The organism is Vibrio viridaestus, assembly GCF_003856525.1.
GTDB lineage: Bacteria > Pseudomonadota > Gammaproteobacteria > Enterobacterales > Vibrionaceae > Vibrio > Vibrio viridaestus.
Window position 1 is genome coordinate 172634 of record NZ_RJVQ01000006.1, and the last position, 57671, is coordinate 230304.

Below are 57671 nucleotides of genomic sequence, written 5' to 3' on the forward strand. Positions count from 1 at the left end.
ATCATGGCGAACTGGGAAGGGATCAGCGAATTTGTCTCCGTTGCGGATACAGGAAGTTTTACCAAGGCGTCTGAGAGGCTTAATACCTCAGTGGCTAACGTGAGTCGCAGGGTTGCGGCTCTGGAAGAGCGATTGGCGGTAAAACTCTTGATTCGTACCACAAGAAAAGTGTCTTTAACGGAGGCGGGTAATATTTATTACGCGCAGTGTAAACAGCTTTTAGACGGATTAGAGCAAGCTGACTTAGCGGTAACGAAAATGCAAAGTGCACCGATGGGCCGGCTTAAAATAACGGCTCCGGTCACTTATGGCGAAAGAATGATTGCTCCTTGTCTGCACAATTTTCTACAGCTTTATCCGCAATTAGAGTTAGAGTTAATTTTGACCAATAAACGTCTAGATATGGTCGAGCAGGGGATTGATATTGCAATTCGCTTAGGACAGTTAAGCGACTCAAGCTTTGTTGGAAAAAAGCTCAGGCCTAGAACGCTGCATGTTTGTGGCAGTCCTGACTACTTTAACCGTTATGGTATTCCGCATGCGCTTTCAGAGTTATCTCATCACCAATGTTTAGTTGGTACATACGACCATTGGCGCTTTAAAGATAATCAACATGCACGGAGTATGGGGATTCATGGAAGAGTTCGTTGTAACAGTGGAATGGTTCTGCTTGATGCGGCTCTTAAAGGAATGGGAATAGCGCAGTTACCGGATTACTACGTGAAAGACTATATCGACTCTGGACAATTAGTCGAGGTATTACATCATTACCGAGATGACAGGGAAGGGGTATGGGCTGTTTATCCTAAAAATCGTCACATGTCGCCTAAAGTAAGAACGGTCGTTGATTATCTGGCAGAATGGTTATAATACCGTTTCACTCTCATATACCGAAGCAAAGATGAAAGAACAAAGTACACAATTTTCAGCTCAGGATGAGCACTTTATGCGTAGAGCAATGGAACTTGCTCATGAAGCTGAGAAAAATGGCGAAGTCCCCGTTGGTGCGGTACTTGTGCTCGATGATGTCATTATTGCTGAGGGATGCAATCAGTCGATAGGTTGTCATGACGCTACAGCGCATGCTGAAGTTGAAGTCATCCGTAAGGCCGGACAAAGGTTAGAAAACTATCGATTAGTGAATACCACGTTGTACGTTACTCTTGAACCGTGTCCGATGTGTGCTGGTGCTCTGCTTCATAGCCGGGTAAAGCGTATTGTATATGGAGCGCCAGATCTGAAAGCTGGAGCCGCTGGTACGGTGCTTGATTTGTTCAACACGGATGCAGCTTATCACTACGCGCAAGTTGAGTCAGGGCTGTTAGAGGATGAGTGTCGTGAGCAACTACAAAGCTTCTTTAAACGCCGCCGCAAAGAAATTAAAGATAAGAAAAAGACAAATAGAGCAGAAGAATCAAAATAATTTGAGTGTCGTCCTCGGTATAAGCCCATGATTTTGGAGTAATACCGACTCTACACATGCACAGATTGATGTTTGAAGAGTTCAACTGGTGTTGAGAAGACGACAGTATGACGGCCTGAAGAGGCCTTTAGTGTGGTTTATGCTGTAAGTTGAACAAAAGCACGATGACGAGCGAAGATTTTTTTCTTGCTGTTCATTAGTTTACGTTTACGGCGGAATGCCGCAGTGCCTTTCCAAAGATTTCTTGATTGCTTACGTCTTTTGAGCATAAAACAACCCCCTTATATTTCGTTTATTATGTTTGTCTCTAATTTTCTTTGATTAGAGTGCCTACTTTGTTTTTATATTCTTCGATACAAAAAAGGTGATAAGCGTTCCTATGCTCATCACCTTTCTACAAATAAGGGTTTATTGATTAAAAATCAAGCCTTTCAGCTATTATCCTGCCTTATTTTTTCTTATCTTGAGTGTCAGTTTTATTTGTTTGACTTTCCATTTGCAGATCATCTTCTATTTCTTTACCAATTTGTTCCGGATTATTGTTATTTTCCGGAGTGAAAGATGTTGCTTTAATAACTTTTAAGTCATTGATATCACTATCATTATTCGACGTATCTTGTTGTTCGATATGTCCAATGATGCTTTGATAATACTGACGGATATTCTCTACGTAAGCTTTGGCTTCGTTACCTCTGGCGTATCCGTAGCGAGTCTGACGGAAATACTTTTGTTGTTGCAGTAGAGGTAGACGATCTTTTACATCACTCCAAGAATCCGGATCACCCCCTTGTGATTTGGTCAATCGCCTTGCATCCATCATATGGCCATATCCCATGTTATAGGACGCGAGGGCAAACCAAATTTTTTCATGTTCTGGAATTGAGTCCGGTATTCTTGCGACCATACGACGTAAATATTCTACGCCACCGCGAATTGACTGTTCTGGGTTAAGTCGATTGGCGACACCGACGCTTTTAGCGGTAGGCAACGTCAACATCATCATTCCCCGTACCCCTGTTGGCGATATGGCTCGCGGATTCCAGTGAGATTCCTGATAGGACAGAGCGGCAACCAGTCGCCAGTCGAATTCATCAGAATACTTTTGAAATACGGGTGTCCAATCAGGCAACGTTGTTTCTAGCGCGCGAATAAAGGCTCTTGTATCGACATAATCAAACGTTCTGACATGGCCAATATACTTTTCTTCTAGTTGAGCGAGAATTCCGGATTGTTTTTCATTACCGAAGAACTCAATCATTAGTGCATAAAGACTTTCATCGTCAGAGCGACGGATATACCAGGAAATGGGCTGATCTTCTGTCAGCTCAAACGCGGTAGCAAGATCGGGATAGACGCGCTGTGCCAGCGAGACCTCGACAGAATCCGCCAAGGTAAACATTAACTTTCCTTCTGAAACTTGTTTGAGCAGATCATTGATATCTGAGTCAGCTCGTAACTCATAAGTAAAGTTTGGATAACTCTTTTGGGCTTGAACGAGCGTGTTCTTGAGATGGCTATCGTCGACTATAGCGAATATTGTTTCATCCGGGCTTTCTTCTGCGAGTCGAGCCTGGCGAGAAACAATCTGTTTGATGCTACGTGGTTTCCACTGTCCTTGCCGGTAGACAACCTGTTGGCTGACATAGTAATAGGCAGGTCCTGCACGAAAGCGTTTTATACGTGAAAGCGTTTGGGTCTGGCCCGCGGCAATAATATCAATTTCGCCCCTTTTTAACGCTGGAAAGAGGGCGGAGACACGAAATACGGGTTTGATTTCTAGTTTGACACCTAGTTCATTCGCAAAATCTCTTGCGAGTTCGTAATCAATACCGGATGGGCCATCAGGGCCGATAAAGTAGGAAAGTTGGTTGTTAACGACGCCAACTCTTAATACACCGCGCTCACGAATTTTATCTAAGTCACTTTGAGGCTTTGAATCAATCTGGCAACCTGATAGGGCAACGATGAGAAAAACAAAGACGAGACTCTTTAGAAAATGGCGATAATTAATTAATGTCATTTATGAGTAATCTCTGGCTTACATACTCATCTTTTATAACAAAGGAGAAATGAAGCGCAACTATTTGGTTTAAGATTTTCGAGTAGGATACAACTAAGCTTCTGTTATGGGCAAATTTCAAAATAAATAAAAAAAATGACGCAAACGGTTGCGTTGGGTGTTACATCACAAAAGTAATTCCTTTATAATGCGCCCGCAGAGGAAAGGTAAGATTGGTATAAATATCAAGGAATACATTTTAAATTATTGAATTTATTCCAATATTACCTTAATTAACAGCAAATAGAGACCTAAGCACATGAGAATTTTGCGCGGTTCCCCAGCTCTTTCAGAGTTTCGAGTTAACAAACTTCTTGATCAATGTCGTGAGCTAAACCTCCCAGTGAGTGGTATTTATGCCGAATTCATGCATTTCGCTAACCTCACTGCCGACCTTGATAGCCAGGAAATTGATAAGCTAGAAAAACTGCTTACCTACGGGCCGACTATTGAGGAACATCAGCCAGAAGGTCTTCTATTCTTGGTTACCCCTCGTCCAGGTACGATCTCTCCTTGGTCTTCTAAATCAACTGATATCGCACGTAACTGTGGATTGGAAAAAGTAAAACGCTTAGAACGCGGTACAGCTTATTATGTTGAAATATCGGCTGAACTATCAGTAGAGCAAGTCTCAGCATTACACGGTTTAATTCATGACCGAATGATGGAAACGGTATTCACAGAACTTGAAGCGGCCTCTGCGCTTTTCTCTGTTGCAGAACCAGCACCGTTTACTCCTGTTGATATCTTATCTGGTGGCCGTAAAGCACTTGAAGAAGCAAACGTTTCTTTGGGACTGGCTCTGGCAGAAGATGAAATTGATTATCTGGTTGAGAACTTTACTAAGTTGGGTCGTAACCCAAATGATATCGAATTAATGATGTTTGCTCAGGCAAACTCAGAGCATTGTCGCCATAAAATCTTTAATGCGGACTGGACTATTGATGGTGTTAAACAAGAGAAATCTCTGTTTAAGATGATCAAAAACACCTACGAAAATAACTCGGACTATGTGTTGTCGGCTTATAAAGATAACGCAGCGGTGATGACAGGTTCTAAAGTTGGTCGTTTCTTCCCAGATCCACAATCACGTCAATACAACTATCATCATGAAAATGCGCACATTTTGATGAAAGTTGAAACCCATAACCACCCAACAGCGATTTCTCCTTGGCCTGGTGCTTCTACAGGTAGTGGCGGTGAAATTCGTGATGAAGGCGCGACAGGTATTGGTGGTAAGCCAAAAGCCGGTTTGGTTGGATTCTCCGTATCTAACTTACGTATTCCAGGTTTTGAACAGCCTTGGGAAACCGATTTTGGTAAGCCAGGTCGTATCGTTAATGCGTTAGATATCATGATTGAAGGTCCTTTGGGTGGCGCTGCATTTAACAACGAATTTGGTCGTCCAAACCTATTGGGGTACTTCCGTACTTACGAAGAAAAAGTGACTTCTCATGCGGGTGAAGAAATCCGTGGTTACCACAAGCCAATTATGATTGCTGGTGGTATGGGTAATATCCGTGAAGAGCACGTAGAGAAAAAAGAAATCCCAGTTGGTGCTAAGCTAATCGTGCTTGGTGGGCCAGCAATGAATATCGGCCTTGGTGGCGGTGCAGCTTCTTCTATGGCATCTGGTCAGTCTTCCGAAGATCTTGACTTCGCGTCAGTGCAACGTGAAAACCCTGAAATGGAACGTCGTTGTCAGGAAGTTATCGACCGTTGCTGGCAGCTAGGAGAAAACAACCCAATCGCATTTATTCACGATGTCGGCGCGGGCGGTATTTCAAACGCATTACCTGAGCTTGTGAACGATGGTGACCGCGGCGGTAAATTCCAACTTCGTGACGTTCCAAACGATGAACCAGGCATGAGCCCTCTTGCTATTTGGTGTAACGAATCTCAAGAGCGCTATGTTCTTGCGGTTGCAACAGAGCATATGGCTGAGTTTGATGCGATTTGTAAACGTGAGCGCGCACCATACGCTGTTGTTGGTGAAGCGACTGAAGAGCGTCATTTGACTCTGGAAGACTCTCATTTTGACAATACGCCAATTGATATGCCAATGGACATTCTGTTAGGTAAGCCGCCTAAGATGTCTCGTGAAGCAACAACACTCAAGGTAGAAGGTCAGGCGATTGCTCGTGACGGTATTGAACTCAATGAAGCTGTAGATCGCGTACTGCGCCTGCCGGCTGTTGCTGAAAAAACATTCCTTATCACTATTGGTGACCGCAGTGTAACAGGGCTAGTAGCGCGTGATCAGATGGTTGGTCCATGGCAGGTTCCTGTGGCGAACTGTGCTGTAACCGCAGCAAGTTTCGATACTTACCACGGTGAAGCAATGTCAATGGGTGAGCGTACTCCTGTTGCCTTGCTTGATTTTGGTGCCTCTGCACGTTTAGCTGTTGCTGAGTCTCTAACGAATATTGCATCAACTGATATCGGTGATCTAAACCGTATTAAACTGTCTGCTAACTGGATGTCTCCTGCGGGGCACCCAGGTGAAGATGCAGGTCTATATGAAGCGGTAAAAGCAGTTGGTGAAGAATTATGTCCGGCGCTTGGGTTGACTATCCCTGTGGGTAAAGACTCTATGTCTATGAAGACCAAGTGGGAGCAGGATGGCGAACAAAAAGAAGTCACATCACCTCTTTCTTTAGTTATCACTGCATTTGCTCGTGTTGAAGACGTTCGTAAAACAGTGACGCCTCAGCTTCGTACAGATGAAGGCGAAACGAGCCTAATCGCTATCGATCTTGGTCAAGGCCAAAACCGTATGGGTGCGACTGCGCTAGCTCAGGTTTATAAACAGTTGGGTGATAAGCCTGCCGACGTAGACAGCCCTGAGCTTCTAAAAGGCTTCTTTAACGCGGTTCAATCTCTGGTTCGTGACGATAAACTTGTTGCTTACCACGATAAAGGTGATGGCGGTTTATTTGTCACTCTTGCTGAAATGGCGTTTGCTGGTCACTGCGGTGTGAATGTTGCACTAGACTCACTTGGTTCTGATGCGCTTTCAATTCTTTTCAACGAAGAATTGGGTGCGGTTGTTCAGGTTAAGAATGATGACGTTGAGTCTGTTCTGGCTGAACTTGGCAAACATGGCTTGGCTGCATGTTCTCATGTGATTGGTTCTGTTGCTGCGAATGACACTATCGTCATGACATTAGCTGGTGAGACTGTGATTGAACGTTCTCGCACTGAGCTACGTACCATTTGGGCTGAAACAACGCATAAAATGCAGGCTCTACGTGACAATCCAACGTGTGCAGACCAAGAATTTGAAGCGAAGAAAAACGACCAAGATCCTGGTTTGAACGTGAACCTTAGCTTTGACGTAAACGAAGATATTGCGGCACCATTTATTGCGACTGGTGCGCGTCCTAAGATGGCAATTCTACGTGAACAAGGTGTTAACTCACACGTTGAAATGGCTGCAGCATTTGACCGTGCAGGTTTTGACTCTATCGATATCCACATGAGTGATGTACTGAGTGGACAAATTTCGTTAGACGAGTACAAAGGCCTTGTGGCATGCGGTGGTTTCTCTTACGGTGACGTATTGGGCGCAGGTGAAGGTTGGGCTAAATCTATCCTGTTTAACAACCAAGCGCGAGATATGTTCGAAGGTTTCTTTAAGCGTGAAGATACATTTGCACTAGGCGTATGTAATGGTTGTCAGATGTTGTCCAATCTACGTGACCTGATTCCTGGTGCTGATTTATGGCCACGTTTCGTGCGCAATGAATCAGAACGTTTTGAAGCTCGCTTTAGCTTAGTTGAAGTTCAACAGTCCGATTCTGTATTCTTCAACGGTATGGCGGGATCTCGTTTACCGATTGCTGTTTCTCACGGTGAAGGTCGAGTAGAAGTTCGTGATGCTTCTCACCTGAGTGCTATTGAGCAGTCTGGTACAGTTGCTGTCCGCTTCGTGGATAACTTTGGTAATGCAACACAGCAATATCCAAATAACCCGAATGGTTCACCAAACGCGATTACTGGTTTGACTACAGCTGATGGTCGAGTAACGATCATGATGCCTCACCCAGAACGTGTTTTCCGCACTGTTGCTAACTCATGGCACCCTGATTCATGGGGCGAAAACGGCGCTTGGATGCGTATGTTCCAAAACGCACGTAAGAATGTGGGCTAATCACATTTAGCACGATATAAAATAGAAGGGCTGGTATATCACCAGCCCTTTTTTATGTTGCTATTACTTCAGATCAAAACGGTCAGCGTCCATCACTTTGACCCACGCTTTAACAAAATCGGAGATAAACTTATCCTCTGCGTCGTCTCCTGCGTATACTTCTGATAATGCTCTTAATTGAGAGTTAGAACCAAAGACCAGATCAACGCGGGTAGCCGTCCACTTCTTAGAACCACTGGTACGGTCAAAACCGTCAAACTTCTCCGCTTCAGGTGATGTTGGTCGCCAAACAGTATCCATATCAGTCAGATTCACAAAGAAATCATTCGTTAAAACGCCAGGTCGAGTAGTAAACACACCATCCTGAGACTGGTTATAATTCACGTCCAACACTCGCATCCCGCCTATGAGTACGGTCATTTCAGGTGCTGTCAGGGTAAGAAGTTGCGCTTTATCAAGTAGCATTTCTTCAGCGGGTACTGTAAAGGCCGTTTTTAGGTAATTACGGAAGCCATCCGCCACAGGCTCAAGGACTGAGAATGAGTCAACATCTGTCTGTCCCTCAAACGCATCCATACGACCAGGATGGAATGGAACCGTAATATGTTTACCTGCGGCTTGAGCTGCTTTCTCAATGCCGACTGAACCGCCAAGGACGATCAGGTCTGCTATTGAGATCCCTTTGTTACCAGTCTGTTTTTGATTAAACTCATTTTGAATGCTTTCATAGACACCCAACACTTTATCTAACTGAACGGATTGATTGACTTCCCAGTCTTTCTGAGGAGCGAAACGAATCCTTGCGCCGTTGGCACCACCACGTTTATCTGAGCCACGGAAAGTCGCTGCAGAAGACCATGCGGTGTAAACGAGCTCAGATATTGATAGTCCAGACTCGAGAATGACTTCTTTTAGTTTAGAAATGTCGTGGTCGGATACCAAAGCATGATCGACAGACGGAATGGGATCTTGCCAAATCAAGTCTTCATCAGGTACTTCTGAGCCTAAATAACGCACTTTCGGCCCCATATCACGGTGTGTCAGCTTAAACCACGCTCGAGCAAAGGCATCATCAAACTCTTCTGGGTTATCTTTAAAATGAAGCGCTATTTTCCGAAACTCAGGGTCTTCACGCATCGCCATATCGGCGTCTGTCATCATAATACCGACTCTAATCGCATCATCTTCCGGGTCAGGTGCGGTATCGGAATCAGCAAGACCGATTGGCTTCCATTGATTCGCTCCAGCAGGACTTTTTGTTGGTTCCCATTCATACTTGAATAGTACATCGAGATAAGAGTAGTCCCAGACTGTTGGGGTTGGCGTCCACGCTCCTTCGACTCCGCTAGTAATGGTGTCTCTACCATGGCCACTGCCATAGGTACTTATCCAACCAAGTCCCATCTGCTCTATCGGTGCAGCTTCAGGATCGGGACCAACTAAACTCGCGTCACCTGCACCGTGGGTTTTACCAACAGTGTGACCACCAATGGTGAGCGCTGCTGTTTCGTAGTCATCCATACCCATACGACCAAACGTATCACGTAAGTCTTTTGCTGTTCCAAGAGGATTCAATTCACCATCTGGACCTTCAGGATTGACATAGATAAGACCCATTTGAGTCGCGGCGAGAGGGTTTTCTAAGTCACGTTCACCGGTGTAACGGTTTTTATTACCTAGCCATACGTCTTCCGCACCCCAGTATATATCTTCTTCTGGTTCCCAAATATCTTCTCGACCACCACCAAAACCAAAGGTTTTTAATCCCATCGATTCATAGGCAACGTTACCGGTTAAGATAAACAGATCCGCCCAGGAAAGGCTATTGCCGTATTTCTTTTTAACAGGCCAAAGCAGACGCCTTGCTTTATCAAGGTTACCGTTATCAGGCCAACTGTTCAAAGGTGCAAATCGTTGATTACCTGTAGAACCGCCCCCGCGACCATCACCAGTACGGTAGGTACCAGCAGAGTGCCAGGCCATACGAATCATAAATGGACCATAATGGCCGTAGTCAGCAGGCCACCATGATTTCGAGTCGGTAAGAACAAATTCAATATCCTGTTTTACCTGTTTTAAATCGAGTGTGTTGAAGGCCGCCGCATAATCGAAATCCTCCCCCATGGGGTTCGATTTCTTGTCGTTCTGATGTAGGATTTTGAGATTGAGCTGATTTGGCCACCAATCACTGTTAGTGGTAGCTTCACTTTTCAGCCGAGTATTACTTCCGTGCATGACAGGGCATCTTCCGCCATGACTCTTGTTATTGTTATCCATCTAAGTCTCCTGTTTCATCCGCAACATTTCGTTGTTGATATTGAATGTTTGCTTATCAGTTATAAAAGAATTGCCAAAATGAGCGATCGTCTTCTTCCGCCAAGGCAGTAATTAAAAGGAATTGATCGTTCTCGAATGACGAATTATCGGTATGTTCCCGAAGAACTACTGAGTGTAGAGCTGATACATTTTCATTTAATTCTTGACTGTCTGGCATTGGAATACCCTTGATACCTCTGACTAAAGTATTAATAAGTATAAGCACAGTTTTTTAATCGTGAGAGATGGATTTATCTATCTTATTGATAGCCAAAACCTTTGATTTTAAGTGAGTATTGAAACAGTGACACAGGTAGAGAAAATAAGGTGAGTTTTGCGAGAAGTGTCGTGTAAATAGGGTATCTAGTACCCTATTTAGATTAGCGAAACTGGCCTGCTTCTGGAAGGAAGTCAAAACCAGCAGCAGAGAGTTTTTTTATGAGTTTTTCTTTATCGATGTCATGTACTGACACGAGTTTATCGAGATCCCCATCGAAGTCGTCACGTAGCTTGGTATTAACTAGGCTAAACAACAGAATAGGGTCCATATTTTCGTAATTCGCTAAATTCATTATTCATCCTCAAAATCAGATATGAGAAGGTTCGCTGCAGCAAAAGCGGCTTTGTCTCTTGTTGTTTGAGGAAGAGATTCATCAGCTGCAATATCATCCAATGCTTTTACAGCGCATGTTATTGCCTGAGGCACATACCCCTGATCTCCGCTTCCAATTTGTGAGTACAGTTCCCGAACTAAATCACAGCAATCGTAGACTCTCATGGTCATTTACCCTTTAAATGATAACTGATCTCAATATACACGGTCACTTAATGAATGACAAAGTTAGGACATGTTTTGCATCAAAGATGGACATCAGGCGGATAAATGTTGAGCTGATTTAGCCGAGTTCCTAACAAACGGGGTTTTATAGCACCTTCAGAAATAAAAAAGGATGGTAAAAACCATCCTTTTTGACTGTTTAAGCAGTACCCGATTAGCTCAATTGAGATTGGATAAACTCAACAATGTTATCCATAGCGACTACTGATTTTTCGCCATCGCGACGATTCTTATATTCGAAGTTACCTTCGTCCATACTGCGCTCACCGATGATAATAGTATGAGGAACACCAATAAGTTCCATATCAGAGAACATAACGCCAGGACGTTCTTTACGATCATCAAATAACACGTCAATGCCTTTTGCTGTCAGTTCTTCATAAAGTTTTTCTGCAGCAGCCTGAACACGTTCGGATTTATGCATGTTCATTGGAACAATTGCAACGGTAAATGGTGCAATTGCATCTGGCCAAACAATACCGTATTTGTCGTTGTTCTGTTCGATAGCAGCAGCTACGACACGAGATACCCCGATACCATAACAGCCCATTTCTAGAATGACATTTTTACCGTCAGGACCAAGAACGCCACAGTTCATTTTCTCAGAATAGTTAGTACCTAACTGGAAAATATGTCCGACTTCGATACCACGTTTGAATTGGAGAGTACCTTTGCCACACGGACTTGGATCGCCTTCGACAACATTACGAATATCTTCGACTCTACCGAGTTCGACATCACGACCCCAGTTGATACCGAAGTAATGTTTACCATCGATATTTGCACCGGCACCGAAATCACTCATTACAGCAACGGTACGATCAACGATAAATGGTAATTTGAGTCCAACAGGACCTAAAGAACCAGGACCCGCACCAATTAGCGCACGGATTTCCTCTTCATTCGCCATCTCTAGCGGTGAAGCCACTTCTTTAAGGTTTTCTGCTTTAACTTCGTTTAGCTCGTGGTCACCGCGAACAAGTAGCGCGATGATATCTGCATCGATTTCGTCTGATGCTTTAACGAATAATGTTTTAATCGTTTTTTCAATCGGTAAACCGTGTTTTTCAACAAGGTCTGCAATGGTTTTTGCGTTAGGAGTTTCAACCAGAGTCATTTCTTGAGTTGGCGCTTGCAGCGGTTGTGCTGGAGCAAGTGCTTCTGCTTTTTCAAGGTTCGCTGCATAGTCTGACTCGGTAGAGAATGCGATTAGATCTTCACCACTTTCAGCAAGTACGTGGAACTCTTGTGAGCCGCTACCGCCGATTGCACCGCTATCGGCTAATACTGGACGGTAATCCAAGCCCATTCGGTTGAATGCCTTACAGTACGCATCATGCATTGCATCGTAGGATTTCTGTAGTCCTTCTTTATCAATGTCGAAGCTGTAAGCATCCATCATTGAGAATTCACGTGCGCGCATTACACCAAAACGAGGGCGTCTTTCGTCACGGAATTTAGTTTGAATCTGGTACAGGTTAAGAGGAAGTTGTTTATAAGAACTGACTTCGTTACGCACGAGGTTAGTAATCACTTCCTCAGCCGTTGGGCTAAGTACGAACGGACGAGTATGGCGGTCAGTAAAGCGAAGTAGTTCTGGTCCCATTTTTTCAGAACGACCAGTCTCTTCCCAAAGTTCAAACGGCTGCACTACGGGCATTAGAGTTTCAATTGCCCCTGCATTGTCGATCTCTTCACGAACAATATTTTCGACTTTACGCAGAACACGTAGACCCGTTGGTAGCCAGGTATATAGGCCTGAAGCTAGCTTACGAATCATACCTGCACGCAGCATAAGCTGGTGGCTTACGATTTCCGCGTCGTTTGGAGTCTCCTTCAGAGTAGAAAGAAGATATTTACTGGTACGCATGTATGGTATCCGTTCATTAAGTTATTAATACATCCCGTTAACCATACTAGATTAAGGGGATTCTCTATTTAGCCGCTTATGATATCAGTCATTTGCATCTGTCAAAAGCGTTCAATCGCAGTAACCGTAACAATTTGGTCGGTTACGATAAACTTTACGTTCAAATCAAAAAGGTGAACCGCGTATTCTTTCGGATCGGGTTTATTATGTTTGTAAGCGGGTCTTGGATCCTGAGCCAGTACTTCACTGATGACAGACTTTTTATGAGCGGATTCTGGCATCTGTTCTAATGCCTTTTTTGCTACTTCACTAAAGATGACATTTTGCAGTGTCAGTGGACGCTCACTCGCATATCCGCCGTTAGCATCTACAATCGAATCGGAGTAGGGAATGTAGGGTTTGATATCAATAACTGGGGTTTGATCCACTAAGTCAACATTACCCAAACAAATAAAAAATTGCTCTCCATGCTGTTCCACCCCTTTCAGTTCGACAGCTGACATACCAATTCCGTTAGGACGAAATGTTGCACGCGAGGCAAATACACCAATACGTTCATTTCCACCTAAGCGAGGAGGTCTTACGGTCGGCTTCCATCCAGCTTCTAGGTTTTGATCAAATAAGAATAGAACCCAAAGATGGCTGAATTGCTCTATGCCACGCACAGACTCTGCACAATTAGCGGTACCTAATAGTTTGATTCTGGAGGTCGCAGAAGGCGCCAAACCTGGCTGGCGTGGTACGGCAAATTTCTCCTTGAAAGGCGTTTCCATTACGCCGATAGGGTCGATTGAAAACATAAATTATGAATTCTGAGGCTTATTATATTTGGCTAGTACTCTATCAAGGTGACCAGCAAAAGCTCGCTTATCTGCCTGAGATAGGGCACTGGGACCGCCAGTTTGGATACCACTAGAGCGCATTGTATCCATAAAATCTCGGATATTTAGGCGTGATTTTATGTTATCGGGGGTAAACCATTCGCCTCTCGGGCTAAGTGCCATGGCTTTCTTTTCTATCACATCGTTGGCTAGTGGGATATCAGATGTAATGACTAATTCACCTTCGCTAACACGTTTGGCTATCTCGTTATCCGCGACATCAAACCCGCTCTCCACTTGTAGCATGACGATATTTTGTCTTTTGGGTAAAGGGATTGAGTGGTTTGCGACGAAGGTACATAAGATACCGGTGCGCTCTGCTGCTTTGGTAATGGTTTCTCTGATCGCTTTTGGACAAGCGTCGGCATCAACCCATATTTTCATGACTACTGTTTCTCTATTAATTTTTCGAGTTGGTTAACACGGGCAAGCAGTTCACTTACCTGAGATTCAAGTCCAGCAATTCTTTGCTCAGTGCTTGGCCCTGATGAACGGTTTACCTCGACTTTAGGTACTCGGTTCGATGATTTCCATATTTTTAGAGCCGAAATGATAGCGGGAATCGGAGCTGGCGTTGCCAATCGAGCTTTGATAAGCGCAGTTGTTGGCTCTTTTCCTTCACTAACTAACTGATTAATAATAGATTCTAAGTCTTTTGTAATATCTAGAGCTGACATATATTTCCCTCATGTACTTAGCGCCTATTTTAATCACAAATGACGAGTAACAAAAGCGCCAGCTAGCTTGTAAGATATATCTTACATAATGTGTAAGATATACATGCTTTTTGCTGGCTAAAAATGCAACTAAAATTATCATATATATTTGATATTTATAATTATTGTTCCTGATTTTTTATTGTGAAGGTTTTATCAATATTTCGTTCTGGTTGCGTAAAATCTCAAAGAGGATAAATTGATCGTGTCGAAGGGAAACGGCTTCTAAAACAGGATTTATACTCTCTGGACAGAGAGTTGAAGGACCAACATCAGGATGATGTCAAGGAAACCGCTCAAGGATCAAGTGATGCGAGCTGAATGGATTTCAGCGTCATGGAAGAGAGGACACCGCTAGGATAGCGATGCTCGGAAGAAGAAGTTGATGGATTTCAACGCATAAAAATACATGACAGACAGGCAGGACGCAAAAATTGTAGCTGGATTGCTGCACTTTAAGACCAGACCCCGTTACCGCTTCGGTAGCGGGGTTTTCCTTTATCGGTTTTGAGACATTTTCTAGTGAAATAGAGGTTTTCTCAGTTCGATTCTGGAGTTACACTTGCGCCGATTTTTATACCCACTATTTGCTATCAGCAAAACAAGGATTGTTTGTGACAATTGCAACGAAAAGGGCTTTGATGCTTCCGTATACGGAATTGTTTGAGTCAAATTTCTTAATGCTAAATTGCTGCACTAAAAACAGAACCTTCCTCGATGGACCGCTAACTGTTGCAAGTGCGCGAGACCTATTCCATAGCCTTTTAGAATCTACGGATACTTTTGCTATGGCTGTTGTCGATAACTACAATCGTGAGTACATCGGCCATATCCAGCTGTCCTTAAGTAAAGGGATTGGTGATCTACTGTTTATTTTTGATAAAGCGTACTGGGGTCGTGGATACGCCTACGAAACTCTCAAATCTTACATTCCTAACGTGTGTTCCCGTTTTTCTCTCACAGAAATAACAGCGACTGTCCAGGAACAAAATCTAGCCGCTACTAAGTTGTTGAGTAAATTAGGATTTAAGAGTAGTCAGCGTCGTAAAAACGTATACACATTTACATGCGATGTGGTGGAATCCAGAACGACTGCGCTCTAAAGCCTACCATATCCAAATAGCCCGTATAGCAATCGTCGCCTGTCGAAGAAAATTCAAATTGATAGCGTGTGTGCCAAAACCATTGATCACCGCGTTTGAATCTGTGTCCAGCTCTGGCAACACTGATTACCTGCAAACCTAAAGACTCACACTTTATTCCAATTTGGCGTCTGGCCACTTCGTTCTGTTTACTCTGTTGCCAAAAAAGATAACAAAACAAACTGAGCAAAAGAATCCAGATGAGTGCAGTCATGTATTTTAACCTTTTGCTGCTTGCTGAAGGGCGGTTAGAGCTAAACGTAACTCATCGGTAGCATCGGAATGCAACAGCGTTAAAAAGACATGTCTAAGCTGAGGTTGCATCACCAAGTCAGCGAACAGTTGATTGAAGAATGCTTGTTGCTTAGTTTGCGCCAATCGGATGAGAAATTGCTGTGCGAGTATAGGATCACGTAACGCAGAAAAGCTTCTTCCTGCAATTGCAATCAACATTTCCTGATGGCATAAATCCTGGTTATCGAGAACCTGACTTGTTGCTTGGTTTAGCCATTGTTCTTTTGCTCCGGCAAGCGAGCGAAGATAGGCTGCGAGCATGAAAATATCAATCTCTTGTTTAGCGAGTTCTTTTTCGAACAAATCATAGATAGTCTCCGCCAAAGAATCCGGTATTTCTATATGTTCTAAAACTCCAAGCAAGGCGTATTTCGGTGTTTCTGGAATATGGCGTAAGGCCTTTTTTACATGAACGGAATTGTGTTCTTGATTGAGTCTGGCACATACGTCTGCCATACCTTGTAAGCCAACAGTTTGCCAATTGTCCCAGCCTGGCCCACCTTTGAGATAGTGCTGTGCGTGTTCATAGTATTGGCTGCAGGCGATGTTAAGATCTGCTCGTAGAATGCTATGAAAGACGGCAAGCCTTTCTTCCGCGGGTTTAAAGGTATAGGGGTTGTTTGCGAGCTTTTCCTGTTGATCTTCACTCAGTGTTTCCGTGAGACGAGAACCCATTGCTTCAACGACGTATTTTAGAAACTGACCAATATCACTTGCCTTGATCAAGCCACGTTCATCTAAATCAAATTTGAGAAACCATATCCACGGTTCTTTCTGCTCATTCCAGTATGCAATAGCCAAATGAGCCTTGCGCTGCATCGGAGCTGGATAGGGAGCATGACCCGCTTCTATTCGAGAAAAATCACTGTTTTCAATTTGAGTGACCCGACGGCTAAGATCAAAAATTACATATTGGCAGCCACTTTGGTTAAGAAGCTCTGTGAGTGTCGTGATTTTGTTCATTTGAATAACAGTTTCTCTGAGTATGTCGTAAATAAATGGTATTCTAAGCGCCATTTTCAAGTCCGGAGTCGAAATTAGCGCATGACCAGCCAATATTCTACCCATATTCGAGATTTATTACATAATTTAAGGGATGAGTTAATTGCTATTGGCCTGTGGGAGCAATCTCCTCCAGACAAGGAAAAGCTACTCAGCACAACGCCATTCGCGATGGATACGCTTGCTCCTCATCAGTGGTTACAGTGGATATTTATTCCTAAGATGTTTGTAGCTATCGATAACCGTTCTGTACCAAAAGGTTTTGCAGTAGCACCTTATTTTTCTGAGTGTTGGAAAGATAATCGTGACATGAGCGCAGTGTTAGTTGTATTGGAAGAAATTGATGGAGCCAGTTCATCGTGTTAGAGATTGTTTATCAGGATCCCTATATTATTGCCGTTAATAAACCGGCTGGAATGTTAGTACACCGCTCGTGGCTAGACAAACATGAGACCGAGTTTGTTATGCAAACACTGCGTGATCAGATTGGTCAGCATGTCTTTCCGTTGCACCGTTTAGACAGACCGACATCGGGTGTATTGATTTTTGCTTTATCGAGTGAGTACGCATCGAAAATGATGCCAATGTTTGCCGAGCATGCGATGGAGAAAGTCTATCACGCTGTGGTTAGAGGATGGATTGAGCAGGCCGATATACTCGATTATCCGCTAAAAGAAGAACTGGATAAGATTGCCGATAAGTTTGCCAAGCAAAATAAAGAAGCACAATCAGCTATAACAGGATATCGCCCTTTGGCGAAGGTGGAAGTTCCATTGTCGACCGGACGCTTTCCAACATCGCGTTACTCGCTGATAGAAATGAAACCTAAAACAGGGCGTAAACATCAGCTAAGACGGCATATGCATCATTTAAGTCATCCTATTATTGGCGATACGACTCATGGTGACGGTAAGCATAACCGACTTTTCCGTGAGTACTATGATTGTCATCGCTTGTTATTGCATGCCAGTGAGCTGTCATTTGTTCATCCGATGACTGGTGAAAACGTAACGATAGCGGCAGGGTTTGATGAGACCTGGCAGAATTTATTTGAAGAATTTCAATGGAAGATATAAAAAATCCCCAGCCGGGGATTTTTTCTTAATAACTTTTTATGGCTTGAAGAATGCCTTTGCCATCCAGCCCCAGTTCTTCATGCAGTTCTTGTTGCGTTCCCTGATGAATGAACTGATCCGGTAAGCCTAGGTTCAGCACTGGCTTAATGCACTTAGCTTTCATCATAAACTCAACGACAGCAGAGCCTGCGCCACCAGCAATTGCATTTTCTTCTATGGTTACGATGAGATCGTGCTCTTTTGCCAACTCTTGGATTAGAGCTTCATCGAGAGGTTTAACAAAACGCATATCGGCGACAGTTGCATTAAGTTCTTCAGCCGCTTCTAACGCATTCGGTAGAAGTGTACCAAAACTCAGTATTGCGACTTTTTTCCCAGTTCTAATGATACGGCCTTTACCGATAGGCAACGCCGTAAATTCGGTTTCGGGAACAACACCAATTCCGCTTCCTCTCGGGTAACGCACGGCGCTTGGACCTTGATGTTGATGACCCGTGTAAAGCATCTGACGACATTCATTTTCATCACTCGGTGCCATGACAACCAGATTAGGTACACAGCGCAAAAAGCTCAGATCAAATGCACCCTGGTGCGTCTGTCCATCAGCACCGACTAACCCAGCTCGGTCAATGGCAAACATCACAGGTAAATCCATAATGGCAACATCATGGATCAATTGGTCGTAACCGCGTTGCAAAAATGTCGAATAGATGGCTACGATGGGATGGTATCCACCAATCGCCATACCGCTCGCCAGTGTGACCGCATGCTGCTCTGCGATAGCTACATCAAAATACTGTTGGGGAAACTCTTTGGAGAATTTCACCATACCAGACCCTTCTCTCATGGCTGGAGTAATCGCCATTAGTTTGGGGTCAACTTTCGCCATATCACACAGAAATTCGCCAAAGATCTTAGAAAATGTTGGCTTAGAACTCGTTGCTTTGGGAAGCGTGCCATGGCTAGGGTCAAACTTAGGTACGGCGTGATAACCGATAGGATCTTTTTCTGCCGGAGCGTGACCTTTTCCCTTTTTCGTCATGATATGAAGAAACTGCGGGCCTTTGAGTTCACGCATGTTTTTCAGTGTTTTGACTAATTCAACCACATCATGACCATCAACGGGTCCAATGTAGTTAAAACCAAGCTCTTCGAACATTGTACCCGGAACAACCATTCCTTTTAGATGCTCTTCGGTCTTCTTCACTAATTCTTTAATTGGAGGAATCCCAGATAGAACTTTTTTGCCCCCTTCGCGAATAGAGGTATAAAAATTCCCAGAAAGAAGTTGTGCAAGGTGGTTGTTTAACGCGCCAACGTTTTCAGAAATAGACATCTCATTATCGTTGAGAATAATGAGCATGTCGGGGTGAATATCACCTGCGTGATTCATCGCTTCAAACGCCATTCCCGCAGTAATTGCGCCATCTCCTATTACCCCCACGACTCGGCGAGACTTGCCTTCTTTCCCTGCTGCGACAGCCATGCCTAAAGCCGCACTGATTGATGTAGATGAGTGTCCGACCGACAATGTGTCGTACTCACTTTCTTCTCTCCAGGGGAACGGGTGCAAACCATCTTTCTGTCTGATCGTTGCCATTTTTTCACGACGACCCGTCAGAATTTTATGAGGATAAGCCTGGTGACCAACATCCCAGATCAAGCGATCAAATGGGGTGTTGTAGACGTAATGAAGGGCAACGGTGAGCTCCACTGCTCCAAGTCCCGATGCTAAATGTCCACTTGACTGACTAACTGAGTTGAGCAGATAAGTACGTAACTCATCACAGAGCTTAGGTAAGGCTTCCTTTGGTAAGGATCTTAGCTCATCTGGTGTATTTGCCAGAGCCAGTGTTGGATACTTTGAAATATCAAGGGTCATAATTTGGCGCTAATTATCTTATTAGTTCTTGCGCTCGACGACATATCGGGCGAATTGTTCGAGTGATTCTGTGTTGTAAGGAATGGATTCCAGTGCTTTAAGTGCCTCCTCTAGGAGTGCCTGAGCTTTATTTTGTGCACCGTCTAATCCTAACAACAGAGGATACGTACTTTTATTCAGCTTACAATCTGAACCCTGTGGCTTACCAAGGGTTTCAGTGTCACTAATGATGTCTAGGATATCATCTTGTACCTGAAACGCTAAACCTATTGCTCGAGAAAATGAATCAAGCTGAGGCAAAACCGCGACGCCTTTCTCCCCGGCAGCGAATGCACCTAACTTGATTGCACAACTTATGAGCGCGCCAGTCTTGTTTCGATGAATCTCTTCTAATTGTTCGAGGCTAACCTGCTGATTTTCTGCTTCCAGATCAAGTGCCTGACCAAGGCACATACCATTTGCTCCTGACGCAGAAGCCAGCGCTTTGATCATTTCAATTCGTTTTGTTTCGCCTTCAGCCGACAAAGTTCCTTCGGAAAGGATAGTGAAAGCAAGCGTCTGTAAGGCATCGCCAGTTAAAACAGCCGTCGCTTCATCAAATTTTATATGGCAAGTTTGGTGGCCACGGCGTAACTCGTCGTCATCCATCGCTGGCAGGTCATCGTGGATGAGTGAATAAGCATGAATACATTCGATTGCTGATGCTGGCGTATCCAAATCACTCACATCGCATCCCAACATTTGTCCCGTGATATAAACCAAGTAAGGTCTAGCTCGTTTCCCACCTAAAAGAAGTCCGTAGCGCATTGCCTGAATAAGAGACTGATTTTGATGAGGAAGTGTATCTAGCCAATGATCCAATTGTTGATTATTTCTTTCCTGAAACTGTACGAGGTTTTCCATAGCCTATTCAGACTCCGAGCCTTGCTCTGTTGTCGGAACAACAAAATCAGCCAAAGGAGCATCATCACTATTGCTCATCAGAATTTGAACTCTCTGTTCTGCTTCAGATAGCTTCGCTTGTCCAGCTCTTGCCAGAGCTATACCCCGTTCAAATTTATTCAGAGCTTCATCTAGAGATAGATCTCCCGTCTCGAGTTGATTAACCAAGGAATCGAGCTCTTCAACAGTTGCCTCGTAAGACATATTTTCAGGTTTTTTGCTTGCCATAACGCGTATCGATATAAAAGTTTGTTGGAAAGTTACCCTAGGGGAAAGGGATGGTCAAATTTAACTGACAGCATTCTAGAGGAACTATGTTCACTATATTCTACTAAAAATGAAATGTAATGTGATTTTCTTGGACGAATAAGTATAAACTTATTGAGAAGTTATGTGATGTGATCCAACAATTTAATTAAAGATATTTTTGTTATGCCGATAATGAGATAGTGGCGTAAAGGGGAATGATTTGAACATGAGGAGTACTTCGTGGATATAGCAACGCTAGTTGGGTTATTAGGTGGCATGGCTATGGTCGTTATGGCGATGGTGCTGGGCGGTAATATCTCCATGTTTATCGACGTCGTATCAATATTGATCGTTGTCGCAGGTTCTGCTTTCGTGGTTATGATGAAATTTACCATGGGTCAGTTTTTTGGTTCGGCGAAAATTGCGGTAAAGGCCTTTATGTTCAAAAGTGAAGAGCCTGAAGATCTCATCGCAAAAATCGTTGAAATGGCGGATGCTGCTCGTAAAGGTGGTTTCCTAGCTCTCGAAGAGATGGAAATCAGTAATAACTTCATGCAAAAAGGCATCGACTTGCTCGTGGATGGTCATGATGCTGATGTCGTCCGTGCGGCACTACAAAAAGACATTTCTCTTACTGACGAACGCCATGAATTTGGTACGGCTGTATTTAGAGCATTTGGTGACGTGGCTCCTGCGATGGGGATGATTGGTACTCTGGTTGGATTGGTTGCTATGCTTTCTAACATGGATGACCCAAAATCTATCGGTCCTGCAATGGCGGTTGCATTGTTGACGACACTTTATGGTGCCATGATTTCGAACATGATTTGTTTCCCTTTAGCCGATAAGCTTTCTTTGCGTAGGGAACAGGAAACGCTTAACCGTCGGCTGATTATGGACGGTGTTCTAGCGATTCAGGATGGACAGAACCCTAGGGTAATTGATGGTTATCTGAAAAATTACCTTAACGAAGGTAAGCGAGCTTTGGACGTCGATAAAGAATAAACTTGACTGGGATATGAACGATGGATGATGAAAAGTGTAAATGTCCCCCTCCCGGTCTTCCGATGTGGATGGGGACCTTCTCAGACCTTATGGCACTGCTTATGTGCTTCTTTGTACTGTTGCTTTCTTTCTCTGAGATGGACGTTCTTAAGTTCAAACAAATTGCCGGTTCTATGAAATTCGCTTTCGGTGTGCAAAACAGACTCGAAGTGAAAGACATACCCAAAGGGACCAGTGTTATTGCTCAGGAGTTTAGACCTGGACGCCCTGAGCCCACACCGATTGATGTCATCATGCAACAAACGATTGATATTACTCAGCAGACGCTAGAGTTCCAGGAAGGCGAATCTGACCGAGCGGGTGGTACTCAAAGGGAAGTGGGGGATTTAACCGGAGGTCAATCACCGGAAGAATCAACGGAAGACAATCAGAACTCTGAATCTGATCAGCCACAAAAGCAGCAGTCCGAAGCGATGAGTGAAGAAATGGAAACCGTGATGGAGACCATTAAAAAGGCACTTAAGCGCGAGATAGATCAGGGCGCGATTGAAGTAGAGAATTTGGGGCAGGAGATTGTAATCAGGATCAGAGAGAAAGGTGCATTCCCTAGAGGTTCGGCATTTCTACAACCTAAGTTCCGTCCACTCGTGCGGCAAATAACTGAATTGGTGAAAGATGTACCGGGGATTATCCGTATTTCTGGGCATACTGATAACCAACCACTCGACTCTGAGTTGTACCGGTCTAAATGGGATCTTTCTGCTCAGCGTGCCGTCTCGGTTGCTCAGGAAATGGAAAGTGTTCCCGGCTTTGACCATAATCGGCTCGAAGTTCGTGGTATGGCAGATACCGAGCCAGTTGCTACCAATGAAACTCCTCAGGGCCGAGCGTTAAATCGCCGTGTTGAGATCAGTATCCTCCAAGGTAAGCCTATTTACAGCGATGAGGTTCGTTCTGTAACGCCGTAACGTTTGGACTACATAATCCGCAAAAGGGAAAGATCTTGTCTTTCCCTTTTTTATAGACTTTCCTCACACTTTAGATCTCGTGTATAATATTGCGCCTTTATTGTGTTGCGCTTTATCAAGCTTATAACTTGCCTTAGTGCTGAATAACTCCCTAGTAATATTGCGAATAGACCTATGAAATTTATTGTTAAGCCACATCCAGAAATCTTTGTTAAAAGTGAATCAGTGCGTAAGCGTTTTACGCGAATTCTTGAGTGCAATATTCGCAATATTATTAAGAGAAGAACGCAGTCTGTCGCGGTGTTTAACCGTCGTGATCATATCGAAGTTACGTCTCCTTCAGCGGACTACTATCAGGAAACGTTAGAAATTTTGACTCAAACGCCTGGTATTCATCATGTTCTGGAAGTGAAGCAGTCTGAGTTCACAGATATGCACGATATCTATGAGCAGGTGCTTGAACTTAGTCGCGAGAAAATCGTAGGTAAGACCTTTGTGGTTCGAGCAAAACGTCGTGGTAAGCATGATTTCACGTCGATAGAGCTTGAACGCTATGTCGGTGGCGGTTTGAATCAGGCGGTTGAGTCAGCAAAAGTGAAGCTAAACAATCCAGATGTAACCGTCAATATTGAGGTTTCAGATGAAATTCTTAATCAGGTGATCGCACGTCACAAAGGATTAGGCGGTTTTCCATTGGGTACCCAAGAAGATGTACTGAGCCTAATTTCTGGTGGATTTGACTCAGGTGTATCCAGTTATTTGCACATTAAACGCGGTTCTAAAGTTCATTACTGTTTCTTCAATCTTGGTGGTCCAGCCCATGAGATCGGCGTTAAACAGGTCGCTTATTACTTGTGGAACAAATACGGCTCATCTGCAAAAGTGCGTTTTATTTCTGTCGATTTTGAACCTGTTGTCGCTGAGATTTTAGAAAAAGTCGATGACGGTCAGATGGGGGTTGTACTTAAACGGATGTTTATGCGCGCAGCCGGTATGATTGCAGAGAAATTTGACATTCAGGCTTTGGTTACAGGTGAAGCGTTGGGACAGGTTTCCAGTCAAACATTGACCAACCTACGTCATATTGATGGTGTAACCGACAGACTGATTCTTCGTCCATTAATCAACTGGGACAAAGAAGACATCATCAACTTGGCTCGCGAAATTGGTACGGAAGACTTCGCAAAAACGATGCCTGAATACTGCGGTGTGATTTCCAAGAAACCAACCGTCAAAGCGATAAAAGAAAAGCTTGAAGCGGAAGAGCTGAACTTCGACTTCTCTATTATTGATCAGGTTGTGTTTAACGCTCGCCAAATGGATATCCGCGAGATAGCCAAAGAAAGCGAGCAGGAAGCACCTGAAGTCGAATTGGTAGATGCAGTTCAATCTGACGCTATCGTGCTTGATGTGCGTGGCCCTGAAGAAGAAGAGCATAATCCTTTGGATATTGATAGTGTCGAAGTGCTACACATCCCGTTCTACAAACTATCAACTAAGTTTGGTGACCTCGACCAGTCGAAAACGTACTTACTGTATTGTGAGCGCGGAGTGATGAGTCGTCTGCAAGCGTTGTATCTCAAAGAACAGGGCTATCAGAATGTGAAGGTTTATAGACCATAATACGCGTCTGAACTTTAACCAAGAACCGTAACATGATGTTGCGGTTTTTTTGTTTTTGCCACACATAAAAAAACACCGCCTAATCAGGCGGTGTCGAAATTTGACAGACAGGTCAAAAAATAAAATACAGGAAGTATAGATTTGTGCAGGTTTTCTGCGCAAAAAGTTTTGGTAGTTTCCTACCGAACTCGAAATACGAGTTTGCAAACACAACATCGCAACACAAGACTCGATGATTCTAAGGAGAATCAAACTGTTAAGGCCTGTTTTGCGGGCGAGAATATAGAATTTTTATCGCACCTCAGCAATGGATAATTTATAATGTTTCACATAAGAAAAACTAATAGCCAAATTGGAGTGATTAAAAATGGTAAAAAGGCTGCCCCCATTAAATTCTCTGCGTGTATTTGAGTCTGCTGCACGGCACCTCAGTTTTACAAGGGCTGCAGAGGAGTTGTTCGTTACTCAGGCTGCCGTCAGTCACCAAATAAAGACCTTAGAAGAATTTCTTGGATTAAAGTTATTTCGAAGAAGAAATCGCTCCTTATTGCTAACTGAAGAAGGACAAAATTATTTTTCAGATATGAAAGATATCTTTTCATCTATTCAGGAAGCGACAGATAAACTTCTAGAACGAAGTGAGAAGGGGGCTCTCACCATCAGTTTACCTCCAAGTTTTGCTATTCAGTGGCTCGTTCCTCGACTGGCGGATTTTAATCGACAGCAACCTGATATCGATGTTCGCATAAAAGCAGTTGATAAAGATGAAGGTTCATTAGTCGAAGATGTGGATGTGGCCATTTACTATGGTAAAGGGAATTGGCCGGGGCTTCGTGCTGATAAGCTTTATCAGGAATTTTTAATTCCATTATGCTCTCCGCAACTTTTAGAAGGAGATAAGCCTATCACTTCACTAAGTGATCTTGCTAAACATACGTTATTACACGATACATCAAGGCAAGAGTGGAAACAGTTTGTAAAGGAAAATGGAATCGGCAATGTGAATGTGAACCACGGCCCCATTTTTAGTCATTCTACGATGGTGTTACAGGCGGCAGCTCATGGCCAGGGCATCGCGCTGGGTAACAATGTTCTCGCCCAGCCAGAGATTGCCTCCGGACGTTTGGTTGCGCCTTTTGATAAAGTATTAATGACCGACAACGCCTTCTATGTCGTATGTCATGAAAAACAAGCCGACTTGGGTCGTGTCGCAACATTTCGAGATTGGATGATTGCCAGAGCTAAGCAAGAACAAGAGGAAATGCTCGATGAAGAACATCATCATTAATGGTTTGCCTGAGTGGCCTAAATTTATTTTTGCCCACGGTGCTGGTGCCGGAATGGATCATCCTTTTATGGAAACAATCGCATCGGAGCTTGAGAAACATCAGATCTGTGTAATTCGTTTTGATTTTCCATATATGGAGCAGCAAAAAGAACTTAACAAAAAGCGCCCACCCGACCGTGCACCAAAGCTATTGGAAGCGTATCAACAGATTATCAAGGAATACGCCAATGACCAGCCTATTATCATTGGTGGAAAGTCAATGGGAGGGCGAATGGCATCGCTTCTTGAACAAGATGATCTGGTAAAGGGCGTTGCTTGCCTGGGATATCCGTTTCATCCGCCGGGTAAGCCTGAAAAGTTTAAAGGCGAGCATCTGGCTCAATTTGAAAAGCCATGTTTAATATTGCAAGGAGAGAGGGATACTTTCGGTAAAAGAGAGGAATTTGAGCAATTCAGTCTGTCTACTTCCATTCGCGTTGAGTTTATAGCTGATGGTGATCATAGTTTTAAACCACGTAAATCTTCCGGTGCGACGGAAATGGGGAACTTAGAAAGTGCCGCTAGTTATTTAGCGCAATTTATCAAGGAGACTTATGATGCATAGACGATTTTTGGGATTAGGCGCATTTTTTGCTGGTACCGGCGTTATATTGGGTGCGTTTGCTGCTCATGGATTAAAGAAGGTCTTATCTCCTTATTTATTAGATGTATTTCAGACTGGAGTGCATTATCAATTCATTCATTCAATTGCGCTTATTCTGGTAAGTTTAATGATGTTACATCTTAAGACTGCTGATTTGGCGCAAAAGTATTTTAAACGCGCAGGGATTTGTTTTACCATCGGCATCCTTTGTTTTAGTGGAAGCCTCTATTTACTGGCTTTGACTGGAGTTAAATGGTTTGGACCCATTACACCGTTAGGTGGTCTGTTCTTTATTATAGGATGGATGATGTTGCTAATTGCGTCATTTAAAATGAAAGAGGTAAGTCAGTGAAACAGTTAATGCTCTATTGTCGTCCCGGTTTTGAAAAAGAGTGCGCCGGTGAAATTCAGGACAGGGCTGCACGCGTAGAGGTTTATGGTTTTCCACGGCTTAAATCCAACACTGGATTTGTTGTTTTTGAGTGCTATCAGGATGGTGATGCCCATCGATTAATCAAAGAACTTGAATTCAATACCTTAATCTTTGCAAGACAAATGTTTGCGGTATTAGTGGAATGCGCTGATCTACCTGTTCAAGATCGTATCAGCCCTATACTAGAATCGCTTGCTGAGTCAGATGAGTTTCCTCGATGTGGTGATCTGCGTGTCGAAACTCCTGATACCAATGAAGCGAAAGAATTACTTAAGTTCTGCCGGAAATTTACTGTGCCGCTAAGACAAGCGATGCGTGGTAAGGGTTTTCTATTCGATAAAGACAATGCTAAAAAGCCCGTGATGCACGTGTGCTTTACTAAACCAGGACACTGTTTTGTTGGTTTTTCATATACAACGAACAACTCTGCCTTTTTTATGGGTATCCCAAGACTCAAGTTTCCTGCCGATGCTCCAAGTCGTTCAACGCTCAAGCTGGAAGAAGCATTCCATGTTTTTATTCCCCGTCATGAGTGGGATGAGAGGCTTGCTCCAGGTATGTGGGGGGTGGATTTAGGTGCTTGTCCGGGAGGATGGACTTATCAACTGGTGAAACGCTCGATGTTCGTTCATGCGATTGATAATGGTCAGATGGCCGATAGCTTGATGGATACGGGGCAAGTAAAACACCATCTGGTTGATGGTTTTAAGTTTGAGCCACCGCGTAAAAATGTGACTTGGTTAGTCTGTGACATGATTGAAAAGCCATCAAGAGTGGCTCAGTTAATGGGGGAATGGCTAATCAGCGGTTGGGCAAAAGAGACTATTTTTAACCTCAAGCTGCCCATGAAAGGTCGCTACGACGAAGTATTGCAAGATATTGAAAACCTGAAAGTATTTCTCAAAGAGAACAATGTGAAATTCAAACTTCAGGCAAAGCATTTATACCATGATCGTGAAGAAATCACGGTACATGTTCAATGTCTCTCAAATATTTCGCCGCGTTGATGGGATAGAAAAGGAAGCAGAGGCTTCCTTTTTTTATTGTTCTTGTCTCTGAGGCTGATAACGAATATCTTGAAGATTAAACCCCAGTTCGATATCTGTTTTTAATGTTGCCACTTGTTTGCACTGTAAGGCCAGATGTTCATTTCCCACCATTTTGTTTTTGTATTTTGTTGGTAGATCTTCTGCCGACAATGCTTGTTCAAGTGAACCGTATTGGCTAATAAGGTCTTTTGCTGCTTTTGGACCCATTCCTGGCACACCCGTTACCTGACTTGAACTTAAACCTGTGATTCCCCAAAAATCGGGTAACTGCTTAGGTGTTACGCCAAATTCCTCTGCGATAAAAGGAGCATCAAGCCATCGGTGCTGAAAATAATCACGAATCTGTAGGTTCGGTAGTAGAAGTTGACAGTATCCTTTGTCAGTGGAAATAATGGTAACTCTTTCATTATGTGACGCTACTTTTACTGCCAGAGTTGCCACTAAATCATCGGCTTCGTCGCCACTGGATAACAGCGAATCGATTCCCAAATCCCACCATGCTTGTTGGATTGCATCCATACCATTTTGTAACGGAACGGGCATGGGTTTGCGCCCCTGCTTATATTCAGGGATAAGCTCTGCCCGCCAACCCCTGTCTTGTTCAGAATGATCAAAGACGGCAATGATATGTGTCGGCTGGGATTCTTCAATAATTCTTGTCAGCGTTCTTTTTGTGGTAGAAATTGTTCTTTCTATGTCATTGGGGTCGGGTTGCGCGGAATGCACACGACGAATGAGGTTTAAAGCATCAATAATGACAAGGTGTATAGACATAATAATAAAAAAATAGAGGCCGAAGCCCCTATTGTAAATTAACTGAAATGAATTACTACCTTACATAATACGATAGCAAGGTTCATAGGCATGACCACCGGGTAATTTCATTCTGTTTTGCTCCACAAAGTCACGTAGCAATTTATCCATTTTTTTCATTAGCGCTTTATCACCATCCAGTAAGAATGGGCCGTGTTTTTCTATTTCACGGATACCTTCTGCTTTGACGTTACCAGCAACAATACCAGAGAAAGCTTTACGTAAGTTCGAAGCCAACTCTTCAGGTGCCTGGTTATGGTGTAAATCCAATGCTGCCATTGCTTTATGAGTCGGTTCAAATGGTAGCTGAAATGATGGATCGATTTTTAGTGACCAGTTAAAACTGTATGCATCGCCATTGTCTTTACGGTGTTGACGAACCTCTGGCATGGCGTCTTTCATAATTCTCGCCACTTTAGCTGGATCGTCGATTACGATCTGATAGTGCTTTTGTGCCTGCTCGCCCAGCGTTTCTGCAATGAATTTATCCAATGACCGGAAGTACGCTTCACTTGCTTTGGGACCTGTTAATACGATAGGCATCGGTTGAGACGCGTTTTCTGGGTGCATCATGATACCAAGAATATACAGTAACTCCTCAGCCGTTCCTGGTCCGCCAGGGAAAATAATAATTCCATGAGCAAAACGCACAAAGCCTTCGAGACGCTTTTCAATATCAGGCATGATAATGAGTTCGTTGACAATTGGATTTGGTGGCTCGGCTGCAATTATGGATGGTTCAGTTAAACCGATATAACGAGCGTCTTTGTAGCGTTGTTTGGCATGGCCAATTGCCGCGCCTTTCATTGGGCCTTCCATCGCTCCTGGTCCACAACCCGTACAAATATTAAGTTCCCGTAGTCCGAGTTCATTACCGACTTGGCGGGTATATTGGTATTCGACTGGATTGATTGAGTGGCCACCCCAGCAAACGACCATATTTGGAGTTAAGCCCGGAATTAGGGTGCCAGCATTACGCAAAATACTGAATACTAAGTTCGTGATATGTGCTGAGTCACACAAGTCCATTCTTTGAGTGCTAGCCAGATGCATATTGACGTAGACGATATCTCTTAAAACAGAAAATAAATGTTCCTGAATACCTTTGATGATCTCGCCATCGACAAAAGCATGTTCTGGTGGGTTAATTAACTCTAGCTTCATACCACGTTCACGTCTAAGCACGTTTACGTCAAAGGATTGGTACTTGTCGAGAAGCTCTTTCGAGTTGTCTGTATGGCTGCCGGAGTTGAGCACCGCCAGAGTACAATTACGATAAAGTTCGTAGAGATCTCCGCTTGAAGCCGTTTTTTTTAGACGTTCTACTTCCAATTGAGAAAGCAAATCCATACTTCCAGTCGGATTGATATGTGTAATCATGGTGCCTCCCTTTTTAAGAGATCTTTTTATGCTAGGAACGTTAGCACTAGTCTATCGTGCCGTTCGAGGCATGTAACTGATGGAAACTAACTTTCTGATTTATCAGTAACTAATTAGTTAAAAAGTTGGATAGGGTATCTGAAAGTATTACCTATACTCTCTAGGAACGCTAGATGTGGATTGACCGTTTGGTTAAAATGTAACCACTTACTTCCAAAGTAATTGATTGGGTCCTGACGCTTTGATGTCAGTTAGATAGCGACCAACCCGATCGAGAATTTCTTCTGGAGTGTCATTTTCGATGAATTGAGTGCTTGCACCGGATAGGGTAATTCGGATGCTTTTGTTTTTAAATTTAAAAGGAAGTTTCGAAACTTTGTCCTGAACTGTCTCTATCGCTTTCTTCGATTGCGCCTCATCTGATTCCGATAGCATGAGGATAAATTCTTCTCCGCCAAAGCGAGCTATGACGGCTTCAGTAGAGACATTCATTTTGATTGTACGAGCGATTATTTTTAGCGCCTTATCTCCGGCTGTATAGCCAAATTGATCATTGAGAAGTTTAAAGTTATCAATATCAAAAAGCACAATGCGCAGTGAATGTTGATTCTTAATCCAACGGTGATATTCGTGTTCCAATTTAAGATGGAACGCACTGCGATTATAGACTTTGGTCATCGGATCTTGTTGTAAGCGTGCCGATTGTTCTTCTAGGCGTTTTTTATAATCCTCAGTATTGTTGTGCAGAGCTTTGATCTGTGCTTTCTGATGTTCCATTCGCTCAATGAGTGCTCGCTCACGATGCTCGGCATCAGCGAGGCGTTCTAAAACCAAAGCAAGCTCCGATAGCATCGGATTGACTTTTCCTTTCAGAGACTCTAACTCAACGCCATCTGCAACGGCATTTTGGCTCCGTGAAATCAATGTCGTCATTTCACCGAACATTTCTTCACGATTGGCGGAATTATTCTGTGCTTGGTCGATATTTTGAGAACTGGTTTTTAACTGAGTAGAAAGTGACCCGTTCATTTCTTTTAGAAATTTTTCTGAAGCTTTACGTTCGTGTTCTGTTCCACTAACCACTAAGCGAAGAATTTCTAAAGTGAGATCTAATAATTCTTGGGAGTTCACACCGACGAGTAATTTAGCCCTGATATCGTAGAGGCGCTCGCCATATTCACCTTCAAAATCAAGCTCGGTAATAAGGGTTTGCAACTCTGATGAAAGCTTATCCAAAAGTTCCTGCTCGTTGGAATGAGAGCGTTCATATTCAGATAAGTTGGGATTTGAAGCGATGATTTTAATTGAGCGCTCGTACAGACTAAGCAGGCGAAATGCATGATCTCCCGATTTACTTTCCTGTTTGGGAAAACTCAGAAGATCTCGTAAGTCACGTTTTAGTTTTGCTGGTAAACCCGGGAGACGCAATAACATCTCTCCACCTTGTCTTAATTCTGGGGCAAGGCTTGATTCTTGTTTATCCATAGTCAACGTCTGCTGCATTAAAGTACTCTCTAACTTTGCTATTTTAGGCAGCAAAGCTGTCACCTCTGTCTGAACGGTCAGAGCGCTCTTAACGTCCAGAAGTTGTTTTTTCATTTGTTCGTCTGCACCGCTCATACAGGCAGTGGCTAGAGAAGTGACGAGCCTCTTAAGAATTTGTTGTTCTCGTTTAAATCTGAACGATGTCTCTTGATGTGTCAAACGAACTTTAGCAAGTTGTTGCTTAAGTTGAGACAATTCATCGATAAAATTTTGACTGACACCCATTCGAGACCAACGATTGACCAAATTGATTAAGGAATTAACTATTTTATCAATAATATCAAATTTAAGACGCACGTCACGTGCTTACGTCAATATATCGGCGTCAATTAGTCGTTCTTTAGCAGTTTTTTGATGATGTCGTCATTACTGTGAGATGAATGTACCTTAATGAGACCCTGATTAATCGCTTGTTTGCATGCTCGACGAATATTATTGGATGCAAAGCTTGCGGCTGGAGCGTTATCTATGGCTTTAAGATGAACCCAGTGACTGGTTTTGTCCTGAATACTTAAGTCTCGCGAGACACTGGTTGCCATTAACAGAATATCCAATAATTCTTTATCGTTTATTGTCGTATAAGCTTTAGGTAGAAAAGGATAGTCAGCAATCCCCATACGAATAATCCGATTGAGCGAACGGCTTGGCTGGAATTCATCAATCCACAGCTTTATCTTATCGAACAACTCTTGTGGGGGGGCATCACGATCAAGGTTATTCTCAACATACAGTAGATTTGCATCGGTAAAATGGAATAAACGAGTGTTATTACCGAGTTTACTTTTCAGATATTCACCAAAGGCCAGTTCTAATTCCATTCCCGCCGTGAACCCATACTCTAGATACATATTACGTAAAAATGGGATATCAATCATGGCAAAGCGCAGTCGATCATTGAGTGGCTCGTGAATGAGTTCGCCAATGTGCCATTGCTCATAGGTTCGGCTACTTTTTCTCAGTGAGTTAGGAAGATTTGCACTCAGCATCCTCAGGTTACTCAGTTGAGATCGCGAGTGGGTAAAAAGATGCTCGTTTATCTGATCTATTTCAGCATTCTGACGATGAATTTTGACTCCTCGGCGCAAAATAATCAGAAAGAAGATAAAGGCAATCGTAAACAAAACATAAGTTATGGACTCAAGTTTGTTATAGTCTGTCTCTTTCTTCTTAAGTTTCTTTTCTTGACCCACGAGATGTAGGGTTTGCTCAACAAACTCTTTTTGTTGGTTAAAGGCATCTTCGCTAATTTGATTTAACGTGATTTGTTGTGCTTTAGCCAGTGCATTGTATTTACGTTCGTAATCAAGAGCGTTTTTGAAATCCTTTTTCTGCTCGTAAATATGACTGAGCAATAAGTAACTTTCTAGCTCTGTTTGATGGTCAGAGGCGCGTTTGGCTAACATAAGAGCAGAAGACACTTTGCTCTCACTCTTATCTAACAGGCTTTGATGATAGTCGAGTCTTGCTTCAAGTAATGCAGCCTGCGCTTTTAGCGCTGTTAGATTGGTATCTGCTAGTAATGAGGTAGCTAAATCGAGATAATCTTCAGCAACCGGATAATTGTATAGCTGTATGTAAGTCGCGGCCAAATTGATACGAACAGCAATAAACTGAGCTAAGTTCTGATCGACTTTCTGGTGGTCTAAAACGTTCAGGTAATGCACGAGAGCAAGATTGTAACGCCCTTGCCGGAAATAGATGTTTCCCATTTGATTGAGAATCGTAGCAAGGACAGGTGAATTTTCGTAATTATCATAAAAATCAGCAGCTTGAGATAAGTATATTAGCGCTTGATCGTAAACATGTCGGTTTTCAAATAGTCTTGCCAACAGAGTGTTCGCTTTAGCCAGTTGCGCACTCGAGTTGGTTTCAACCGCGCTCCAGTAGGCAATTAACAATTCTGAAAGTGCTAGGTTGTAATTCCGGTGTTGCAAATAATGTGTGCCGACCGCTAGGTGATAATCAATTTTATTTTTTGGTGAGGCACTTTTATCAACATATGGCTTTGCCTGAGTAAACAGCATTACTGCCAATTCATTTTCATTTTCTTGTGATGCTATTTGTGCTCTTAGCATGAGAATATGGTATTGAATGCCTTGCGTAAGAGGCTTGGCATTTTTGAGGTTTTCAATCAGGGAGGACAGAAATCTCAGTTGTGCCCTAGCTTCAGATGCATCACCTGTCATTTCCCATTGCAGTTGAGCGGATTGTAACGCAATGTCGAGTTCTAGAATGGCAAGGCTATTTGTTTTAGCTAGTTTCTTGGCCTGAGCAATGTACTTAAATGCACTATCATGATTGCCTAGTTTGAATTCGGCATCCGCGAGTATCTGTAGAGCTTCAACGGTTGATGCTGGCGTTCTTATACGTGCGTCATTTTCTCCCCTTGCCACATTAGATGGCGTTTTTTCAGACGCTTCAGCCAGCTTTCTTTCAGTGAGGTATTTTTCGATGAGATCGCGAGCTTGCTGCGGAGAAATTTCGACCAATACATTGGCTTCATTAAGTGTGCTCGATACATAGCCTTCTGCCCAAAGTGAACAGGAGGTCAAAGTAAGAGCTAAAATGATAAAACTTCTCCACAGACGATCGAACATTATTACTCCATTGTTCTTATTATTGTCGCGCCATTCTCAGCCAGTTTGATGGTGTAGCTGATTCAGTTGAACGGAACGGGTTTATATCCAAACCACCACGACGAGTATAACGAGCATAGACGGTCAGTTTTTCTGGGCTACAGTACCGCATGATATCGGTAAATATACGTTCGACACATTGCTCATGAAATTCATTGTGTTCACGGAATGAAACAATATAACGCAGCAGCGCCTCATGGTTAATCTTTTTACCCTCATAAGTAATCTCAACGCTACCCCAGTCTGGCTGGTTGGTGATTAGGCAGTTGGACTTCAACAGGTGACTATGAACCGTTTCCTGAACATTAATATCAACGGTCGAGTTTCTCAGCAAAGTGTCATCAAACTGATAGTGATTTACTTCGATATCTTGATCGTCAAGACATGTGCCTTCCATTGAGACTATTCGTTGATGTGTAAAGTCATCAACAGAATGAATTTCGACCGATACCGCTTCACCTGCGCAGTTTGAAAGATCGGTTACAAGCGTGTCGTGAACTTCTTCCCAGCTTGCAAATTTGGTTTGGTTGAAGCTATTGAGGTACAGTTTGAATGACTTAGACTCAATAAGGTTCGCACTGGTCGCAGGGATTGTGACATAGCCGACAGCAACCTGAGGCAATCCTTTACTGTTTAACCACGAAAGTTCGTATAGCGTCCATACATCGCTACCAAGGAACGGAAGTGGTTCGGTAACATTGATATCATCGCGGTTCAATTTACGTGGTACTGGTTGAAGTAACGAAGCGTCATAAGACGTCGAATACTCCGTGTACTTACCTAAAGTAAGTCCTTCCAGCTCTTTTGAATTCGAATATTTACTCATATTCCGGGTGAATTTCGTTTAGAATACCGCGAATTTTACGCAATCCAGAGGCGTGTGTCATTAAACAAGGGACATTCGCTTAATTTAATTGGAGATCACAATGATTCTATCCGTTAAAGACGCATTGAGTGACTTTGGCAAAAGGTACGTCACGGCATTCCAGCAAAAGCATGAATGTGATCCTGCTGACCGTGAATTGACCGATTGGCCGTCGGAGTGCGTGATCGAACGTAATCAGGATGCGGTACTATGGCGGCCGGTTGAGCGCCAGGAATTAGTTGATTTATCAAATATTGAGCATGCGATGGATTTAGGCATTCATTCTGATATTCATGAATTTTTTGGCTCGTTTTACAGCGGTGATATGACTGCAGAGTATGAAGGTGAAGAATTAAGCCTGATTCAAGTTTGGAATGATGACGATTTTAAACGTCTACAAGAAAATATTATTGGTCACCTTGTCACACAAAAGCGTCTAAGGCTCAAGCCGACTATTTTTATTGCAGGCATTGATTCTGAGGATCACGTGATCTCAGTATGCAATCTCACGGGAAAAGTCGTTAAAGAAAGACTGGGTACCAATCAACGCCAAGTATTGGCGGGATCTTTGGTTGAGTTTATTGAAAAATTAGAGCCAGTTGTATAACTATGTATGTTGTTGAATTAAAGTTTGAGTGTTTCGATAATACTACCTTTACTGCAGTTGAGCGCGCTATCAACGGGTTGATGGAAGCGCTACGCTACAATGGACAAGTTTTGGGACGTGAATTTCCAGTGATTGTCGGTGAAGGGGAGTTCTTCGTTCGAGCTGTATGCGCTGAGAAAAACAGTTTACATCCCGCGAATCACTCTGATTACGTGAAAGTGTGTCTAAATCGCTTAACCGAAGCGGCTGTTTTGGCTCCCAAAGTCAAGGTTCTTGGTCAGGACTTAAATTCAGAACAAACGGCTGAAGATACCCGACCAGAATGGCAAATATTGTACACCACGTACGTCCACACCTGTTCTCCTTTGAGAGATGGAACTACCTTAATGCCGATCCCATTGTATCGTAATCCGGCAACACTAAATGGCGACCACAAAGCCGTTATTAAGTGGCAGACTGAATGGCAGGCATGTGATGAGCTACAGATGGCGGGTGGCTGCAAGGCGGAGTATGCCGCGGTAAATGAAATATCTAACGTCAATAGTGATCTGTTTAGACGAGGGTGGGATTTACGGGGACGAATAGAATACCTCACAAAAATTCCTACATACTACTACCAGTATCAGGTAGGTGGTGTGTCATTAGATGAGCAGAAAAGTCGTCGTTGTCCAAAATGCGGAGGCGAATGGTATTTACCTGAACCTCTTCACGATATTTTTCATTTCAAATGCGATACGTGCCGTATTGTTTCTAACCTTTCTTGGGATTATTTGAAATTGTAAAGAAATGAAAAAGGCCAGCACTCGTGCTGGCCTTTGTATTAAAGAATGCTTAAAGGAAGAAGGTTATTACCAACCTTTAACGATACTACCTTTGAAAATATCGTAAGCAGCTTTGTAAACTTCATCTGTTTGATAAGCTTTCACAAAGTTTTTCACATTTTCTGAATCAACATTGTCCTGACGAGCAACGATAAGGTTTACGTAAGGAGAGTCTTTATCTTCAACGAAAATGCCGTCTTTATCTGGGCTAAGATCTAACTGGCTAGCAAATGTGTTGTTGATGATAGCAATTGAAACGTCGTCAAGAGAACGAGGTAACTGCGCTGCATCTAGCTCAAGTAGTTGAAGGTTTTTCGGGTTTTCAACGATATCCTGTACAGTTGCTTTAAGGCCAGCGCCTTCTTTCAACTTAATTAGACCTTGTTTTTCTAGCAATAGAAGTGAGCGGCCTAGGTTAGTTGGATCGTTTGGTAGAGAAATACGATCACCATCTTGCAGTTCGTCAACTGACTTGATGGTTTTTGAGTAGCCTGCAATAGGGTAAACAAATGTGTTGCCAGCTACTGCCAGTTTATAACCGCGGTCTGCAATTTGCGCGTCAAGGTATGGCTTATGCTGGAATGCGTTGATGTCGATAGAACCATCATCTAAAGCCGCATTAGGTGTTACGTAGTCAGTAAATGTTACTAGCTCTACATCAAGGTTGTATTTTTCTTTTGCTACTTTCTTAGCAACTTCAGCAACCTGTGCTTCTGCACCAGCCATAACACCAAGTTTAATTTTGTGTGATTCTGCTGTTTTATCACCACAACCAGCCAGCACTAAAGCAGATGCTGCTGCGGCTATAGTCAGTAAACCTTTAAGGCTTAATTTCATGTTTGGTCTCCTTAGAAAGAATTATTTTTATCTGTGGTCAACACGGCGCACGATAGCGTCACCGATTGACTGAATTATTTGTACTAGAACGATGAGCATCACAACCGTTACTGCCATCACGATAATATCGTAACGATAGAATCCATATCGGATAGCAACGTCTCCAAGGCCACCGCCACCAACTGTGCCCGCCATTGCCGAATAACTCACTAAAGTCACTAGCGTGATTGTTACTGAGTTAAGAATAGTGGGTAACGCTTCTGGTAACAGTACTTTTGTTATTATTTGTAATGGTCTCGCGCCCATCGATTGCGCTGCTTCAACCAGGCCAGATGGAACTTCGAGTAGTGCTCCTTCAATGAGGCGGGCCACAAATGGGATCGCTCCAATAGTTAAAGGAACGATTGCAGCAGTCGTACCAATGAAGGTACCTACAATCAGTTTTGTCACTGGGATGATTGCAACCATCAAGACGAGAAAAGGAATTGAACGACCGATATTAACAATGGCGCCCAATATTTGGTTTACTTTGGTATTTTCAGCCAATCCACCTTTTTTCGTGACATGCAGAATCACGCCAAGAGGAATACCGACCGCGAAACCAACTAGTCCAGACACAGCAACCATGTATAAAGTTTGCCAAGTTGCGCCAAAGATTAGACTGCTATTCTGGCTAATCCAGTCTGCAATTACATCAAATGACATAACCTAGTACCTCTACTTTTACGTGGTGATCGATCAAATATTGAATGGCTGATTCGTCATCTGTTTCTGTGCCAAACATCTCGGCCAGCAACATACCGAATTTAACGCCACCAGCGTAATCAATATCTGAACTAAGGATATTAATATCCACATTAAATTTTCTTGATATCTGTGATGCCAATGGTGCATTTACCGTTGCACCTGTAAACTCTAGACGCAGTAGTGGATGGCTTCCTTCAACTCGGTTGGGGTGCAGTCTTTCGGCAAAGTCTTCTGGTATTGAAAGGTCCAGCGTTGAGCGGATAAACTGGTGCGCCAGTTCCGTTTTAGGGTGAGCAAAAATCTCTCCAACTGTGCCATTTTCGACTAGCTCGCCACCACCAATAATCGCCACTTCATGACAAATATTTTTGACAACATCCATTTCGTGAGTAATCAGCAAAATCGTAATATTCAGCTTACGATTAATCTCTTTGAGAAGCTTTAAAATCGAATGTGTCGTTGCAGGATCCAGAGCACTGGTCGCTTCATCACACAGCAAAACTTTTGGATCACAAGCTAACGCACGTGCTATCGCGACACGTTGTTTCTGTCCACCACTCAGATTAGAAGGATAGCTTTGCTTCTTATCTGATAAGCCTACCAGATCAAGTAACTCGTTTACCTTTCGTTCAATGTGAGATTTGGTCTTGTTTGCTAATTCCAGAGGCAATGCCACATTTTCATAGACAGTTCGAGAAGACAAGAGATTGAAATGTTGAAAAATCATTCCAATATTGCGTCTTGCTTCTGATAACTTTTTTGAGCTGAGTTTCGTCAGGTCAACACCGTCAACCACGACAGAACCAGATGTAGGCGCTTCAAGCATGTTAACACAACGGATCAGAGTACTTTTCCCTGCACCTGATGATCCTATAACGCCGAAAATGGTTCCTTGTTGAATCGTTAAATTAATGTCTTTCAAGGCGTTAATTTCCTTATCACCTTGATAAAACACTTTGTTCACTTGATTAATTTCAATCATTAGACACGACCTAAGCAGGGAATATTAGATGAATATGTCTCAATTCATTAAAAACTGTAGAGGATGCTATGGGTTCAAGGCTTTGGTGTCAACAGAAATGTTTACGTCTAGACGTCTAAAACCTGTAATTTCACTAAATGATTTGTAATTAGATAGTGATGAAAGAAATAAAGCGTGTAATAATTTGCTCAAACCCGAAACAGAGAGTCTTATTTTGTCAAAACCAGCAGTATTTTTAGACCGAGATGGCGTTATTAATGTTGATCATGGCTATGTTCATGATGAGCACGAATTTGAGTTTATCGATGGTGTTTTCGAAGCAACAAAGTTGTTAAAGGAAATGGGATATTTATTGGTTTTGGTAACAAATCAGGCAGGTATTGCCAGAGGGCTTTTTAGTGAAGACCGCTTTCTTTCTTTGACACAGTGGATGGACTGGAATTTCATCGATAATGGCGTTGAATTTGATGGTTTTTATTATTGTCCACACCACCCAGAGTTTGGTGTGGGAGAGTATAAGCAAGATTGCGATTGTCGCAAGCCGAAACCGGGTATGTTTATTTCTGCGCGAGATTTTCTAAAAATTGATATGGCTAATTCAGTGATGGTAGGTGATAAAGCAGAAGACCTCATGGCAGCTGAAGCCGCTGGTGTTGGGACAAAAATTTTGGTCCGTACCGGTAAGCCTGTTACGGATAAAGGTGAGTCGATTGCCAACGCAGTTCTTGATAGCATCAAAGACGTTCCAGCCTTTCTCAAACAAAATAAATAGTTCGCTTCATTGATGAGTACATTAGAAAGGGAGTTCAGTGATGAACTCCCTTTTGCGTTATTCAACCAATGTTAAGTCTGAATTAGCTTCGATATTATGTGGATGGGCTTTCAAATCTTGGCGGAAATTTTTCTGCCATGCATGTATGTCATTTTGTCTCAACACCGCCATCATTTTTTTCCAACGATCAATGCGTTCATCCAGAGGCATCTGCATTGCTTGCGCCAATGTTTCCGCTACCGCTTCTGTATCATAAGGATTGACGATCAATGCAGCTTCTAATTCTGCCGATGCGCCTGCCATTTCCGACAGAATAAGAACGCCTGGATCGTCAGGATCTTGAGCTGCAACGAACTCTTTCGCGACCAAGTTCATTCCATCTCTCAGAGGAGTAACAAATCCAACGTGAGACAGATTATAGAGTGCCATTATCGTGTTGCGACGGAAGCCACGGTTTATATATCGAATCGGCGTCCAGTCAAAGTCAGCATGGGTCCCGTTGACATGGCCTGCGGCCTGCTCAACCTGTTTAGCGAGTTGAGAATAGGCTTTGACATCACCACGAGAGGTTGGGGCTACCTGCATGTAGACCTGTTTTCTCCGCAGCTCTGAGTGGTTCTTGAGCATTTGATCATAGGACTGAAAACGGTGAAAAATGCCTTTACTATAGTCAAGCCGATCCACTCCAATAATCAATTTTCTATCACCGAGCTCAGCTTTTACCTGCTGATATTCTTTGGATTTTTTGCCTTTTTCTGCGAGTTGAAGTAGGTCGTCAGTTTCTATCCCTATCGGATATACACCTGTTTGGGTCTCATGTCCGTGGCAGTTAATTAAATGCGACTGGGATATACATCCGTCTAATCCCATACTAATTGATTGTGTAAAGTTGAACTCGTCAATTTTTGTGTGGAAGCCTAAGAGGTCGTAGTGCAGCATCTCTATTAGCATGTCCTGGTAATTAGGTAGGGCTCTTAGAGAATCGTAGGCAGGGAAAGGTGTGTGTAGGAAAAATCCGATAGGAGAAGTCACACCTGCTTCACGTAGCATTTTGGCCATGGGGATTAATTGGTAATCGTGTATCCAGATAACGTCATCAGGCTTTAAATAGGGCAGTAACTTATTCACGTATTTTCGATTAACGCCTTCATAACCCATGCGGTAATGATGTTTATAGTTCATTAGGTCTGGGCGTTGATGAAATAGTGGCCAAATGACATTATTGGAGTACCCAAGATAAAAATTATTGTACTCATTTTGTCTTAGGTTAATCGTAACAAAGTCGATATTGTTCTTTCGTTCTTCCTTGATTTCTGAAGTCGGACGATTCTCTATTTTTCCGCTCCATCCGAACCACAGGCCACCAGCTTCCGCCATCGCCGCAAGTACACCTACAGCAAGGCCACCTTGGGCCCCACTGCTTAATGCCTCTGGTCTGGCAACCCGGTTCGATACAACAACAAGCCTACTCATAGTTCATCCTCCCATCTTCGGCTTAAAATTCTCGCACAGTTAATAATTCCTACCATGCTATACGTTTGCGGAAAGTTACCCCACAGCTCTCCTGTAGTGGGTTCGAGGTCTTCCGACAATAACCCGACATGATTTCGGCGGCTAAGAAGGTCAATGAAAAGCTCTCTGGCATCGTCTTTTCTGCCTATTGCAGCAAGCGCTTCGATATACCAAAATGAACAGATAGTGAATGCGTTCTCTGGTGCACCAAAATCGTCTTCTATTACATATCTAAAAATGTATTTACTTCCTTTGGGTCTTAACTGATTCTCGATTGATTCGACTGTGCCAATAAATCGCGGATCGTCACCCGTTACATATCCTAAAGAACAGGCAAGAAGTAAACTAGCATCCATCGTATCGCCACCCCAAGTTGCGGTATAGCTATTGAGTTCAGCGTTGTAAGCATGCTTATCAATATCTTCGCGCATTACCTCTGCGTGACGACGCCAATATTCCTGTCGACCTGGAAGGTTAAGGTTCTCGGCGATTTTTGCGAGCCTATCCGCTGCAGCCCAACACATGATGCTAGAGAATGTATGGATATGTTGACTACCACGCAGTTCCCATAGCCCTGCGTCAGGCTGATTGTAGTAACTTACCGCTTTTTCCCCCACCTGCTCTAGGAGCGGGAATAGACGTTTATCATCGGGTTTACGAATTCTCTCATCAAAAAACATTTGTGTGGCGGAGAGAACAATAGCGCCGTAAACATCATGTTGTATTTGATCGGCAGCCTGATTACCAAATCGAACCGGTCCCATACCCCTATAACCGTCCAATTTATCGATGATTCTCTCTTCCATCTTTTTTTCGCCGTTCAAGCAAAAAACTGGCTGTAGATACTCATCCTCAATATTGGCGGCAAGATTGACTAGGTAGCGAAGATATTGTTCCATCGTCGCAGTTACACCGAGACGATTAAGAGCATGTACTGTGAAATAACTATCTCTTAACCAGCAAAAACGGTAGTCCCAGTTTCTTTCAGTGTCTTTGGCTTCTGGGAGCGAGGTTGTCATCGCCGCGACTATAGCGCCAGTATCCTCAAAGGCACTGAGCTTGAGAGTAATGGCCGAACGGATAACTGCATCTTGCCATTCAAATGGGATAGCAAGGTTACACACCCAGTTACGCCAATTCTGCTCTGTCTCAACAAGAAAGCGTTGAGTCAACTGAGTAATAGGTTCTTCAATACTCTCGTTGGATCCGAAAATAAGGTGACTTTCGTGATCAAGGATAAACCACTTTTCATCGAAGACGCTGGCAATAGACAGATCAGTGGTTAGCCGTAGTGACTGCATATCACTTAAGTACTTAATGTGGTTACTGCCTTCGATACGTTGATAGGGTGTTCCTTCTTCATTGTTGGCAGGACGCAGACGAACCCGAATTTTTGGTGAACCGTGCGGGGTCAGAATTCGCATCAGTGTGACAGGGCGGTGTAACCTACCATACAGCTCTAGTCGAGGAGCAAAGTCGGTGATGGTGACACTGTTACCCTTTTGATCATGAAGAACCGTTTTGAGTACGGCTGTATTTTTTTCATAGTGCTGTTCACTATGAGAAAAACCATCTAAATCGATGCCGTAAGTGCCATGAAGGTCCTGTTTCTCGCCTGTTTTAAGTAATGAAGCAAAAACAGGATCGCTATCAAAGCGAGGCATACAACACCAGACCACTTCTCCCATTTTATCGATTAATGCGCTGATTCGGCAGTTACCTATCAGGGCTAAATCCAAGTTGTTCTCTGGCATGTGTTATTCCTCTTTAACTAGATGAGCTAACAAAAATTGTTTCAAGTCATTAGGCGATGGTAGCCGGTATAGCGCTTTGGATTCCCCTTCACCTATTTTTACACTCACGCCACCTTGTGCATTAACCCATTCAAACGCATCCTCATCGGTAACGTCATCGCCAAAGTACCATATCGTTCTGTTCTTAAAATCGTTGGTGTTGGCAAAAAGGTCTAGAGCTGTAGCCTTGCTGATATGACTTGGCTTAATTTCTCTTATGCATTTTCCACTTTGTATTTTCAGATCAAGCTGTGAAAACTGCTTGAGTAATGTCGTCAAAAAGTCGATTACGTTTGGTTCTAAAGTGGGTTGAGAACGGTAATGTATTGCAAGTGACAGGGGCTTTCTTTCCAGCAATAAACCGTAAATTTCACAAAAAGATTCGCATTGATTTATAAGGTCATCCGGCAGATGAATAACATCGGGATGAAGGGTGATAGGTAAATTGCTGTCTAAACGATACTCCATACCATGACTACCACTCATTTTGATATTGGGCAGTTGTAAGTGCTTATCCAAAGACTCAATATTTCTTCCGCTGATGAGTGCTATTGCGTGGGACGTTTTGTCATCTAGTGCATTTATTATAGATTGCAGTTCCTCACTAACAACGACTTCATCTGGCGTTGGTTTTAGGTCGACAAGTGTACCGTCAAAATCGAAAAACAAAGCGGACTTATCCAAAGCCAGATTAGGCAATTCGTGATGCATCTCTTAGCTCTCTTGTAATTGACTAATATTTAACATACCTCTCAGCAATCAATTAAACAAGTCAGAATTTTGTTAGTACTTTAACTATAATTGGCGGTTTTGTATCAAATTTCGCTATTAAGCTAGAAAATTAGAAGGGTGGTATATCGAAAGAGTATTAGTTAGTTTTATTTAATGGATATTTTTAATTCTAACCAATTTTATCCGTAGTTAAACTTGGTTATTAAACCATTAAATTGAATTTATATTTATATTTATACTTTTTAAGTTGTTGTAATTATTTGGTTTTGCATTTAATTTTAATTATTTTTCGGTTAATGGTTACGTAACGTGTGTTAAGTGCATATAAAATATTGAAATCTCTCATTTATATGGCTTTAGAGTGGGAGGTAAATTGATATAATTTATTTTTGATTGTTTTTTAAACAAAAGTTTTTAGCTCATAGAAATTATAATGCGTAATAATTTAATTTAGAGTTCAAAGTAGTTATTAAAAGTTGTTATGCGATGAAGTGAGTAATGGCGAGAGGGCTGGGAGATGAGTTCTTCGAGCTAACAATTGAGCTTCTCATTTGTTTTCGGAAATAAAAAAAGCCTAGCATTTGCTAGGCTTAATATATGGTGGAGGGGGACGGATTCGAACCATCGAAGGCGGAGCCGGCAGATTTACAGTCTGCTCCCTTTGGCCACTCGGGAACCCCTCCAGGAATTTTTATACTTAATTGAGGTTTTCCCAACACGTTCAATCAAGTGTTTCTCTTAACGAGAAGAATATGGTGGAGGGGGACGGATTCGAACCATCGAAGGCGGAGCCGGCAGATTTACAGTCTGCTCCCTTTGGCCACTCGGGAACCCCTCCGGGWATTTTTATACTTAACTGAGGTTTTCCCAACACGTTCAATCAAGTGTTTCTCATAATGAGAAGAATATGGTGGAGGGGGACGGATTCGAACCATCGAAGGCGGAGCCGGCAGATTTACAGTCTGCTCCCTTTGGCCACTCGGGAACCCCTCCAGGGTATTAAAACATTTGATTTTCCCGTGCCATCAAATGAGTGCGGAGCGAATCATAACAAACTCGCTCTTTGTGTAAAGACTTTTCTTAGAATTTTAAATCAAATGCTGCCTTTTTGGACAAAGCCTGTGGGAATAGGGGGTTATGTGTCCATTTTGCTTATTTAATAGCTCACGATATAGCGTGTAGGCTTGTGATTCATCCCCAAAACCAGATTGAGAAAAACGACGCTTACAATGGAGCATAGGACTGTTTCATAAGGTAAATAGACAAAGGAAGCAATAACAATGGCGCTGTCGATGAAAATTTGAGTTTTACCAACTGAAATACCGAGTTTGTCTTGAATGTAAAGGCAAAAGACATTAAACCCGCCCAAGCTACAACGGTGACGAAAAAGTATCAGCATACCAAGCCCCATTAAAATACCACCCGCGACTGAACAGTAAATCATATTTAAACTGGACAAAGAGATAAATTCGTTGAGGTGGTTACTAAAAACAGAGACTATCGCACAAGCAATGGCTGTATTAATCGCAAATGAAGCACCAAAGCGTTTCCAAGCAAGAATATAAAATGGAAGATTAACCCAAAAATACAATGTCCCAAAAGACAAAGAAGTTAAGTGAGTGAGCAACAATGCTAAACCTGCTGTACCTCCAGTCACCAGACCGCCTGCTTGAAGGAATAATATTCCTTGAGCAAAGACGAAAGTACCCGTAAGAATTGCAATGATATCTTCTTTCTTTGTATGCTTTTCCATCTCTTTTACTAACTTTTAAACACTGGAAATACGATAGTATGGAAAAGAACAAAATTAAGGTAGCCGGGAGATTAAAATTCAGGTAAACCTATGTAATTACAGCTTTACAGGTGTAAAGAAAATTAATTGACACGGTTCGTGGTCATTGTTCAAATTCGGGTATACGGTTAAGAATATTTCGAACATGAAAATTCTGCATAATAAAAATTGTAATTTGTACTTTATGACACAAATCAAATTATGTAGAATACGCGCCAATTCGGTGACGAAAACGTTTGCGTAAGGTCACAGAGCCGTTTTAACCATTCAGTTAATCTGAGTCAGGAGATACAGATGCTTAAGCGTGATATGAACATCGCTGATTATGATCCAGAGCTATATGCAGCTATCCAAGAAGAAACTCTTCGTCAAGAAGAGCACATTGAGCTAATCGCTTCAGAAAACTACACAAGCCCACGTGTAATGGAAGCACAAGGTTCTCAGCTAACTAACAAATATGCTGAAGGTTATCCTGGCAAACGTTACTACGGTGGTTGTGAATACGTAGATAAAGCAGAAGCGCTTGCTATTGAACGCGCTTGTGAACTATTCGGTTGTGACTATGCAAACGTTCAGCCTCACTCTGGTTCTCAGGCAAACAGTGCAGTTTACATGGCTCTGCTTAACCCAGGCGATACCGTATTGGGTATGAGTCTTGCGCACGGTGGTCACTTAACTCATGGTTCACCTGTTAACTTTTCTGGTAAACACTACAACGTCATCCCTTACGGTATTGATGGTGAAGGTCAGATTAACTACGACGAAATGGAAGCGCTTGCTCTTGAGCACAAGCCAAAAATGATCATTGGTGGTTTCTCGGCATATTCTCAAGTTGTTGACTGGAAACGTATGCGTGAAATTTCTGACAAAGTGGGAGCGTACCTATTTGTCGATATGGCTCACGTAGCGGGTCTTATTGCTGCTGGCGTTTACCCATCACCAGTACCATACGCTCACGTAGTGACAACAACAACGCATAAAACGCTTGCTGGCCCTCGTGGCGGTCTGATCCTTTCAGGCGCTGGCGAAGATATGTACAAAAAACTAAACTCTGCAGTGTTCCCAGGCGGTCAGGGTGGTCCTTTGATGCATGTTATCGCTGCTAAAGCGGTTGCTTTCAAAGAAGCAATGGAACCAGAATTCAAAGCGTACCAAGCGCGCGTTGTAGAAAACGCAAAAGCAATGGTTGCTGAATTCCAGAGTCGTGGTTATAAGATCGTATCTAATGGTACAGAAAATCACCTTTTCCTTGTTGATCTGATCGACAAAGATATCACTGGTAAAGAAGCGGATGCTGCTTTGGGCGCTGCAAATATCACAGTGAACAAAAACTCTGTTCCGAATGACCCACGTAGCCCATTTGTAACGTCAGGTATCCGTGTTGGTACTCCAGCGATTACACGTCGTGGTTTCACTGTTGATGATGCTAAAGATCTTGCTAACTGGATGTGCGATGTTCTTGATAACATCAACGAACCTTCAGTAATTGAAGCAACCAAAGCAAAAGTTCTTGATATTTGTAAACGTCTTCCTGTTTACGCATAATTCAATAACTGATTCAATTCTAAACCCTAGGTGATGAGCCTAGGGTTTTTTTATGCCTTCATTATGTGTGCACTTAATTGGTGCAAGACATGCTATTTAGTTTAAATTATTGTATTTTTTATGACCAAACTTCATAAATTTTGCTTATACTAAATTCTAGGCTGCGTGTTTATCTGCACATACTAGTGTAGCTGCGACCTACTCTAAAACATCGCTAGAGCTGTTAACGTCTAAGTGTTTCGATTTAATTGGCGCAATACTTGCTTTACTAGTTATTGTAAGCTAAAAGGCGAAATTAGCCTTTATCACTTATAAAAATGACAAAGGAGAAGGTATTTTGTGCAGCATTTTTGCCTGAATACCGATATTTTTTCATGATTAAACTGCTTGTATATTCGGATCTTGACGGAACGTTACTCGATCATCATACCTACAGTTTTGACTCGGCTCTTCCAGCTATTGCATTATTGGAAAGCAAGCGAATTCCATGGATTCTTAATACGAGCAAAACATTCGCTGAACTGGCTGGGCTCCGACGTCAGCTGAATCACCATCATCCGTTTATCACTGAGAATGGGGCCGCAATCTACATTCCCAAATCTTTAACGCAGCTTTACCAACCTTCTTTGATTGATGTTGGAGATTATTGGTGTAAAGCATTTGGCCCAAAACGCAAAGAACTGATTGCGACTGCAAAACAATTTAAAGATGAATTTCGTTTCACCGGTTTCAATGATCTGACTGTTCAAGATGTGGTTGATTTAACTGGACTACATCATGATAGTGCGGCCCTAGCAATGCAAAGAGAATACACTGAACCATTGGTTTGGAATGGTGATGATGACGAGCTAAATCTCTTGCGAAAAAAACTTCAACCTTTGGGCCTCCAGGTGCAGAAAGGAGGGAGGTTTGCGCATGTTATGGGTGAGTCTTGTGATAAGTCGAATGCTATGAATTGGCTGACTCAGGGCTATCAGTCTCTCTGGAAAGAGCCTGTGATAACAGTCGCTTTAGGTGATGGTGAGAATGATGTTGGAATGCTGAAGCTCGTTGACATTCCAGTAGTGGTCCGTTCACCAGTTCATAATCCCCCACAAGTTCCAAACCGATGTGATGTACGCGTAACTAAACAATATGGTCCAGCGGGTTGGGCTGAGGAAATAGAAAAAATAGTCAATCAAGAAGAACTCTAAAGATAGATGTACAGGAGTGTATTACTGTTGCTCGTCAGCAGGTTAACTAACATTAGGAGAAGTCTACCATGGGTGATTTTTATCAAAATGGAATTGTTACAACACTGCATAACTTATCGGACCGCCCAGTAGAAGAGCTTGAAAAAGAGCTGTGCTCATTTGCGAAAAAACGCTCGATGTCCCTTATTTTACCTTGCCTATATTCAGAGCTTGAAACGGATGCAATGCCTAATATTATTGAGCATCTCAAGCAAGTTCCTTACCTTAGTGAAATTGTGATTGGTTTAGACCGAGCGAATGAAGAGCAATACCGCGATGCCTTAAAGTTTTTTTCTGTATTACCACAAAAAACAAGAGTGCTATGGAATGATGGGCCAAGGCTCAAAGCAATTGATGAAATATTGAAAAGCGAGGATCTTTCTCCAACTGAGCCAGGGAAAGGACGTAATGTTTGGTTTTGTATGGGGTATACACTTGGTGCTGGTGAGGCTGAATCGGTTGCGATGCACGATTGCGATATTGTCACCTATGATAGAGGCTTGCTGGCTCGATTAATTTATCCTGTAGCGAATCCGAATTTTAACTACGAATTTTGTAAAGGCTTTTATGCACGTATTGCCGATGGAAAACTAAATGGGCGGGTAAGTCGCTTGTTGGTTACGCCTTTGATTCGTTCGCTGCAAAAAGTCTTCGGGCACCTCGATTATCTTGAGTATCTCGATAGCTATCGATATCCATTAGCTGGCGAATTTTCATTTCGTCGAGACGTAATGACTGACCTACGCATCCCTGCGGACTGGGGACTCGAAATTGGTGTACTCAGTGAAATGTACATGAACTACTCGACTAACCGGTTATGTCAGGTCGATATTGCTGACGCTTATGATCATAAACATCAGGATTTATCTGCTGGAAGTGATGATGGTGGTTTGTCAAAAATGTCTATCGATATCACTAAGGCTATTTTCCGTAAACTTGCTACACACGGGATCATATTTAATCAGGAAACGTTCCGTTCAATAAAAGCAAGTTATTACCGTGTTGCGTTGGATTATGTGAATGCTTACAACAATGATGCTGCTATAAATGGTTTGAAGCTTGACGTTCACTTAGAGGAGCAAACCGTAGAACTATTTGCCCGCAATATTATGAAGGCTGGGGAAATGTATTTAGATAATCCGATGGGAGCGCCATTTATGCCTCGGTGGAACCGAGTGTTGAGTGCTTTCCCAAATGTGCTAAATCAGTTATCTGAAGCTGTTGAATTAGATATGAAAGAGTTCGGTCCTAAAAGCTAGTTGGTTCATTCCTGAGTTTATTAGTGACCTATGACAAATTGAGTTAAAGGCAGAAAAATTATGGAAAATAGTGCGCCCTCTCATTTAGAGCAACGATTAGTTGGACACTTGCAGGTGTTGTATCCGAATATTGATTCTGGAGAACTGGCACGTAAGTGCCTTTCAACATTCAATTTGGATCCCAAAACAGACTCTCCCAAGCCACACAGAAACTTGTGGAATCAGTCTGATATTATGCTTATCACATACGCAGATAGTTTGCGTGAGAAAGATAAAGCACCTTTAGAAACGCTGAATACTTTTCTTAAAAGTCGCCTGACAGAATCAATATCGGCTGTGCATCTATTGCCATTCTTCCCATACAGCTCTGATGATGGTTTTAGTGTTATCGATTATACGACAGTAAATCCATCGAGTGGTCAGTGGGAGCATGTATCTGAGATAGCTAAGCGCTTCAAGGTCATGGGAGATTTGGTCATAAATCACTGTTCGAGTCGAAGTATGTGGTTTGATAATTATAAGAAGGGTCAGTCGCCAGGTGTAGGATATTTTTATGAGTCTGATCCAGAAGCTGATTTAAGCAGTGTGGTTAGACCGAGAACGTCTCCATTACTCAGAGAAGTTCAAACGGCTGATGGTGTCAAATATGTTTGGTGCACATTTAGTCACGATCAAGTGGATATGAATTTTGAAAATCCAGAAGTATTGCTGGAGTTTCTGGGAATCATTCGCTTATATCTAGAAAAAGGAATTCGTTGGTTCCGACTCGATGCTGTCGCTTTTTTGTGGAAGTCGCCTGGTACGTCTTGCATCAATCTACCTAATACACACGAAATGATTCGTTTATTGCGCCTCATGATTGAGCATTGGGCGCCAAACGCAGTCATTATTACTGAAACGAATATCCCTAATCAGGAAAACCTGACTTACTTTGGGAATGCAAACGAAGCCCATTTAATTTATAACTTTTCTTTACCGCCATTACTCATCAATACTCTGGTTACAGGGAGTTGTGTCCACCTTAAAAATTGGCTCATGCGCATGCCGCCAGCACAGCAGGGTACTACGTATCTTAATTTTGTTGCGTCGCATGACGGTGTTGGGTTAAGACCAACGGAAGGGCTACTTTCCGAATGGGAGCTAGACACGTTAATTAATACGATGAAGAAGTTTGGTGGTCGCATCAGTTCGAGGACCACTGCGGATGGTGAAGTTAAACCTTATGAGATTAATATTAGCTTATGGGATGCGTTGAGTGGTTCGGTTCAGGCTGGACCTGACCAGTTCCAATTCGCTCGGTTCTTGTGTGCTGCTGGCGTACAGATGGCTCTTGAAGGCGTGCCTGCGTTTTATATTCACTCTTTACTCGGAACGCAGAATGATTATGACCGAGTAGAGAATACCGGACAGTTCCGATCGATCAATCGACACATATGGGACATGGAAGATCTGGAAGAAAAACTGAATAGTGAAACTCATCATCAAAAAGTCTTTGCAGGTATTACGCGACTGGCCAAGATTCGTAGAGCTCAGCCAGCCTTCCACCCCAATGCAACACAATACATTATGCACATGCGTGATAATTTGTTTGCATTTTGGCGTCAGAGTTTAGATCGACAACAAAGCTTGTTTGCTATTTACAATATAACCAGCGAACCGCAGTCATTTAATTTAGCAGAGCTCAATCTCATTGCGACTGACGATTGGACCGATTTATTAACTGACCAAGTCTACGAGGATCGGCTTGCGAATGTTACTTTGCGACCCTATCAATTTCTGTGGTTGGCAAATAAGAAGCGTAATTAATATAAAAGGCAGTGAAATATTTCACTGCCTTTTTTAATTCGTTCGCTTAGTCTTTAGTGATGCTAAGTGTCGTACCTGATTTGCACTTAAACAGGTAGTATTTATCACTCTCAGTAAACTTACCTAAGCCTTCACCATCACAATACTCAATATTGATATCCCGCATAACGTCTAGCGTCGATTCTTGTTTCAGAGCAAACTTAGAACCGTCAGCGCAAACAATTCTCACACGACCATCATCGTCTAGCGAATAAATTTTAACGTCAGTATTGCAAAGTTCGAATGATGCCTCTCGGTAGTTGTCCTCTTTGGTATTAGACGAACAGCCCGCTAAGATCACGCTTAAAGAAATCATACCTAAGGCACTCAAGATTTTCATACTTATTCCTTGTTCCACATTTACTTCTTGATTTAAGACTATAAAACAAGATGCGTTCTTTCAACAAATCAAAGTTAAATATAGAGGTGGGTATCAGTAAAAAGAAAAAGCGAACCCACTTGCATGAGTTCGCTTTAATAAATGTTTAGAGCCGTTATTTTACTTCTTCACCTTTTGCTTGTAAGTCAGCATGGTAAGAAGAGCGGACGAATGGACCACAAGCTGCGTGAGTGAAACCGAGTTCTAGCGCAATCTCTTTCAATTCATCAAATTCTGCTGGCGGCACGTAGCGTTCAACTGGTAGATGATGGCGGCTTGGTGCCAGATACTGACCTAAAGTCAACATGGTTACACCATGAGCGCGAAGATCTTTTAATACTTCAACAATTTCTTCTTTTGTTTCACCCAGCCCCATCATTAAGCCAGATTTGGTCGGTACATGTGGATGCTGTTCTTTGAATTTTTTCAGCAGGTCAAGCGACCATTGATAATTGGCTCCTGGTCGAACTTTGCGATATAAGCGTGGAGCAGTTTCCAGGTTATGGTTAAATACATCTGGTGGGTTGTCTTTCAGTTCATCCAGAGCTTTGTCCATACGACCACGAAAATCTGGAACCAGTGTTTCTATGCGGATACCTGGACTTTTTTCTCTAATCGCTTTGTTACAATCGGCAAAATGTTTTGCTCCACCGTCACGAAGATCATCACGGTCAACTGAAGTGATAACGACATACTTCAGTTTCATGTCCTGAATCGTCTGAGCCAATTTTTCGGGCTCTTCTGCATCAGGTGTAATAGGGCGGCCATGGGCAACATCACAGAATGGACAACGACGTGTGCAGATTGCGCCGAGAATCATAAACGTAGCTGTACCATGATTAAAACACTCTGCAAGGTTAGGACAAGATGCTTCTTCACATACAGAATGAAGGTTGTTCTTACGCATTGCATCTTTGATATCACGGATACGTTGACTGTCTGATGGCAGTTTGATTTTCATCCATTCAGGTTTACGTAAAACTTCCTTTTGCTCTGCCGGCATATTTTTTACCGGAATCAGGGCCATTTTATCAGCGTCACGATACTTGACGCCTTTTTCCATCTGGATTGGTTTACTCATGATTCGTTGCTTCTGTGCTATAGGTAACTTTATCGTAGCCTAATGCAGCTACTAGTTCCGAAATTAGTTGTTTTTCCACGGTATGTACGTTGTCTGGACCACCTAAGTCTTTAACTTGAACCATTTCCATCCCTTGATAACCGCATGGGTTAATCCGGAGAAATGGACTCAAATCCATATTGACGTTAAGAGCTAAACCATGAAAGGAACAGCCTTTACGAATTCTAAGACCTAGAGAGCAAATTTTTTTGCCATCGACGTATACACCGGGTGCGTCTGGTCGCGCTTTTGACTCGATACCGAAATGCGTCAGTGTTTGGATAACGATATTTTCTATGTGAGTAACGAGCTCTCTCACCCCCAATTTTCGGCGGCGGAGATCGATAAGGAAGTATGTCACAATCTGTCCCGGTCCGTGATAGGTTACCTGACCCCCGCGGTCACTTTGTATCACTGGGATGTCACCGGTATTTAACAAGTGCTCAGCTTTTCCTGCTTGTCCTTGAGTAAATATCGGATTGTGCTCTACAAGCCAAATCTCATCTATTGTATCTTCCGAACGTTGATCGGTGAAACTATGCATAGCATCCAGTATTGGAGCATAATCTTGTCGACCAAGTTGTTTAACAATAAGTTCGTTATTCATTGAGAATCTGTGCTATCTATTTATAAAGTAAAAGGATTATAAACCTGAATATGGCATACCACTACAGTATAACGCTAAAAAATTGACCTTTCACAGCTTGTGGTATTTTTATCTTATTGAATTAAAAAGAAAAGCAGCTACAGCTGCTTTTAAAATAATTTTTAATTATTCAAAAATAATTGTGTGGTTTATAGAACCATGCGCACAATTTCAATTTCACCAAGTTCTTTATACAGTGTTTCTACCTGTTCTATCGACGTCGCTGTAATATTGATAGAGACAGAATGGTAGTTACCTTTAGCGCTTGGCTTGACCGTCGGAGAGTAATTACCAGGTGCATGACGCTGGATCACCTCAACAACTAGGTCTGGGAGTTCTGGCTTCGCATGTCCCATAACCTTGTATGTAAAAGAACAAGGAAACTCAAGCAAGTCTTTCAATTTCGCATCAGAGTTAATAGTTAACATTGGCCGGTACCCTAAATATAAATAACAATTGCGTGAATACTACTGGTTATCGGCAATGATCTCAAGCCAAAGAAAAAGCCACTCGAAGGTGGCTTTCGCTGTAATTCAACAGAGCTTAAAACAAGCCTTTGAATAGTAATACAATGTAGTCCCATAAACGGCTGAAGATACCACCTTTATCGACATCTTCTAGAGCAATAAGTGGATATTGCGCAACGTCTTTACCATCAAGTTGGTAGAACAGTTTACCGACCACTTCACCTTTTTTGATTGGAGCTTCAAGTTCTTTTTCCAAAACAAAGCTGGCTTTAAGATCTTTTGCCTGACCACGTGGTAGAGTTACATACGTGTCTTTATCTACACCAAGAGCAACTTCATCTTTATTACCCATCCAGACACGCTCTTTGATGAACGTTTCGCCTGCTTTGTGAGGTGCAACGGTTTCAAAGAAACGGAAGCCGTAACTTAGCAGTTTTTTACTTTCCGCTTTACGAGCATTCGAACTGTTTGTGCCCATGACGACAGCGACAAGACGCATATTTCCTTCGGTTGCTGATGTCACTAAGTTATAGCCTGCTGTGCTAGTGTGACCTGTTTTGATACCGTCCACGTGCATGCTTTTATCCCAAAGTAACCCATTACGGTTATATTGAGTTATGCCGTTATAAGTGAATTTCTTCTCAGCATAAATTTTGTACTCGTTTGGTACATCACGAATTAGCGCTTGTCCTAGAAGAGCAAGGTCATATGGCGTTGAATATAAATTTGGGTCATCAAGACCATGTACGTTGGTATAATGTGTATTTTTCATACCCAACGATTTTGCCCATGCGTTCATCAGATCAACAAATGCATCTTCAGAACCAGCAACGTGTTCGGCCATTGCAACGCAAGCATCGTTACCTGACTGAACAATAATGCCTTGGTTTAAGTCTCTTACTTTTACTGTTGTGCCGACTTCTATGAACATTTTTGATGATTCAGGGAAGTTCTTTGCCCATGCATTTTTACTAATAACAACATCATCATCGTTAGAAATATTGCCTCGAGCAATTTCCTGACCGATAACATAACTTGTCATCATTTTAGTCAAACTTGCCGGAGCAAGTTTTGTGTTCATCTCTTTTTCCGCGAGGATCTTACCTGAATGATAGTCCATCAATACATAACCTTTCGCTGCGATCTGTGGTGGATCTGGAACAACGATAGGTGCCGCACTAACAGAAGTTGAAAGCGAGGTAGAAAGTGCAACGGAAGCTGCTAAGAGAGTAGTGATTACAGTATTTTTTTTCATGGTTAATACGATATTTGTTATCTGTTATTGATATCTTATCAGAAACAACCCACGTTAACAGGTTTCGTGCGAAGGTATTTCTGCCCGTTAATCTATTGAGATGCAATGTGTTTCTTAATAAAAGCGGTTTGATAGCCAAGTGATTTCACTTGCTCCAGTGTTTCTTCTGTATGGCTGTAATCCTGAAATGGTCCAAGAAAAACCTTATGGAGGCCGTCTGAATTATCGACAAAACTTGCCACCGATAACTTTTGACTCAATTCATTCGATAAAGTTCGCGAACTATTACTATATTTTGACGAAGAAACTTGGATTATATACCCATTTATTGGTTTTTTATTGTCACTGTCGCTTACTTTTTGTGTGGTGATTGCCTCAACTTCGACATTCGCTGTCCCAGTTTGCACGACACCTAACTTGTATGCGGCAGCATAGCTTAAATCAATAATACGTCCTGAGTGGAAAGGTCCACGGTCGTTAATACGTACTATGGCTGTTTTTCCATTATCTAGATTGGTTACCTTTGCATAGCTTGGTATAGGTAACGTTTTATGGGCCGCGGTCATTGAATACATATCGTACACTTCACCGTTAGAGGTTCTGTGTCCGTGAAATTTCTTTCCATACCAAGACGCCTTTCCTCTTTGTTTGAAACCAGAAGTCGTCTTCATGACCTTATAAGATTGACCTAGAACCGTATAGTCGCGGTTACCACCTGTACTATAAGGCTCATACTTTGGGCTTGCATCTTCAATGTGATCTACGGATATCGGGGTATCAGGTGCGACATCATCATCGATGTCATAACGGCCTGATGAACTACAGCCAGCAATAATTGTAACGACAAAACAGCAAGAGAGTAGGTGTTTAATATTCATCTATTAAGTTGCCTTTGAAAATGCCTTTCTATGGGTGTGAATGGACATCAAAATGCCAAATCCGGCCATCAATGTCACCATGGAAGTACCACCATAACTGACTAATGGTAGGGGAACGCCAACAACAGGTAAAATTCCGCTCACCATACCAATATTTACGAACACATAAACGAAAAAGCTAAGGACGATACTTCCTCCCATCATTTTGCCGAATGCTGTTTGTGCATTACTTGCTAAATATAATCCTCGACCAATGATGAACAGGTAGACGGAGAGAAGAAGAATAATACCAATCAGCCCCCATTCTTCAGCGATGACCGCAAATATGAAGTCAGTATGTCTTTCCGGCAGGAAAGATAACTGAGATTGTGTCCCGTGTAACCACCCTTTACCAAAAATACCGCCTGAACCTATTGCTATTTTACTCTGGATAATATGGTAACCAGCACCAAGGGGATCTGATTCGGGATTAAATAAAGTTCTCACCCTGACTTTTTGATACTCCCGCATGAGGAAAAACCAAAGAATAGGGACGAAGGCACCTAAAGCAATGACAGCCGTTAAAATGATGCGCCAGCTTATACCGGCCAGAAAAATAACAAAGATGCCTGAAGCTGCAATAAGAATAGAGGTCCCTAAATCGGGTTGCTTTGCGATCAGGATAGTAGGTACAAACACCATCATCATAGAGATAACTAAAGTTTGGAAAGACGGTGGAATAGGGCGCTTACCAATATAGCGAGCAACCATGAGCGGAACTGCAAGCTTTAGCAGTTCTGATGGTTGAAAGCGGACGAAACCAAGATTGAGCCATCGCTGAGCACCTTTCGATACTTCACCAAAAAAAAGCACACCTAAAAGCAGCGCAACACCACAAAAAAACAGCGCGGGAGCCAAAGACTCATATGTTCTTGGTGAAAGCTGAGCCAGAAATACCATCACACCCAAAGCTAACAGCATGCGCATGGCTTGCTTGTCCATCATGACAAGATTCTGTCCACTGGCGCTATACATGACAACCAGCCCAAATCCCATCACAAGAAGTACCCCCATGAGAAGGGGAATATCAATGTGAAGACGCTCGAAGAATGAACGGTTTTGACCTGATGTTGGATCAAAGTCCATCATTTTGACTCTCCTTCTTGTTCATCCTGATCATCTTTACTAAGTAGTACGTGGTCAAATATTTTTCTTGCTATCGGAGCACCATGTGAAGAGCCTCCGCCAGCATTCTCTAATACCATGGTAACAATCACTTTCGGATCTTCGACAGGGGCAAACGAGGTATATAAAGCATGGTCACGTAAATGTTCTGCCAGTTCATCTGCGTTATATTTTTCATGCTCACCCAGGCCGAAT

At 42.7% G+C, this 57671-nt stretch carries 55 protein-coding genes and 3 tRNA genes (1 of these 58 cut by a window edge); 20 read left to right on the plus strand and 38 right to left on the minus strand.

The genetic code is table 11. The features are described from left to right. Positions 1-3 precede the first annotated feature (3 nt). Positions 4-870 carry a LysR family transcriptional regulator gene (locus EES38_RS14600; RefSeq protein ID WP_124937950.1) on the plus strand — a complete coding sequence of 289 codons (867 nt, stop codon included), beginning with the start codon at positions 4-6 and terminating at the stop codon, positions 868-870. 31 nt (positions 871-901) lie between these two features. Beyond that, positions 902-1423: a tRNA adenosine(34) deaminase TadA gene (gene tadA, locus EES38_RS14605; protein WP_124937951.1), complete on the plus strand. Its 522-nt coding sequence runs from the start codon at positions 902-904 to the stop codon at positions 1421-1423. A gap of 137 nt (positions 1424-1560) precedes the next feature. Here the strand turns inward: tadA and EES38_RS22635 are convergent, their stop codons facing one another. Both EES38_RS22635 and mltF read right to left on the minus strand, forming a co-directional pair. Then, the gene (locus EES38_RS22635) at positions 1561-1692 is read right to left on the minus strand and encodes a hypothetical protein (protein ID WP_279432217.1); all 132 of its coding nucleotides are present in this window, start codon (positions 1690-1692) and stop codon (positions 1561-1563) included. 179 nt (positions 1693-1871) lie between these two features. Then, entirely contained in the window at positions 1872-3443 is a 1572-nt protein-coding gene (gene mltF, locus EES38_RS14610; protein WP_124937952.1) for a membrane-bound lytic murein transglycosylase MltF, read from the minus strand. A 298-nt stretch (positions 3444-3741) separates the two neighbouring features. Between mltF and purL the strand changes: the two genes are divergently transcribed. Beyond that, positions 3742-7635, plus strand: a complete 3894-nt coding sequence (gene purL, locus EES38_RS14615) for a phosphoribosylformylglycinamidine synthase (protein ID WP_124937953.1) — start codon at positions 3742-3744, stop codon at positions 7633-7635. Between the two features lie 63 nt (positions 7636-7698). Here purL and katG read toward each other — a convergent pair whose 3' ends face one another. From katG to EES38_RS14650, 8 genes are all read right to left on the minus strand, one after another. Then, positions 7699-9912: a catalase/peroxidase HPI gene (katG, locus tag EES38_RS14620; protein ID WP_124937954.1), complete on the minus strand. Its 2214-nt coding sequence runs from the start codon at positions 9910-9912 to the stop codon at positions 7699-7701. A 55-nt stretch (positions 9913-9967) separates the two neighbouring features. After that, complete coding sequence (locus EES38_RS22205) at positions 9968-10129, minus strand: hypothetical protein (protein WP_166434284.1); 162 nt, start codon at positions 10127-10129, stop codon at positions 9968-9970. 202 nt (positions 10130-10331) lie between these two features. Then, complete coding sequence (locus EES38_RS14625) at positions 10332-10523, minus strand: DUF4250 domain-containing protein (RefSeq protein ID WP_124937955.1); 192 nt, start codon at positions 10521-10523, stop codon at positions 10332-10334. Further along, the gene (locus tag EES38_RS14630; RefSeq protein WP_124937956.1) at positions 10523-10729 is read right to left on the minus strand and encodes a YaeP family protein; all 207 of its coding nucleotides are present in this window, start codon (positions 10727-10729) and stop codon (positions 10523-10525) included. The genes EES38_RS14625 and EES38_RS14630 overlap by 1 nt, the downstream gene beginning before the upstream one ends. Positions 10730-10943: 214 nt before the next feature. Beyond that, positions 10944-12659: a proline--tRNA ligase gene (locus EES38_RS14635; protein WP_124937957.1), complete on the minus strand. Its 1716-nt coding sequence runs from the start codon at positions 12657-12659 to the stop codon at positions 10944-10946. A 101-nt stretch (positions 12660-12760) separates the two neighbouring features. Then, entirely contained in the window at positions 12761-13459 is a 699-nt protein-coding gene (gene tsaA / locus EES38_RS14640; protein ID WP_124937958.1) for a tRNA (N6-threonylcarbamoyladenosine(37)-N6)-methyltransferase TrmO, read from the minus strand. Positions 13460-13462: 3 nt separating this feature from the next. Next, positions 13463-13924, minus strand: a complete 462-nt coding sequence (locus tag EES38_RS14645; RefSeq protein ID WP_124937959.1) for a YaiI/YqxD family protein — start codon at positions 13922-13924, stop codon at positions 13463-13465. 2 nt (positions 13925-13926) lie between these two features. Continuing rightward, positions 13927-14217 carry a hypothetical protein gene (locus tag EES38_RS14650; RefSeq protein ID WP_124937960.1) on the minus strand — a complete coding sequence of 97 codons (291 nt, stop codon included), beginning with the start codon at positions 14215-14217 and terminating at the stop codon, positions 13927-13929. 653 nt (positions 14218-14870) lie between these two features. On the opposite strand from EES38_RS14650, the gene EES38_RS14655 reads away from it, so the two are divergent. Further along, complete coding sequence (locus tag EES38_RS14655; RefSeq protein ID WP_124937961.1) at positions 14871-15359, plus strand: GNAT family N-acetyltransferase; 489 nt, start codon at positions 14871-14873, stop codon at positions 15357-15359. Here the strand turns inward: EES38_RS14655 and EES38_RS14660 are convergent. Next, positions 15319-15612, minus strand: coding sequence for a DUF3301 domain-containing protein (locus EES38_RS14660; protein WP_124937962.1), 294 nt, complete (start codon positions 15610-15612; stop codon positions 15319-15321). The genes EES38_RS14655 and EES38_RS14660 overlap by 41 nt on opposite strands. A gap of 5 nt (positions 15613-15617) precedes the next feature. Next, the gene (locus EES38_RS14665; protein ID WP_124938045.1) at positions 15618-16655 is read right to left on the minus strand and encodes a DUF3549 family protein; all 1038 of its coding nucleotides are present in this window, start codon (positions 16653-16655) and stop codon (positions 15618-15620) included. 81 nt (positions 16656-16736) lie between these two features. On the opposite strand from EES38_RS14665, the gene EES38_RS14670 reads away from it, so the two are divergent. Together EES38_RS14670 and truC are read left to right on the plus strand one after the other, a co-directional pair. Further along, positions 16737-17060, plus strand: a complete 324-nt coding sequence (locus EES38_RS14670) for a YqcC family protein (protein ID WP_124937963.1) — start codon at positions 16737-16739, stop codon at positions 17058-17060. Further along, entirely contained in the window at positions 17054-17770 is a 717-nt protein-coding gene (gene truC / locus EES38_RS14675) for a tRNA pseudouridine(65) synthase TruC (protein ID WP_124937964.1), read from the plus strand. Before EES38_RS14670 ends, truC begins: the two co-directional genes overlap by 7 nt. A gap of 25 nt (positions 17771-17795) precedes the next feature. On the opposite strand, the gene dxs is transcribed toward truC, so the two are convergent. From dxs to xseB, 3 genes are read right to left on the minus strand one after another with little or no spacing between them, the layout of a single operon-like run. After that, on the minus strand, positions 17796-19652 hold the full coding sequence (gene dxs, locus EES38_RS14680) for a 1-deoxy-D-xylulose-5-phosphate synthase (RefSeq protein WP_124937965.1): 1857 nt from the start codon (positions 19650-19652) through the stop codon (positions 17796-17798). A gap of 21 nt (positions 19653-19673) precedes the next feature. Further along, entirely contained in the window at positions 19674-20555 is an 882-nt protein-coding gene (ispA, locus tag EES38_RS14685) for a (2E,6E)-farnesyl diphosphate synthase (protein WP_124937966.1), read from the minus strand. Between the two features lie 3 nt (positions 20556-20558). Beyond that, positions 20559-20822, minus strand: coding sequence for an exodeoxyribonuclease VII small subunit (xseB, locus tag EES38_RS14690; protein ID WP_124937967.1), 264 nt, complete (start codon positions 20820-20822; stop codon positions 20559-20561). Between the two features lie 261 nt (positions 20823-21083). On the opposite strand from xseB, the gene pomA reads away from it, so the two are divergent. The 7 genes from pomA (at position 21084) to rlmM (ending at position 27810) form a co-directional block, all read left to right on the plus strand. Further along, the gene (gene pomA / locus EES38_RS14695; RefSeq protein WP_124937968.1) at positions 21084-21848 is read left to right on the plus strand and encodes a flagellar motor protein PomA; all 765 of its coding nucleotides are present in this window, start codon (positions 21084-21086) and stop codon (positions 21846-21848) included. Positions 21849-21868: 20 nt separating this feature from the next. Then, a complete protein-coding gene (locus EES38_RS14700; protein WP_124937969.1) occupies positions 21869-22816 on the plus strand; it encodes a flagellar motor protein MotB in 948 nt (315 codons plus the stop codon). A 174-nt stretch (positions 22817-22990) separates the two neighbouring features. Beyond that, positions 22991-24439, plus strand: coding sequence for a tRNA uracil 4-sulfurtransferase ThiI (gene thiI / locus EES38_RS14705; protein WP_124937970.1), 1449 nt, complete (start codon positions 22991-22993; stop codon positions 24437-24439). Positions 24440-24806: 367 nt separating this feature from the next. Then, on the plus strand, positions 24807-25727 hold the full coding sequence (locus EES38_RS14710) for a transcriptional regulator GcvA (protein ID WP_124937971.1): 921 nt from the start codon (positions 24807-24809) through the stop codon (positions 25725-25727). After that, positions 25708-26331, plus strand: a complete 624-nt coding sequence (locus EES38_RS14715) for an alpha/beta fold hydrolase (protein ID WP_124937972.1) — start codon at positions 25708-25710, stop codon at positions 26329-26331. The genes EES38_RS14710 and EES38_RS14715 overlap by 20 nt, the downstream gene beginning before the upstream one ends. Next, on the plus strand, positions 26321-26722 hold the full coding sequence (locus tag EES38_RS14720; RefSeq protein WP_124937973.1) for a DUF423 domain-containing protein: 402 nt from the start codon (positions 26321-26323) through the stop codon (positions 26720-26722). The genes EES38_RS14715 and EES38_RS14720 overlap by 11 nt, the downstream gene beginning before the upstream one ends. Then, entirely contained in the window at positions 26719-27810 is a 1092-nt protein-coding gene (gene rlmM / locus EES38_RS14725; protein WP_124937974.1) for a 23S rRNA (cytidine(2498)-2'-O)-methyltransferase RlmM, read from the plus strand. Before EES38_RS14720 ends, rlmM begins: the two co-directional genes overlap by 4 nt. Before the next feature lie 33 nt (positions 27811-27843). On the opposite strand, the gene xni is transcribed toward rlmM, so the two are convergent. From xni to queF, 5 genes are all read right to left on the minus strand, one after another. Further along, complete coding sequence (gene xni, locus EES38_RS14730) at positions 27844-28626, minus strand: flap endonuclease Xni (protein WP_124937975.1); 783 nt, start codon at positions 28624-28626, stop codon at positions 27844-27846. Positions 28627-28686: 60 nt separating this feature from the next. Further along, positions 28687-30045 carry a nucleotide 5'-monophosphate nucleosidase PpnN gene (gene ppnN / locus EES38_RS14735; RefSeq protein ID WP_124937976.1) on the minus strand — a complete coding sequence of 453 codons (1359 nt, stop codon included), beginning with the start codon at positions 30043-30045 and terminating at the stop codon, positions 28687-28689. A gap of 207 nt (positions 30046-30252) precedes the next feature. Further along, entirely contained in the window at positions 30253-31815 is a 1563-nt protein-coding gene (locus EES38_RS14740) for a GGDEF domain-containing protein (protein WP_124938046.1), read from the minus strand. Positions 31816-31919: 104 nt separating this feature from the next. Next, positions 31920-34187, minus strand: coding sequence for a tetratricopeptide repeat protein (locus EES38_RS14745; RefSeq protein WP_124937977.1), 2268 nt, complete (start codon positions 34185-34187; stop codon positions 31920-31922). A 19-nt stretch (positions 34188-34206) separates the two neighbouring features. Further along, a complete protein-coding gene (gene queF, locus EES38_RS14750; protein ID WP_124937978.1) occupies positions 34207-35052 on the minus strand; it encodes an NADPH-dependent 7-cyano-7-deazaguanine reductase QueF in 846 nt (281 codons plus the stop codon). 100 nt (positions 35053-35152) lie between these two features. Between queF and syd the strand changes: the two genes are divergently transcribed. Together syd and EES38_RS14760 are read left to right on the plus strand one after the other, a co-directional pair. Further along, a complete protein-coding gene (syd, locus tag EES38_RS14755) occupies positions 35153-35698 on the plus strand; it encodes a SecY-interacting protein (RefSeq protein ID WP_124937979.1) in 546 nt (181 codons plus the stop codon). Between the two features lie 2 nt (positions 35699-35700). Next, positions 35701-36480: a Zn-ribbon-containing protein gene (locus tag EES38_RS14760; protein WP_124937980.1), complete on the plus strand. Its 780-nt coding sequence runs from the start codon at positions 35701-35703 to the stop codon at positions 36478-36480. A gap of 66 nt (positions 36481-36546) precedes the next feature. Here EES38_RS14760 and EES38_RS14765 read toward each other — a convergent pair whose 3' ends face one another. From EES38_RS14765 to metN, 3 genes are read right to left on the minus strand one after another with little or no spacing between them, the layout of a single operon-like run. After that, a complete protein-coding gene (locus tag EES38_RS14765; protein WP_124937981.1) occupies positions 36547-37356 on the minus strand; it encodes a MetQ/NlpA family lipoprotein in 810 nt (269 codons plus the stop codon). Positions 37357-37383: 27 nt separating this feature from the next. Then, on the minus strand, positions 37384-38061 hold the full coding sequence (locus tag EES38_RS14770) for a methionine ABC transporter permease (RefSeq protein ID WP_124937982.1): 678 nt from the start codon (positions 38059-38061) through the stop codon (positions 37384-37386). After that, a complete protein-coding gene (gene metN, locus EES38_RS14775) occupies positions 38051-39085 on the minus strand; it encodes a methionine ABC transporter ATP-binding protein MetN (protein ID WP_124937983.1) in 1035 nt (344 codons plus the stop codon). Before metN ends, EES38_RS14770 begins: the two co-directional genes overlap by 11 nt. Positions 39086-39299: 214 nt before the next feature. On the opposite strand from metN, the gene gmhB reads away from it, so the two are divergent. Continuing rightward, the gene (gmhB, locus tag EES38_RS14780) at positions 39300-39857 is read left to right on the plus strand and encodes a D-glycero-beta-D-manno-heptose 1,7-bisphosphate 7-phosphatase (RefSeq protein WP_124937984.1); all 558 of its coding nucleotides are present in this window, start codon (positions 39300-39302) and stop codon (positions 39855-39857) included. A 57-nt stretch (positions 39858-39914) separates the two neighbouring features. Here gmhB and EES38_RS14785 read toward each other — a convergent pair whose 3' ends face one another. The 7 genes from EES38_RS14785 to EES38_RS14815 all read right to left on the minus strand — a co-directional run bounded on the left by EES38_RS14785 (position 39915) and on the right by EES38_RS14815 (position 45647). Continuing rightward, positions 39915-41330: an alpha,alpha-trehalose-phosphate synthase (UDP-forming) gene (locus EES38_RS14785; protein WP_124937985.1), complete on the minus strand. Its 1416-nt coding sequence runs from the start codon at positions 41328-41330 to the stop codon at positions 39915-39917. Beyond that, positions 41327-43123 (minus strand): glycoside hydrolase family 15 protein, encoded by a 1797-nt coding sequence (locus tag EES38_RS14790; RefSeq protein ID WP_124937986.1) that lies wholly within the window; start codon positions 43121-43123, stop codon positions 41327-41329. The genes EES38_RS14785 and EES38_RS14790 overlap by 4 nt, the downstream gene beginning before the upstream one ends. A gap of 3 nt (positions 43124-43126) precedes the next feature. Further along, complete coding sequence (gene otsB, locus EES38_RS14795) at positions 43127-43873, minus strand: trehalose-phosphatase (protein WP_124937987.1); 747 nt, start codon at positions 43871-43873, stop codon at positions 43127-43129. A gap of 619 nt (positions 43874-44492) precedes the next feature. Continuing rightward, positions 44493-44577 (minus strand) — tRNA-Tyr (locus EES38_RS14800). Between the two features lie 70 nt (positions 44578-44647). Then, positions 44648-44732: transfer RNA gene (locus tag EES38_RS14805), tRNA-Tyr, on the minus strand. Positions 44733-44802: 70 nt separating this feature from the next. Further along, positions 44803-44887, minus strand: a tRNA-Tyr gene (locus EES38_RS14810). A gap of 163 nt (positions 44888-45050) precedes the next feature. Further along, entirely contained in the window at positions 45051-45647 is a 597-nt protein-coding gene (locus EES38_RS14815; RefSeq protein WP_124937988.1) for a YitT family protein, read from the minus strand. A 333-nt stretch (positions 45648-45980) separates the two neighbouring features. Between EES38_RS14815 and glyA the strand changes: the two genes are divergently transcribed. The 4 genes from glyA to EES38_RS14835 all read left to right on the plus strand — a co-directional run bounded on the left by glyA (position 45981) and on the right by EES38_RS14835 (position 51528). After that, entirely contained in the window at positions 45981-47231 is a 1251-nt protein-coding gene (gene glyA, locus EES38_RS14820) for a serine hydroxymethyltransferase (RefSeq protein WP_124937989.1), read from the plus strand. 374 nt (positions 47232-47605) lie between these two features. Next, complete coding sequence (locus EES38_RS14825; protein WP_124937990.1) at positions 47606-48424, plus strand: HAD-IIB family hydrolase; 819 nt, start codon at positions 47606-47608, stop codon at positions 48422-48424. Between the two features lie 68 nt (positions 48425-48492). Beyond that, positions 48493-49722, plus strand: coding sequence for a glycosyltransferase family protein (locus EES38_RS14830; protein WP_124937991.1), 1230 nt, complete (start codon positions 48493-48495; stop codon positions 49720-49722). A gap of 60 nt (positions 49723-49782) precedes the next feature. Continuing rightward, complete coding sequence (locus EES38_RS14835) at positions 49783-51528, plus strand: alpha-amylase family glycosyl hydrolase (protein WP_124937992.1); 1746 nt, start codon at positions 49783-49785, stop codon at positions 51526-51528. Positions 51529-51574: 46 nt separating this feature from the next. On the opposite strand, the gene EES38_RS14840 is transcribed toward EES38_RS14835, so the two are convergent. The 8 genes from EES38_RS14840 to mrdA all read right to left on the minus strand — a co-directional run. Continuing rightward, positions 51575-51907, minus strand: a complete 333-nt coding sequence (locus EES38_RS14840; RefSeq protein ID WP_124937993.1) for a hypothetical protein — start codon at positions 51905-51907, stop codon at positions 51575-51577. Positions 51908-52061: 154 nt separating this feature from the next. Continuing rightward, positions 52062-53027: a lipoyl synthase gene (gene lipA / locus EES38_RS14845; protein ID WP_124937994.1), complete on the minus strand. Its 966-nt coding sequence runs from the start codon at positions 53025-53027 to the stop codon at positions 52062-52064. Further along, positions 53020-53673 (minus strand): lipoyl(octanoyl) transferase LipB, encoded by a 654-nt coding sequence (gene lipB, locus EES38_RS14850; RefSeq protein ID WP_124937995.1) that lies wholly within the window; start codon positions 53671-53673, stop codon positions 53020-53022. Before lipB ends, lipA begins: the two co-directional genes overlap by 8 nt. 188 nt (positions 53674-53861) lie before the next feature. Beyond that, the gene (gene ybeD, locus EES38_RS14855; protein WP_124937996.1) at positions 53862-54140 is read right to left on the minus strand and encodes a DUF493 family protein YbeD; all 279 of its coding nucleotides are present in this window, start codon (positions 54138-54140) and stop codon (positions 53862-53864) included. Positions 54141-54255: 115 nt separating this feature from the next. Then, positions 54256-55434 carry a serine hydrolase gene (locus EES38_RS14860; RefSeq protein ID WP_124937997.1) on the minus strand — a complete coding sequence of 393 codons (1179 nt, stop codon included), beginning with the start codon at positions 55432-55434 and terminating at the stop codon, positions 54256-54258. A gap of 92 nt (positions 55435-55526) precedes the next feature. Then, the gene (locus EES38_RS14865) at positions 55527-56312 is read right to left on the minus strand and encodes a septal ring lytic transglycosylase RlpA family protein (protein ID WP_124937998.1); all 786 of its coding nucleotides are present in this window, start codon (positions 56310-56312) and stop codon (positions 55527-55529) included. A 3-nt stretch (positions 56313-56315) separates the two neighbouring features. Continuing rightward, on the minus strand, positions 56316-57437 hold the full coding sequence (rodA, locus tag EES38_RS14870; RefSeq protein ID WP_124938047.1) for a rod shape-determining protein RodA: 1122 nt from the start codon (positions 57435-57437) through the stop codon (positions 56316-56318). After that, a protein-coding gene (mrdA, locus tag EES38_RS14875; protein WP_124937999.1) for a penicillin-binding protein 2 crosses the window boundary here: on the minus strand, positions 57437-57671 show its final stretch. 1670 nt of this gene lie beyond the right edge of the window; 235 of the gene's 1905 nt are visible here — the last part of the coding sequence; its start codon lies beyond the right edge, outside the window; its stop codon occupies positions 57437-57439. Before mrdA ends, rodA begins: the two co-directional genes overlap by 1 nt.

Coding starts and splice junctions, on each gene's coding strand:
- EES38_RS14760 (WP_124937980.1), top strand. CDS start 35,701: ATGTATGTTGTTGAATTAAAGTTTGAGTGTTTCGATAATACTACCTTT.
- EES38_RS14635 (WP_124937957.1), bottom strand. CDS start 12,659: ATGCGTACCAGTAAATATCTTCTTTCTACTCTGAAGGAGACTCCAAAC.
- glyA (WP_124937989.1), top strand. CDS start 45,981: ATGCTTAAGCGTGATATGAACATCGCTGATTATGATCCAGAGCTATAT.
- EES38_RS22635 (WP_279432217.1), bottom strand. CDS start 1,692: ATGCTCAAAAGACGTAAGCAATCAAGAAATCTTTGGAAAGGCACTGCG.
- EES38_RS14715 (WP_124937972.1), top strand. CDS start 25,708: ATGAAGAACATCATCATTAATGGTTTGCCTGAGTGGCCTAAATTTATT.
- EES38_RS14660 (WP_124937962.1), bottom strand. CDS start 15,612: ATGACTGCACTCATCTGGATTCTTTTGCTCAGTTTGTTTTGTTATCTT.
- mltF (WP_124937952.1), bottom strand. CDS start 3,443: ATGACATTAATTAATTATCGCCATTTTCTAAAGAGTCTCGTCTTTGTT.
- rodA (WP_124938047.1), bottom strand. CDS start 57,437: ATGGACTTTGATCCAACATCAGGTCAAAACCGTTCATTCTTCGAGCGT.
- EES38_RS14740 (WP_124938046.1), bottom strand. CDS start 31,815: ATGGGTGTCAGTCAAAATTTTATCGATGAATTGTCTCAACTTAAGCAA.
- otsB (WP_124937987.1), bottom strand. CDS start 43,873: ATGCATCACGAATTGCCTAATCTGGCTTTGGATAAGTCCGCTTTGTTT.
- EES38_RS14785 (WP_124937985.1), bottom strand. CDS start 41,330: ATGAGTAGGCTTGTTGTTGTATCGAACCGGGTTGCCAGACCAGAGGCA.
- xni (WP_124937975.1), bottom strand. CDS start 28,626: ATGTCTATACACCTTGTCATTATTGATGCTTTAAACCTCATTCGTCGT.
- EES38_RS14650 (WP_124937960.1), bottom strand. CDS start 14,217: ATGTCAGCTCTAGATATTACAAAAGACTTAGAATCTATTATTAATCAG.
- ybeD (WP_124937996.1), bottom strand. CDS start 54,140: ATGTTAACTATTAACTCTGATGCGAAATTGAAAGACTTGCTTGAGTTT.
- EES38_RS14770 (WP_124937982.1), bottom strand. CDS start 38,061: ATGTCATTTGATGTAATTGCAGACTGGATTAGCCAGAATAGCAGTCTA.
- thiI (WP_124937970.1), top strand. CDS start 22,991: ATGAAATTTATTGTTAAGCCACATCCAGAAATCTTTGTTAAAAGTGAA.
- EES38_RS14840 (WP_124937993.1), bottom strand. CDS start 51,907: ATGAAAATCTTGAGTGCCTTAGGTATGATTTCTTTAAGCGTGATCTTA.
- ispA (WP_124937966.1), bottom strand. CDS start 20,555: ATGGAAAACCTCGTACAGTTTCAGGAAAGAAATAATCAACAATTGGAT.
- katG (WP_124937954.1), bottom strand. CDS start 9,912: ATGGATAACAATAACAAGAGTCATGGCGGAAGATGCCCTGTCATGCAC.
- lipB (WP_124937995.1), bottom strand. CDS start 53,673: ATGAATAACGAACTTATTGTTAAACAACTTGGTCGACAAGATTATGCT.
- ppnN (WP_124937976.1), bottom strand. CDS start 30,045: ATGATTACACATATCAATCCGACTGGAAGTATGGATTTGCTTTCTCAA.
- EES38_RS14835 (WP_124937992.1), top strand. CDS start 49,783: ATGGAAAATAGTGCGCCCTCTCATTTAGAGCAACGATTAGTTGGACAC.
- EES38_RS14600 (WP_124937950.1), top strand. CDS start 4: ATGGCGAACTGGGAAGGGATCAGCGAATTTGTCTCCGTTGCGGATACA.
- xseB (WP_124937967.1), bottom strand. CDS start 20,822: ATGGCAAGCAAAAAACCTGAAAATATGTCTTACGAGGCAACTGTTGAA.
- EES38_RS14765 (WP_124937981.1), bottom strand. CDS start 37,356: ATGAAATTAAGCCTTAAAGGTTTACTGACTATAGCCGCAGCAGCATCT.
- EES38_RS22205 (WP_166434284.1), bottom strand. CDS start 10,129: ATGCCAGACAGTCAAGAATTAAATGAAAATGTATCAGCTCTACACTCA.
- dxs (WP_124937965.1), bottom strand. CDS start 19,652: ATGACCCTTGATATTTCAAAGTATCCAACACTGGCTCTGGCAAATACA.
- EES38_RS14720 (WP_124937973.1), top strand. CDS start 26,321: ATGATGCATAGACGATTTTTGGGATTAGGCGCATTTTTTGCTGGTACC.
- EES38_RS14700 (WP_124937969.1), top strand. CDS start 21,869: ATGGATGATGAAAAGTGTAAATGTCCCCCTCCCGGTCTTCCGATGTGG.
- syd (WP_124937979.1), top strand. CDS start 35,153: ATGATTCTATCCGTTAAAGACGCATTGAGTGACTTTGGCAAAAGGTAC.
- purL (WP_124937953.1), top strand. CDS start 3,742: ATGAGAATTTTGCGCGGTTCCCCAGCTCTTTCAGAGTTTCGAGTTAAC.
- EES38_RS14630 (WP_124937956.1), bottom strand. CDS start 10,729: ATGAGAGTCTACGATTGCTGTGATTTAGTTCGGGAACTGTACTCACAA.
- EES38_RS14860 (WP_124937997.1), bottom strand. CDS start 55,434: ATGAAAAAAAATACTGTAATCACTACTCTCTTAGCAGCTTCCGTTGCA.
- metN (WP_124937983.1), bottom strand. CDS start 39,085: ATGATTGAAATTAATCAAGTGAACAAAGTGTTTTATCAAGGTGATAAG.
- EES38_RS14865 (WP_124937998.1), bottom strand. CDS start 56,312: ATGAATATTAAACACCTACTCTCTTGCTGTTTTGTCGTTACAATTATT.
- EES38_RS14830 (WP_124937991.1), top strand. CDS start 48,493: ATGGGTGATTTTTATCAAAATGGAATTGTTACAACACTGCATAACTTA.
- EES38_RS14670 (WP_124937963.1), top strand. CDS start 16,737: ATGACCAGCCAATATTCTACCCATATTCGAGATTTATTACATAATTTA.
- EES38_RS14825 (WP_124937990.1), top strand. CDS start 47,606: ATGATTAAACTGCTTGTATATTCGGATCTTGACGGAACGTTACTCGAT.
- queF (WP_124937978.1), bottom strand. CDS start 35,052: ATGAGTAAATATTCGAATTCAAAAGAGCTGGAAGGACTTACTTTAGGT.
- EES38_RS14745 (WP_124937977.1), bottom strand. CDS start 34,187: ATGTTCGATCGTCTGTGGAGAAGTTTTATCATTTTAGCTCTTACTTTG.
- EES38_RS14710 (WP_124937971.1), top strand. CDS start 24,807: ATGGTAAAAAGGCTGCCCCCATTAAATTCTCTGCGTGTATTTGAGTCT.
- tsaA (WP_124937958.1), bottom strand. CDS start 13,459: ATGTTTTCAATCGACCCTATCGGCGTAATGGAAACGCCTTTCAAGGAG.
- EES38_RS14790 (WP_124937986.1), bottom strand. CDS start 43,123: ATGCCAGAGAACAACTTGGATTTAGCCCTGATAGGTAACTGCCGAATC.
- EES38_RS14665 (WP_124938045.1), bottom strand. CDS start 16,655: ATGAACAAAATCACGACACTCACAGAGCTTCTTAACCAAAGTGGCTGC.
- EES38_RS14645 (WP_124937959.1), bottom strand. CDS start 13,924: ATGAAAATATGGGTTGATGCCGACGCTTGTCCAAAAGCGATCAGAGAA.
- EES38_RS14625 (WP_124937955.1), bottom strand. CDS start 10,523: ATGAATTTAGCGAATTACGAAAATATGGACCCTATTCTGTTGTTTAGC.
- tadA (WP_124937951.1), top strand. CDS start 902: ATGAAAGAACAAAGTACACAATTTTCAGCTCAGGATGAGCACTTTATG.
- lipA (WP_124937994.1), bottom strand. CDS start 53,027: ATGAGTAAACCAATCCAGATGGAAAAAGGCGTCAAGTATCGTGACGCT.
- EES38_RS14815 (WP_124937988.1), bottom strand. CDS start 45,647: ATGGAAAAGCATACAAAGAAAGAAGATATCATTGCAATTCTTACGGGT.